This is a genomic window from Alkalibacterium sp. MB6, assembly GCF_009935905.1.
Taxonomy (GTDB): Bacteria; Bacillota; Bacilli; order Lactobacillales; family Carnobacteriaceae_A; genus Alkalibacterium.
Genome location: NZ_PREX01000016.1, coordinates 1 through 57,671 on the forward strand (window position 1 = coordinate 1; position 57,671 = coordinate 57,671).

Annotated in this window: 54 protein-coding genes, 1 pseudogene and 1 riboswitch (1 of these 56 running past the window's edge); of the genes and pseudogenes, 42 read left to right on the forward strand and 13 right to left on the reverse strand. The window is 39.0% G+C overall.

Annotated elements, in window-relative coordinates; translation table 11 throughout:
- Positions 1 to 323 precede the first annotated feature (323 nt).
- Complete coding sequence (locus C3945_RS07285) at positions 324 to 1,082, forward strand: DUF4336 domain-containing protein (protein WP_161879039.1); 759 nt, start codon at positions 324 to 326, stop codon at positions 1,080 to 1,082.
- A 66-nt stretch (positions 1,083 to 1,148) separates the two neighbouring features.
- On the opposite strand, the gene C3945_RS07290 is transcribed toward C3945_RS07285, so the two are convergent.
- Entirely contained in the window at positions 1,149 to 2,459 is a 1,311-nt protein-coding gene (locus tag C3945_RS07290; protein WP_202623315.1) for a Na+/H+ antiporter family protein, read from the reverse strand.
- Positions 2,460 to 2,785: 326 nt separating this feature from the next.
- Here C3945_RS07290 and C3945_RS12095 point away from each other — a divergent pair.
- The 7 genes and pseudogenes from C3945_RS12095 to C3945_RS07325 all read left to right on the forward strand — a co-directional run.
- A pseudogene (locus tag C3945_RS12095) lies at positions 2,786 to 3,496 on the forward strand (EAL domain-containing protein); the annotation flags it as partial.
- 150 nt (positions 3,497 to 3,646) lie between these two features.
- The gene (locus C3945_RS12100; RefSeq protein ID WP_337249273.1) at positions 3,647 to 3,997 is read left to right on the forward strand and encodes a CBS domain-containing protein; all 351 of its coding nucleotides are present in this window, start codon (positions 3,647 to 3,649) and stop codon (positions 3,995 to 3,997) included.
- 206 nt (positions 3,998 to 4,203) lie between these two features.
- Positions 4,204 to 5,025 carry a bile acid:sodium symporter family protein gene (locus C3945_RS07305; protein WP_161879042.1) on the forward strand — a complete coding sequence of 274 codons (822 nt, stop codon included), beginning with the start codon at positions 4,204 to 4,206 and terminating at the stop codon, positions 5,023 to 5,025.
- Between the two features lie 42 nt (positions 5,026 to 5,067).
- Entirely contained in the window at positions 5,068 to 5,274 is a 207-nt protein-coding gene (locus tag C3945_RS07310) for a nucleoside-diphosphate kinase (protein ID WP_161879043.1), read from the forward strand.
- A 149-nt stretch (positions 5,275 to 5,423) separates the two neighbouring features.
- Positions 5,424 to 5,756 carry a hypothetical protein gene (locus tag C3945_RS07315; RefSeq protein ID WP_161879044.1) on the forward strand — a complete coding sequence of 111 codons (333 nt, stop codon included), beginning with the start codon at positions 5,424 to 5,426 and terminating at the stop codon, positions 5,754 to 5,756.
- 150 nt (positions 5,757 to 5,906) lie between these two features.
- Positions 5,907 to 7,415, forward strand: a complete 1,509-nt coding sequence (locus tag C3945_RS07320; protein WP_161879045.1) for a DUF1846 domain-containing protein — start codon at positions 5,907 to 5,909, stop codon at positions 7,413 to 7,415.
- Positions 7,416 to 7,513: 98 nt separating this feature from the next.
- Positions 7,514 to 8,488 (forward strand): diaminopimelate dehydrogenase, encoded by a 975-nt coding sequence (locus tag C3945_RS07325; RefSeq protein ID WP_161879046.1) that lies wholly within the window; start codon positions 7,514 to 7,516, stop codon positions 8,486 to 8,488.
- Positions 8,489 to 8,535: 47 nt separating this feature from the next.
- Here the strand turns inward: C3945_RS07325 and C3945_RS07330 are convergent, their stop codons facing one another.
- Positions 8,536 to 8,946, reverse strand: coding sequence for a ribonuclease HI family protein (locus tag C3945_RS07330; protein WP_161879047.1), 411 nt, complete (start codon positions 8,944 to 8,946; stop codon positions 8,536 to 8,538).
- A 67-nt stretch (positions 8,947 to 9,013) separates the two neighbouring features.
- Positions 9,014 to 9,229, reverse strand: a complete 216-nt coding sequence (locus tag C3945_RS07335; RefSeq protein ID WP_161879048.1) for a cold-shock protein — start codon at positions 9,227 to 9,229, stop codon at positions 9,014 to 9,016.
- Positions 9,230 to 9,424: 195 nt separating this feature from the next.
- On the opposite strand from C3945_RS07335, the gene C3945_RS07340 reads away from it, so the two are divergent.
- The 3 genes from C3945_RS07340 to C3945_RS07350 all read left to right on the forward strand — a co-directional run bounded on the left by C3945_RS07340 (position 9,425) and on the right by C3945_RS07350 (position 12,822).
- Positions 9,425 to 11,308: an ABC-F family ATP-binding cassette domain-containing protein gene (locus tag C3945_RS07340; protein ID WP_161879049.1), complete on the forward strand. Its 1,884-nt coding sequence runs from the start codon at positions 9,425 to 9,427 to the stop codon at positions 11,306 to 11,308.
- Positions 11,309 to 11,320: 12 nt separating this feature from the next.
- The gene (locus C3945_RS07345; protein WP_161879050.1) at positions 11,321 to 12,265 is read left to right on the forward strand and encodes a thymidylate synthase; all 945 of its coding nucleotides are present in this window, start codon (positions 11,321 to 11,323) and stop codon (positions 12,263 to 12,265) included.
- A 65-nt stretch (positions 12,266 to 12,330) separates the two neighbouring features.
- The gene (locus C3945_RS07350) at positions 12,331 to 12,822 is read left to right on the forward strand and encodes a dihydrofolate reductase (RefSeq protein WP_161879051.1); all 492 of its coding nucleotides are present in this window, start codon (positions 12,331 to 12,333) and stop codon (positions 12,820 to 12,822) included.
- Positions 12,823 to 12,890: 68 nt separating this feature from the next.
- Here the strand turns inward: C3945_RS07350 and trhA are convergent, their stop codons facing one another.
- Complete coding sequence (gene trhA / locus C3945_RS07355; RefSeq protein ID WP_161879052.1) at positions 12,891 to 13,550, reverse strand: PAQR family membrane homeostasis protein TrhA; 660 nt, start codon at positions 13,548 to 13,550, stop codon at positions 12,891 to 12,893.
- Between the two features lie 156 nt (positions 13,551 to 13,706).
- On the opposite strand from trhA, the gene C3945_RS07360 reads away from it, so the two are divergent.
- The 13 genes from C3945_RS07360 to hslU all read left to right on the forward strand — a co-directional run bounded on the left by C3945_RS07360 (position 13,707) and on the right by hslU (position 26,037).
- Positions 13,707 to 14,336, forward strand: coding sequence for a YpmS family protein (locus C3945_RS07360; protein ID WP_161879053.1), 630 nt, complete (start codon positions 13,707 to 13,709; stop codon positions 14,334 to 14,336).
- Between the two features lie 58 nt (positions 14,337 to 14,394).
- Entirely contained in the window at positions 14,395 to 14,901 is a 507-nt protein-coding gene (gene msrA / locus C3945_RS07365; protein WP_161879054.1) for a peptide-methionine (S)-S-oxide reductase MsrA, read from the forward strand.
- Positions 14,902 to 14,912: 11 nt separating this feature from the next.
- Positions 14,913 to 15,134 (forward strand): YozE family protein, encoded by a 222-nt coding sequence (locus tag C3945_RS07370; protein WP_161879055.1) that lies wholly within the window; start codon positions 14,913 to 14,915, stop codon positions 15,132 to 15,134.
- A 26-nt stretch (positions 15,135 to 15,160) separates the two neighbouring features.
- Positions 15,161 to 15,880 carry a purine-nucleoside phosphorylase gene (gene deoD / locus C3945_RS07375; RefSeq protein ID WP_161879056.1) on the forward strand — a complete coding sequence of 240 codons (720 nt, stop codon included), beginning with the start codon at positions 15,161 to 15,163 and terminating at the stop codon, positions 15,878 to 15,880.
- A gap of 27 nt (positions 15,881 to 15,907) precedes the next feature.
- Positions 15,908 to 17,401 (forward strand): S41 family peptidase, encoded by a 1,494-nt coding sequence (locus C3945_RS07380; protein ID WP_161879057.1) that lies wholly within the window; start codon positions 15,908 to 15,910, stop codon positions 17,399 to 17,401.
- Between the two features lie 135 nt (positions 17,402 to 17,536).
- Positions 17,537 to 18,145 (forward strand): signal peptidase I, encoded by a 609-nt coding sequence (gene lepB, locus C3945_RS07385; protein WP_161879058.1) that lies wholly within the window; start codon positions 17,537 to 17,539, stop codon positions 18,143 to 18,145.
- Positions 18,146 to 18,200: 55 nt separating this feature from the next.
- The gene (gene ylqF / locus C3945_RS07390; protein ID WP_161879059.1) at positions 18,201 to 19,067 is read left to right on the forward strand and encodes a ribosome biogenesis GTPase YlqF; all 867 of its coding nucleotides are present in this window, start codon (positions 18,201 to 18,203) and stop codon (positions 19,065 to 19,067) included.
- 19 nt (positions 19,068 to 19,086) lie between these two features.
- Entirely contained in the window at positions 19,087 to 19,824 is a 738-nt protein-coding gene (locus C3945_RS07395; protein WP_161879092.1) for a ribonuclease HII, read from the forward strand.
- 82 nt (positions 19,825 to 19,906) lie between these two features.
- Positions 19,907 to 20,776, forward strand: coding sequence for a DNA-processing protein DprA (gene dprA, locus C3945_RS07400; protein ID WP_161879060.1), 870 nt, complete (start codon positions 19,907 to 19,909; stop codon positions 20,774 to 20,776).
- Between the two features lie 143 nt (positions 20,777 to 20,919).
- Positions 20,920 to 22,989 (forward strand): type I DNA topoisomerase, encoded by a 2,070-nt coding sequence (topA, locus tag C3945_RS07405; RefSeq protein WP_161879061.1) that lies wholly within the window; start codon positions 20,920 to 20,922, stop codon positions 22,987 to 22,989.
- Between the two features lie 157 nt (positions 22,990 to 23,146).
- Complete coding sequence (xerC, locus tag C3945_RS07410; RefSeq protein ID WP_161879062.1) at positions 23,147 to 24,043, forward strand: tyrosine recombinase XerC; 897 nt, start codon at positions 23,147 to 23,149, stop codon at positions 24,041 to 24,043.
- Positions 24,044 to 24,081: 38 nt separating this feature from the next.
- Positions 24,082 to 24,606: an HslVU peptidase proteolytic subunit gene (gene hslV, locus C3945_RS07415; protein ID WP_161879063.1), complete on the forward strand. Its 525-nt coding sequence runs from the start codon at positions 24,082 to 24,084 to the stop codon at positions 24,604 to 24,606.
- A 12-nt stretch (positions 24,607 to 24,618) separates the two neighbouring features.
- The gene (hslU, locus tag C3945_RS07420; RefSeq protein WP_161879064.1) at positions 24,619 to 26,037 is read left to right on the forward strand and encodes an ATP-dependent protease ATPase subunit HslU; all 1,419 of its coding nucleotides are present in this window, start codon (positions 24,619 to 24,621) and stop codon (positions 26,035 to 26,037) included.
- A 60-nt stretch (positions 26,038 to 26,097) separates the two neighbouring features.
- Here hslU and plsY read toward each other — a convergent pair whose 3' ends face one another.
- Positions 26,098 to 26,682 carry a glycerol-3-phosphate 1-O-acyltransferase PlsY gene (plsY, locus tag C3945_RS07425; RefSeq protein WP_442862167.1) on the reverse strand — a complete coding sequence of 195 codons (585 nt, stop codon included), beginning with the start codon at positions 26,680 to 26,682 and terminating at the stop codon, positions 26,098 to 26,100.
- A gap of 267 nt (positions 26,683 to 26,949) precedes the next feature.
- Between plsY and parE the strand changes: the two genes are divergently transcribed.
- Both parE and parC read left to right on the forward strand, forming a co-directional pair.
- Positions 26,950 to 28,926 carry a DNA topoisomerase IV subunit B gene (parE, locus tag C3945_RS07430; RefSeq protein WP_161879066.1) on the forward strand — a complete coding sequence of 659 codons (1,977 nt, stop codon included), beginning with the start codon at positions 26,950 to 26,952 and terminating at the stop codon, positions 28,924 to 28,926.
- A gap of 19 nt (positions 28,927 to 28,945) precedes the next feature.
- A complete protein-coding gene (parC, locus tag C3945_RS07435; protein ID WP_161879067.1) occupies positions 28,946 to 31,408 on the forward strand; it encodes a DNA topoisomerase IV subunit A in 2,463 nt (820 codons plus the stop codon).
- 62 nt (positions 31,409 to 31,470) lie between these two features.
- Here the strand turns inward: parC and adhE are convergent, their stop codons facing one another.
- The gene (gene adhE / locus C3945_RS07440) at positions 31,471 to 34,068 is read right to left on the reverse strand and encodes a bifunctional acetaldehyde-CoA/alcohol dehydrogenase (protein ID WP_161879068.1); all 2,598 of its coding nucleotides are present in this window, start codon (positions 34,066 to 34,068) and stop codon (positions 31,471 to 31,473) included.
- Positions 34,069 to 34,702: 634 nt separating this feature from the next.
- On the opposite strand from adhE, the gene pflB reads away from it, so the two are divergent.
- The 3 genes from pflB (at position 34,703) to C3945_RS07455 (ending at position 38,844) form a co-directional block, all read left to right on the forward strand.
- A complete protein-coding gene (pflB, locus tag C3945_RS07445; protein ID WP_161879069.1) occupies positions 34,703 to 36,964 on the forward strand; it encodes a formate C-acetyltransferase in 2,262 nt (753 codons plus the stop codon).
- 83 nt (positions 36,965 to 37,047) lie between these two features.
- Positions 37,048 to 37,797 (forward strand): pyruvate formate-lyase-activating protein, encoded by a 750-nt coding sequence (gene pflA, locus C3945_RS07450; protein ID WP_161879070.1) that lies wholly within the window; start codon positions 37,048 to 37,050, stop codon positions 37,795 to 37,797.
- Positions 37,798 to 37,914: 117 nt separating this feature from the next.
- Positions 37,915 to 38,844: a manganese-dependent inorganic pyrophosphatase gene (locus C3945_RS07455; protein WP_161879071.1), complete on the forward strand. Its 930-nt coding sequence runs from the start codon at positions 37,915 to 37,917 to the stop codon at positions 38,842 to 38,844.
- 148 nt (positions 38,845 to 38,992) lie between these two features.
- Here C3945_RS07455 and C3945_RS07460 read toward each other — a convergent pair whose 3' ends face one another.
- The 7 genes from C3945_RS07460 to C3945_RS07490 form a co-directional block, all read right to left on the reverse strand.
- The gene (locus tag C3945_RS07460) at positions 38,993 to 39,961 is read right to left on the reverse strand and encodes a hypothetical protein (RefSeq protein WP_161879072.1); all 969 of its coding nucleotides are present in this window, start codon (positions 39,959 to 39,961) and stop codon (positions 38,993 to 38,995) included.
- Positions 39,962 to 40,160: 199 nt separating this feature from the next.
- On the reverse strand, positions 40,161 to 41,213 hold the full coding sequence (locus C3945_RS07465; protein WP_161879073.1) for an alanine racemase: 1,053 nt from the start codon (positions 41,211 to 41,213) through the stop codon (positions 40,161 to 40,163).
- On the reverse strand, positions 41,210 to 42,370 hold the full coding sequence (locus C3945_RS07470; RefSeq protein ID WP_161879074.1) for a M20 metallopeptidase family protein: 1,161 nt from the start codon (positions 42,368 to 42,370) through the stop codon (positions 41,210 to 41,212). The genes C3945_RS07465 and C3945_RS07470 overlap by 4 nt, the downstream gene beginning before the upstream one ends.
- 87 nt (positions 42,371 to 42,457) lie before the next feature.
- Positions 42,458 to 43,192, reverse strand: a complete 735-nt coding sequence (gene dapB / locus C3945_RS07475; RefSeq protein ID WP_161879075.1) for a 4-hydroxy-tetrahydrodipicolinate reductase — start codon at positions 43,190 to 43,192, stop codon at positions 42,458 to 42,460.
- A 1-nt stretch (position 43,193) separates the two neighbouring features.
- Complete coding sequence (dapA, locus tag C3945_RS07480) at positions 43,194 to 44,075, reverse strand: 4-hydroxy-tetrahydrodipicolinate synthase (RefSeq protein ID WP_161879076.1); 882 nt, start codon at positions 44,073 to 44,075, stop codon at positions 43,194 to 43,196.
- 43 nt (positions 44,076 to 44,118) lie between these two features.
- Positions 44,119 to 45,096 carry an aspartate-semialdehyde dehydrogenase gene (locus tag C3945_RS07485; protein ID WP_161879077.1) on the reverse strand — a complete coding sequence of 326 codons (978 nt, stop codon included), beginning with the start codon at positions 45,094 to 45,096 and terminating at the stop codon, positions 44,119 to 44,121.
- 39 nt (positions 45,097 to 45,135) lie between these two features.
- The gene (locus C3945_RS07490) at positions 45,136 to 46,341 is read right to left on the reverse strand and encodes an aspartate kinase (protein ID WP_161879078.1); all 1,206 of its coding nucleotides are present in this window, start codon (positions 46,339 to 46,341) and stop codon (positions 45,136 to 45,138) included.
- Positions 46,342 to 46,469: 128 nt separating this feature from the next.
- A riboswitch (Lysine riboswitch) is annotated at positions 46,470 to 46,648 on the reverse strand.
- Positions 46,649 to 46,828: 180 nt separating this feature from the next.
- Here C3945_RS07490 and C3945_RS07495 point away from each other — a divergent pair.
- The 13 genes from C3945_RS07495 to C3945_RS07555 all read left to right on the forward strand — a co-directional run.
- Entirely contained in the window at positions 46,829 to 47,599 is a 771-nt protein-coding gene (locus C3945_RS07495; RefSeq protein ID WP_161879079.1) for a DeoR/GlpR family DNA-binding transcription regulator, read from the forward strand.
- Positions 47,577 to 48,500, forward strand: a complete 924-nt coding sequence (gene pfkB / locus C3945_RS07500) for a 1-phosphofructokinase (protein WP_161879080.1) — start codon at positions 47,577 to 47,579, stop codon at positions 48,498 to 48,500. Before C3945_RS07495 ends, pfkB begins: the two co-directional genes overlap by 23 nt.
- Before the next feature lies 1 nt (position 48,501).
- A complete protein-coding gene (locus C3945_RS07505) occupies positions 48,502 to 50,397 on the forward strand; it encodes a PTS fructose transporter subunit IIABC (protein ID WP_161879081.1) in 1,896 nt (631 codons plus the stop codon).
- 157 nt (positions 50,398 to 50,554) lie between these two features.
- A complete protein-coding gene (locus C3945_RS07510; RefSeq protein ID WP_161879082.1) occupies positions 50,555 to 50,749 on the forward strand; it encodes a hypothetical protein in 195 nt (64 codons plus the stop codon).
- Complete coding sequence (locus C3945_RS07515) at positions 50,742 to 51,428, forward strand: hypothetical protein (RefSeq protein WP_161879083.1); 687 nt, start codon at positions 50,742 to 50,744, stop codon at positions 51,426 to 51,428. Before C3945_RS07510 ends, C3945_RS07515 begins: the two co-directional genes overlap by 8 nt.
- A 29-nt stretch (positions 51,429 to 51,457) precedes the next feature.
- Positions 51,458 to 52,918 carry a phosphate:AMP phosphotransferase gene (locus tag C3945_RS07520; RefSeq protein ID WP_161879084.1) on the forward strand — a complete coding sequence of 487 codons (1,461 nt, stop codon included), beginning with the start codon at positions 51,458 to 51,460 and terminating at the stop codon, positions 52,916 to 52,918.
- Between the two features lie 151 nt (positions 52,919 to 53,069).
- Positions 53,070 to 53,627: an RNA 2',3'-cyclic phosphodiesterase gene (thpR, locus tag C3945_RS07525; RefSeq protein ID WP_161879085.1), complete on the forward strand. Its 558-nt coding sequence runs from the start codon at positions 53,070 to 53,072 to the stop codon at positions 53,625 to 53,627.
- A gap of 36 nt (positions 53,628 to 53,663) precedes the next feature.
- Complete coding sequence (locus C3945_RS07530; RefSeq protein WP_161879086.1) at positions 53,664 to 53,987, forward strand: hypothetical protein; 324 nt, start codon at positions 53,664 to 53,666, stop codon at positions 53,985 to 53,987.
- Between the two features lie 9 nt (positions 53,988 to 53,996).
- Positions 53,997 to 54,212, forward strand: a complete 216-nt coding sequence (locus C3945_RS07535; protein ID WP_161879087.1) for a hypothetical protein — start codon at positions 53,997 to 53,999, stop codon at positions 54,210 to 54,212.
- Between the two features lie 36 nt (positions 54,213 to 54,248).
- Positions 54,249 to 54,704, forward strand: coding sequence for a DUF1801 domain-containing protein (locus C3945_RS07540; RefSeq protein ID WP_161879088.1), 456 nt, complete (start codon positions 54,249 to 54,251; stop codon positions 54,702 to 54,704).
- Between the two features lie 1,199 nt (positions 54,705 to 55,903).
- Positions 55,904 to 56,155, forward strand: coding sequence for an AbrB/MazE/SpoVT family DNA-binding domain-containing protein (locus tag C3945_RS07545; RefSeq protein WP_202623316.1), 252 nt, complete (start codon positions 55,904 to 55,906; stop codon positions 56,153 to 56,155).
- Positions 56,152 to 56,556 carry a type II toxin-antitoxin system death-on-curing family toxin gene (locus C3945_RS07550; RefSeq protein ID WP_161879089.1) on the forward strand — a complete coding sequence of 135 codons (405 nt, stop codon included), beginning with the start codon at positions 56,152 to 56,154 and terminating at the stop codon, positions 56,554 to 56,556. Before C3945_RS07545 ends, C3945_RS07550 begins: the two co-directional genes overlap by 4 nt.
- A 173-nt stretch (positions 56,557 to 56,729) precedes the next feature.
- A protein-coding gene (locus tag C3945_RS07555) for a hypothetical protein (protein WP_161879090.1) crosses the window boundary here: on the forward strand, positions 56,730 to 57,671 show its 5' portion. It continues 288 nt past the right edge of the window; only the first 942 of its 1,230 coding nucleotides appear in the window; it begins with the start codon at positions 56,730 to 56,732; its stop codon lies beyond the right edge, outside the window.

Genomic DNA, 57,671 nt, shown 5'->3' on the forward strand with positions numbered 1-57,671 from the left:
TAATGCCAGTAAGAACTTACTCAATTTAGTAAGGTAAAAAACAACGGGGAGGGTTCACCCCTTTGAGCTTGGTATATTTGGTCAGCTAGTAAAAGTGACTACGACCCAAGAAGCCCGTCACTTTAGTGATGGGAGGTTCACATTTGGGCTGCTGAAGACAATCGAAAAAGCAGACAAATACCAGTAAAACTAGGCTTTACGTATGAAGGCATGCGCCGGGCTGATGAGATTCTAAACGGGAAATACGTCGATATGTGTATTTACGGCATGTTAACCAAGGAGTGGGCACAGTTGAAATAATACCAACAAATAGGAGGAATCAAATGGGTAAGAATAAATTAAAGTCCTATCAACCACTCAACACGTTAAAACAAGTGGATGAGTCGATTTGGATTGCGGATGGCGAGATGATTCATATGAAAGCTGGCCCATTTAATATTCCTTTTACCACCCGTATGACAGTAGTTAAATTGAGTGGTGAATCACTTTGGGTTCATTCGCCTATAGCTCCAGACAAGAAGCTAATTGATGAAGTGAATAATCTGGGGAAAGTTAAACACCTTATCTCTCCAAATAAAATACATTATGCATTTATTAAAGATTGGAAGGCTATTTATCCCGAAGCAATTGCATGGTCAAGTCCAGGAGTTGAGAAGCGAGCGAGCAGTCAAAACATCCCTGTTGCTTTTGATGAAGCGTTGACAGATGATGCCCCAAAGGAATGGGGAAAAGACATCAGTCAATTGCTATTCAAAGGGGGACGAGTGGTTCAGGAAGTGGTCTTCTTTCATCATAAAAGCAAGACATTGATTCTAACGGATTTAATAGAAAATGTGGAAGCAGAAAAAGTGAATAGCCCTTGGATGCGAGCTCTTTATTCACTTGCGGGGATTAAAGACCCTGATGGCAAGACGCCCATTGATTACCGCGCGTCATTCATTGGTAATAAAAAATTAGCTAGAGAAAGCTACAAGCAGATGTTGGCTTGGGAGCCGGATAAAATCATACTTGCTCATGGACGCTGGTATGATAAAAACGGAACGGACGAACTAAAGCGAGCGTTCCGCTGGTTGGATAAATAGACGTAAAAATAAAAGGGCAACAGGAATCATGTATTAACTGATTCCTGTTGCCTTTTTAATTTGTGATTAAAGAATCATCGCTCCAATAACACCAAAAATCATTATGGGAATATTAAAGTGCATAAAGGTCGGCACGCATGTATCCCAAATGTGATCATGTTGACCATCCACGTTCAATCCAGCTGTTGGTCCAAGTGTGCTATCAGAAGCCGGAGAACCCGCATCGCCTAAAGCAGCTGCACAACCAATAATTAATACAATAGCCAGCTGACTAAAGCCTAATTGCATAGCTAAGGGGACATAGATAGCGGTAATCACTGGAATCGTTCCAAATGATGTACCAATACCCATCGTAATTAGTAAGCCCAAGAAAATCATACCGACCGCTGCGATAAACTGATTACCGCCTATAATGGCAATAACAGAGTCAACCAAGGTTTCCACACCGCCAGTTGCACGAATGACGTCGGCGTAGCCTGAAGCGACAAGCATGACAAATGCAATAAAGCCCATCATTCCGATACCACTATTAATCATCTCATCCATACTTGACCATTTAATTGCACCACCTATAAGCATAATGAACAGGCCTAATATGGCGCCTAAAATTAATGAGCCAAGAGTTAATTGAACGACTAAAGCACTTAATGCACCTAAAATGGCAACAAAATGGGTTTTATTAAAATAAACGTCTGTTTCATCCGCTTGTTTTTCCAATGACTGGACATTATCTAATGTAGAGTACTCCCTAGGTTGTCTATACGTTATAAATACAGCGATTAGTAAACCAACGACCATTGCTAAACCAGGAATCCACATGACTTGCCAAATATCGTTAACCCCTATTTGAAGACCATTCGAAGCCATCTCGTCTCTAATTAAATTGTGGAATATTAAACCGTAGCCTATAGGTATGGAGACATACGGGGCCTTTAAACCAAACGTTAATGCAGTAGCCACTGCTCGTCGATCTAATTTCAGTCTATTAAAAATACCAATCAACGGAGGTATCAAGATAGGAATGAATGCAATATGTACAGGAATCGCGTTCTGAGAGAACGTACTAATTAAAGCAATGATAAATACCAACACTTTTCCCGTACCATCTATACTTTTGGATAATTTTTGTGTAAGGACTTTTGCCGCACCAGATTTTTGAATCCCGGCTGCTAAGGCTCCGAGCAACACATAGTTTAGTGCTGTTTCAGCATTATTACCCATACCGCCAAGCAAAATAGTCATTGTTTCAGTTAGTGACATATTAGCTGCCAAACCACCAACCAATGCTGCGATAATCAAAGCTAGTAAGACGTTCAGTTTTAATAAAGATAATCCGATCATAACGATGACCGAAAGTAATGCAGGATTCGTTAACACCCTCTCACTCCATTCATAAAAAAAAGATACAAATAAAAGCCATACTACCATACTGTTGAAAGAGTGACAATGGTTCTCATTATATTTGGATAGTAGCTAATATTTGTTTAATTAAATCATGACGAAAATAAGTCAAATAGTAGTAAAAATTTGATAGTTAATCCGATGTTTCATTGAAGGAAAAGATAGAAAGTGTATAATACAAGTATCCCATTCTAAATAACAAGATGAATGTATTAGTGTTCACTAGTTTTTTAAGATGATGTACCATAATCGACATGACTTTCACATTATATAATATTCTTCAATTGAAGGAAGGTTAACATATGAGCAACTCTTTATCCTCCGCACTAGATGTCATTATAGAGAACAAACAGATAAAACCCGTTTTTCAGCCGATAGTATCTTTAAAAGATGGTCAAGTAGTCGGATACGAAGCATTATCTAGAATCACTGAACCCAGCATAATAAAAGATGCTGAGGAATTATTTAAAGTGGCTAGTGAAGGGAATAAAGCATGGGCACTTGAAGCACTCTGTCGAAAGAAAGCCATTCAACATGCTTCAACATTTATGAATGCCTCTTCTTCACCTAAACTATTTTTGAATGTTAATCCAATTATCATTCATGATGACGCCTTCGATAAAAACTATACACGTAAATTGGTGAAACAGTACGGTTTGAATCCAGATAACATTGTATATGAAATTACAGAAAAAAACATGATTATGGACATGCATCAGTTTCAACGGTTATTAACGTATTACAAAAATCAGAATTACAAAATTGCTATTGATGATGTCGGTGCAGGTTATTCTGGTTTAAACTTAATTAGTGAAGTTCAACCCGATTATTTAAAGTTAGATTGACAATTAACAAAAAACATTGATACGAATCCACTAAAGTTTGCTCTAGTTAAAGCAATGGCAGACTTAACTAAAGTGTCCAATATGTCATTAATAGCAGAAGGCATTGAAACAGAAGGGGAACTGGCTGCCTTAATATCAATAGGTGTTCAATATGGACAAGGCTATTTCATACAAAAGCCCGATGACATTATTCATCCTATTGCTACGCAAATGATTAGTTTGATTAAGGACTTCAATATAAAGAGTAACCCTCATACTTCTGAAATCTATTGCATTTTACAAACGCCTAATCGCTCTATCGATATGGGTATCGCTTCGATGGAAGATAACCTTAAAGATAGTTACATTTCTTTTATACAAGAACCCGAAAAACAAGCCGTGTGTGTAGTGGATGGCGAGCAGGCAGTGGGGATCTTAAGTAGAGAGAATGTAGTTAACCTCTACAATGAAAAAAATAAATTAGGACAACTAAAACATTATCAAGAGTATCTCGATACAGAGTTTTTATCTGTAGATAGTCATACGCCTTTACCCGTTCTATCCAGATTGGCTATGAGTCGAACACGTGATAAATTATATGAAAGTATTGTTATAACTCAAGACAATGCATTTTTAGGCATCATCACAGTAAAAGAATTGGTGATACTTTTAACACAATCGATTCATTAATCTAAAAAGAGCTTTTTTCCCATGATGACTCGTGGACGAAAAGCTCTTTTTGTATTATTTTAACATATCCTATAAAGAGTAAGTGCTTGCAATGAAAAGCAAAAGTAAGGTAATGTATGAGTATAGTAAATTTTAGTAAAGGAGAAATTGAATGTCTTTGTTATCTGCACTATTTAATCTCATTTTATGACATTAGTAGTTTTGCTATGCCGATATTTATTTTTGTGTTTGTATTCAATTCCGGATTAAGTGAGCACCCAAAAACTATTTTTCTTACGGCAAAGGAAAATTGGGGATTTTATCTCAGGTTAATAATATACAATAATATACTGCTTCCTATTGGTGTCTGGCTCGTTCTTCAGTGGTTGCCTATTGATCCATTGTATACGAATGGATTGACTATTTTCTTTCTCACCGCAGGAGCCTCTACAGTCATCGCCTTTATGATGGAAGTTAAATTAAGAAGCACTTATGCTGTCACCTCAATGATATTACTAACGTTCATGACAGTATTGGTGATTCCGATACTGCTTCCTTTTATGATTGAAGGAGCAAGCATTACGTCGTTTGAACTCGTACAGAGTTTAGTGACCAGTATCCTGTTGCCTCTTCTTATCGGTATGGGCTTGAGGTTGTTTTTCGAGTCATTTGTCGACACGATTCGACCTTTTATTCTAAAAGCACAAAAAATACTAATGAATGTCGCTATTTATGGAATGATGATTGGGCTCATTCCCGAGTTGATTCAGTTAATCGGAAGTGGTGTTGTAGTCACTGGGGTTGGCTTAGTCGTCCTCGCCTTTTTAGGTGGCTATCTCATCGAAGTGAAAAATTCAAGTCAATCAATGAAGTTGACTTCAGGCTTTGTCGGAGGACAAAAGAACGGTGCAGTTACCTTTGCAGTAGCTATTAATAATTTTTCTGATCCCAACATGATATTAATTATTGCTGTCATCGGCGCATTAAGTACAGTCATATTTAGTATGATGTCTACTTATATAGGAAAGAATCAAAAGGTACTCATTTAACAGGATTAAAGATTATAACTTGACAAAAAAGGAGTGGTTCAAATGGTTGAAGAGGCACTTGTTTTAATAAAACCCGATGCTGTTAGGCGACAGTTGATTGGCTCTATACTCCATGAATATGAGAAGTTAGGATTACGCATCAGTCATTTAGAAATGCAAATTGCCACAACCGAACGTGTTGAAGCGCATTTGACTCTGGCAACTATGAATATGAGTATGATATTCATGCAAAAACAGGTGACATTTTGAATCACTAAGTAGAAAAAGATGATTAACCATTAATATAAAAACAACCAGTCGTCGACTGGTTGTTTTATCATAAAGCGTCCTTTATAACATTCTATCCCGTTTATGATAGAGTAGAGGTGAAAATTGATACAAAAGGCGGGTGTCATATTATGAGGACAAAAAAATTCAACAAATTAAAAAATGATGTCCTGTCGACAGAGGAATACACTAAGGACATTCAGTTAATCGAGCAGTTTTTGTCTGAAAAAGAATTGGATACAGATAAAACAACGATTCTTTTTTGGAATCATATGGTTTCTTTACTCAAACGAATCGATACCAACCAGCAGCACACAACAGACAAGCACTTGCCTCCGGAAACGAATAAAGAAGTGATTGATATAACGAGATCATTTATCTTTTTTATGGCCAGTAAGCGAAAGTTTAATATCACTCCCACAGAAACATATTTATTATCCGTTTATTTTAAACAGTTAGTGTGAAGAAAAGACATTGAGAATTCCTCTCAATGTCTTTTTTCTGTCGTGCTTGTTTATTTCCTTTAAAGCTTTATAATTGAAAAGGAAATTAATCTTAAGAATGATTAGTGGTACACTATATAAAGAAGTGATTTAACAGTCAGGAGGACGAGGATGAAGAAAATAGGATTTGATACAGATAAATACCTTAAGGAGCAGTCTTCTTATATTTTAGAGCTAGTTGACACCGTCGATAAGCTTTATTTAGAGTTTGGTGGCAAACTGATTGGTGATAAGCATGCTAAGCGCGTGTTACCAGGCTTTGACGAAGATGCTAAAATGAAATTACTAGCAACTTTAAAAGATCAAACGGAAATCATTATTTGTGTTTACGCAGGGGACATTGAGAATGCTAAGGTCCGTGGAGATTATGGGATTACTTATGACAGAGACGTGTTACGTCTAATCGATGAATACAGAGCGTATGGTATTCCGGTTAACAGTGTACTCATTACTCGGTATCAAGATCAACATAATGTTAAAATATTTATGTCAAAATTAGAGCGTAACGGCATTCAAGTCTACACTCACCGATCGATTGAAGGCTACCCAACAAATGTAGAGACAATCATGGGTGAAGATGGTTTTGCGAGAAATGATTATATTCCAACAACTAAACCTATCGTCATGGTCACTGGTCCAGGAGCAGGAAGCGGAAAATTAGCGACGTGTCTCAATCAGCTTTACCATGAATATGCTAGAGGAAGAGTAGCGAATTATGCTAAGTTTGAGACATTCCCTGTTTGGAATCTACCATTAAAACACCCTGTTAATATCGCCTATGAAGCGGCTACGGTTGACTTGAAAGATGTCAACATGCTAGATAACTACCACTATGAAGCATACGGTGAAGTGGCCGTTAACTACAACAGAGATATGGAAATGTTCCCGGTCATCAGAAGAATCATAGAGAAAATATCTGGTAAGGAATCAACCTATCAATCCCCAACAGATATGGGGGTTAACCGTATCAAATCAGGCATTACAGATGATGATGTCGTCATAGAAGCATCTAGACAAGAGATTATAAGGCGTGCCTTCCATGTTGAAAATGATTATAAAATCGGAACAGCTGATGATGAAACCCTTCGCCGTATTCAAGTAATCTTAGAAGAATCAGATTTGAAGAAAGAAGATAGAATCCCTGTAAAAGCGGCTAGAGATTATGCCCTTAAGGTTCAAGAACGGTTAGGTGCAGCTAATCTGCAAGCAGTTATGGCAATTGAATTGCCTAATGGAGAGATTATAACTGGACGAACCACGCCATTAATGGATGCGTCAGCAGCGGCCATTGTGAACAGTATTAAAGCATTAGCAAACATTGCGGATGAAATTGATTTGTTGGCACCGATGATTCTAGAAACCATACAGACCTTAAAAACGGATGAATTGAACAGCAAAGTACCCACCTTATCAGCTAACGAATTATTAATTGCCTTAGCAATTTCAGCCGTAACGAATCCGACTGCCTCAGTTGCTTATAGTAAACTTGGATTATTAAAAGAAGCCCAAGCTCACTCGACCGTAATTATGAATCACGAAAATGAACAAACTTTGAGAATGCTTGGAATCGATTTGACAAACGATCCAGTTTATCCAACAGACAATTTGTATTATAATTAATCAGGTGAGTGGTATAGGAAGGTAGAATCATTCATTAACTAACTGCTTCATTGTGCTGCCAGCCAAGAGCTGATAAATTTTAGGAAAGAAGTGATAAAATGAGTAAAATCAAAGTGGGAATAGTCGGTTACGGTAATTTAGGAAAAGGCGTAGAGACAGGTATTAAACAATCCGAAGATCTCGAATTAGTCGGTATTTTTTCAAGACGAAACCCTAAGGATCTCGATACTGATTCTCCGGCGTACACCATGGATGAATTAGAGTCCTTTAAAGGCAAGGTGGATGTTCTCGTTTTATGCGGTGGGTCTCAAAAAGATATTCCCGTACAAGCGCCTGAATTAGCTCAACGCTTTAATACAGTGGATACTTATGACAACCATAATGAAATTCCAAATCATTATGATAAATTAAATGCAGTGGCTAAAGAAAACAATACAGTAGCCGTTCTATCTACTGGTTGGGACCCAGGTTTGTTTTCCTTGAACCGATTATTTGCAGAAGCGATTCTACCAAAAGGGAAGACATATACCTTCTGGGGACCTGGTTTAAGTCAAGGACACAGTGACGCTGTCCGCCGAGTGGAAGGCGTAAAATACGCTGTTCAGTATACCGTACCAAAAGAAGAGATGGTGGAGGCTGTAAAAGCAAAACAGACAGTTGACTATAACAAGTTATCTGCTCATAAACGAGTGGTCTATGTCGTGTTAGAAGATGGAGCTAATGAAGAGAGTGTAAAAGAAACCATCGTCACGATGCCAGACTATTTTGAAGGCTACGAAACAGAAGTGAATGTTATTGATGAAGAGACTTTTGCTAAGGATCATACGGGTATGCCTCATGGGGGTACTGTATTAAGACAAGGTCAAACGTCAGAAGGGACGACTTCAGTTTACCAGTTCGGTCTGGATTTGGAGTCAAACCCTGAATTTACAGCAGCCGTAGCGATTGCTTTTGCTCGAGCGGCAGCTAAATTGGCTAAGGAAAAAGCCTACGGAGCAAAAACAGTGTTTGATATTGCACCAGGTTACTTGTCACCTAAGAGTCCGGAAGATCTCAGAAAAGAATTATTGTAAAATAAAAACGGGTCGAGAGAGTGAATCATTTATCTCTTAACCCGTTTTTATTTTGACGACTTTCTTTGTTTAGCCAAAGCTTGTTTAGCTAAATTATCTGCGCCTTTATTTTCTTTTTCAGGAACCCATGTCACATCATATAGAGTTAAAAGAGTTAAATGATTTAAAATCTCCTTAAAAACAGGCTTATAGTCACTTTTTTTAATAAATGCCTTCTGTAATGACTGTGCGACTAACTGGCTGTCTGTATAAAACTGGATGTATTGGTTGGCTTTTTGGTTGCTTAAAACCCACTTTATTGCCAACAAAAAGGCATGTAGTTCAGCTAGGTGGTTGTCGATAGCCTGGGGAAGGGGATAAGACAATTGTTCGTGAAGACCGTCACCTACAACAATAACCCCAGCACCCGCCAATTGGTCTTTAGTTGATACGGCTGCATCACTATAAAGTTTTAACATAGACACATCACCTCATTTAGAATAAAAAAAGACCAGAAACTCATAGAGTTCTGACCTTAAGTATAATCTATTCAGATTCTTTTTCAATAACGACGACATTCGTTGCCTGAGGACCCCTAGATCCTTCGACAATATCAAATTCTACAGTCTGTCCTTCATTAAGAGCTTTGTATCCTTCCATAGTGAGGCCAGTGAAGTGTACAAACACATCTTCTTCATCATCGTACTCAATAAAACCATAACCTTTTTGATTGTTAAACCATTTAACAGTACCTATAGTCATCGTTTTCCCCCTATAAATGAGACCTAATTAAGCTCTCTACATCTTTAAGTATAAAGGATAACCTATATATAGTCAACGATTCAAGGGATGTTGGCAAGTCGAGCCGTTGATTTATCAATGAATAAATGAAATAAGATTAAAAAGAGGCCGTCAATATGCTAAACTATAGTGGAGTCTATGTTAAGGAGAATGACAATGAAAGAATGGAAAGTTGAAGGATTAACACATTCTTATGGAATTAAAACGCTATTTGATTCAATATCCTTTTCGATACAAGAAAATCAACGAATAGGGTTAATCGGTGTAAATGGCACCGGAAAAACCTCTTTTTTAAGAATTGTAGCTGGAGAAGTTAAACCAGATGCCGGTATGATTACAAAACCTGGAGACTATGACATTGGTTATTTGAGTCAGACGAATGATTTAGATTCTGAAAAAACGGTACTTGAAGTGGTTTTCGATGGGGATTCTCCTATGGTACAAGCTGCCAGAAATTATGAAGAAGTACTGAAACGGTTGGCAGACAATCCTATGGACGAACGCGTTCAGCAAGCCTTTACCTCAGCAGAAAAGAGAATGAACCAAGAAGATGCTTGGAATGTCAGTGTTCGTGCCAAATCGATCTTAAACAAATTAGGCTTAGAAGACACCAGTAAAAAAGTAGGGGAGTTATCCGGAGGCCAGCAAAAACGAGCTGCTTTGTCTCAAGTGTTGATACAAGAACCCGACTTACTCATACTGGATGAGCCGACAAACCATTTGGATTTTCAAATGATTGAATGGCTGGAAACCTATTTGTCAGGTTACCGTGGGTCTTTATTAATGGTGACTCATGATCGTTATTTCCTCGACAGAGTATCCAATCAAATTGTGGAACTGGAGAATGGAAAACTTGAGCACTATACAGGTAACTATCAACAGTATATAGAGCAGAAAGCAGAAAGAGAAGAAACCAATCAGAATATTGCCCATAAGCAAAAGCAGTTATACAAGCAAGAATTAGCATGGATGCGTGAAGGGGTTCGGGCAAGAGGAACCAAGCAGCAAGCAAGAAAGGACCGCTTTTCTGATATCGAGCAACAAGTCAAATCCCAGCAAGTGAAATCAGAACTAGAACTACAGTTAGCGGGTTCCAGATTAGGAAAAAAAGTCTTAGAACTGGAAGAAGCAACGAAGTCATTGGACGATAAGACCTTACTAAAAGACTTTAACTTATTAGTCCAACAGACTGATCGCATTGGCATTACAGGTGTGAATGGATCGGGAAAGACAACATTTTTGAATATTCTATCCCAAGAGCAGGCACTTGATAGTGGGGTATTGTCAATCGGTGAAACAGTTAAAATTGGATACTATAAGCAAACGAACGAAGAATTTGATGAGGACAAGCGAGTCATCACTTATTTAAGAGAGATTGCGGAAGAGGTCCAGCTGGCAGACGGGACGTCAGTGAGTGTATCTCAACTTTTAGAACGCTTCTTATTCAATCGTTCCATGCACGGCTCGCCTATTAATCGTTTATCAGGTGGAGAAAAACGTCGCTTATATTTGCTTAAAATACTGATGCAGCAGCCTAATGTGTTACTGCTAGATGAACCAACAAATGACTTAGATGTCCAGACCTTAACTATCTTAGAAGAATATATTCAACAGTTCTCTGGAGCAGTTATTGCTGTATCACACGACAGGTATTTCTTGGATAAAATTGCGACTAAATTATTGGTCTTCCAAGGCAATGGTGTGATTGAAGAAAGTTATAAAAAACTATCTGAGTATTTAGATGATGCAAAAGAGGCGACTCAGCCCGCACTTACTAAGAAAACCATAAGTGACAAAGCGACTATTCAATCAACTGTAAAAGAAAAAACGAGTCTGACTTACATGGAGAAAAAAGAGTGGGAAACCATCGAGTCAGATATTGAAGAGCTTGAAATGGAGCTGGAGACTGTACAAGAAGAGATTGGTCACATCACCTCTGATTTTGAAAACTTAACTAAGTTAACTCAAAAACAAACTGAACTGAGCAAACAACTTGAGGAAAAATATAGCCGATGGGAATATTTGGCCCAATACACCTAAGGAGTGGACACCATGGAGAAAGAGTACCTTGACTTAGCTAAAAAGATATTAGAAGAAGGCACAGAAAAGAGCGACCGGACGGGCACTGGAACGAAATCTATATTCGGGCATCAAATGCGCTTTGATTTACAAAAAGGCTTTCCGTTATTGACAACTAAACGAGTCTTTTTCAAATTAATTAAAAGTGAGCTACTTTGGTTCCTTAAAGGGGACACCAATATTCGCTTTTTACTTGAAAACAATAACCACATTTGGGATGAATGGGCTTTTGAGCGCTATGTTAAAAGTGAGGATTATAAAGGACCAGACATGACTGATTTCGGACTACGTTCACAAGCTGACCCTGAATTTAAAATAGTTTACGATAATGAAATGGCAGCCTTTAGAGAAAAAGTACTGACTGATGATGCTTTTTCTGAAAAATATGGTTCTTTAGGTAATGTCTATGGTGCTCAATGGCGAGCCTGGCAGACAAAAGATGGGGGCTTTATTGATCAGATCAAAGATGTTATTGAAAATATTAAACAAAATCCAGATTCCCGTAGACATATTGTTTCTGCCTGGAATCCGGAGGAAGTCCCATCGATGGCACTTCCACCTTGTCATACCTTGTTTCAGTTTTATGTGGATGGAGACAAGCTAAGTTGCCAACTATACCAAAGAAGTGGTGACGTCTTTTTAGGGGTACCTTTTAATATTGCCAGTTATGCTTTATTGACGCATCTAGTGGCTCAAGAGACGGGATTACAAGTTGGCGAATTTATTCATACGTTAGGTGATGCGCATCTTTATTTGAACCATCTTGATCAAATTAATGAGCAGTTAAGTCGCGAGCCTAAAGAATTTCCAACCATAAAACTGAACACAGACAAGAGTATTTTTGATTTTGAAATGGATGATATCGTTATAGAAAATTACCATCCGCACAAAGCAATAAAAGCACCCATAGCTGTATAAAAAGCTTGGTGTTTCTATATACAATTATATAGTTGCTTACAACAATTAATTAAGGACGTGTTGCTATGATAACATTTGTATGGGCAGAAGACGAAAATGGAGTCATTGGAAAAGATGGAACGCTACCTTGGCACTTGCCAGCTGATATGGCCTTTTTTAAACAAGTCACATTGACCGGAAATGTCGTCATGGGACGTAAAACCTACGATAGTATTCCTAACCCTCCACTTAAAAATAGAGAGAATATTGTCCTAACGACTAATCAGTCATTCGATGCACCGGGAACCATCGTTTATCACTCGAAAGAAGAGATTTTAAATTATGCTAAAGCAAGTGACAAACCGCTGCACATTATCGGTGGGGTCTCTCTATTTGAGATGTTTAAAGATGAAGTAGACGAACTATACCGCTCAGTCATTCACGAATCTTTTGAAGGGGATACGTTCATTCCTGAAATAGATTATTCACAGTTTGAGTTAATAGAAGAAACGCAAGGTGTTGTGGATGATAAAAATAAATACCCACACACATTCCAAGTATTTAGACGTAAAAAATAAGTAAACAAAAAACACGATCAGCCGTTATAAGTGGACCCCCACTTATCACTAACTGATCGTGTTCTTAATTATAAGGTATAGAAATAGATTGAGAAGAACATACATATGGTACCAGTGAGAACAAACAAGTGCCACACAACGTGCATGAATTTAACGTGTTTTAACCGATAAAACAAGGCGCCGATTGTAAAAGATGCTCCTCCGCCCATTAGCCATAAGAATCCTTGAGTACCTAAACCTTTGTAGAGATAGCTAAGGAAAAAGATGGAAATCCAACCCATGGCTATGTAAAGCCACAATGATAAGCCTTGAAGTTTCTTAAACCAAACCGTTTTATAGATAACTCCAAATAAGGCTATAGACCAAATGATAACAGTTAACGTTATGCCCAAGCGACCGCCAATCGTTATCAAGGTATACGGCGTGTAGGTTCCCGCAATTAATAAAAAAATGCTGCAGTGATCAATGATGCGCATAACATATCGCGCTTTTGTGAAGGTCAAGCTATGGTAAAGTGTACTGGATAAGTAAAGCAAGATTAATGTGCTGCCGTATATAGTATAGGAAGCAACCTCAAGTGTTCCTCCTAGAGCTAAACCTTTTTGGATTAAAAAAAGCAATCCTATGATACTCAATATTACGCCTATCCCATGAGTTACAGCATTAAGTACCTCGTTCCAGATGAGATACTTGCGGGAAAGCATACTCCCTACATTTACATTAGTCATATGATACCTCCTTTAGCTTTCGTTTCTGTACGAGTATTCAAAAATTTGGTATACTATCATAGAAACTGTGCTATTTATTCTTGTTAGTTAGTATAACATAATTAAATAAATCTATAAAAGACAAAACATTTTGATTTTAACAAGGAGGAGACATGCTTGAGTGATTCCAGAGGGAACAGAAGTACCAAAACAAAAAGCAGAGGGTGGATGTGGGCCTTCTTATTATTACTAGCTCTAAACATTGGGTTGGTGGTTTGGTTAGTTTACCGTTTGCAGCCAACACCAATTGACACAACGACTGAGACTCAGCAACAAACAGTGGTTAGAAATGATGGATGGTCCTTTGAATTGACAAGTGAGTCAAATCAAGTAAATGAGTTAATTAATGTGTACCTTGAAGAAGAAATGGGAGACGATTTCGAACAATACACACTAACAATAGATGACAACGTTCTCTTAGAGGGTGCGCTTCAAGTCTTTGGTTTTTCTGTTGATTTTTCTCTAGCGATGGAGCCATTTGTTATGGAAAACGGAAACCTTCAACTGAGAGCCCAATCTATTCAATTAGCATCCTTTGAACTGCCGTTATCGCTAACTATGAATATATTAAGCCAACAACTTGATCTCCCTGATTGGGTGAGAATAAACTCGGAAGATGCTTATGTATTAGTTGCTTTTAATGAGTTCGAGCTTCAAAATGGTGCATCTCTGTCTATGGAGAGAGTCAATTTAGAAGATGATGATATCACCGTAACTATTTTTTTGCCAGAAGAAGCTGTAAGATGATATACTAGACTTAATTTATATCATTTAATTGGGTGTGTTTAGGAAAGGATTTGAATAAGTGGAAAAAGCATTATTTGCCGGAGGTTGCTTCTGGTGTATGGTCCAGCCTTTTGAAGAAATGAAAGGTATAGAACACGTTCTCTCGGGTTACACAGGTGGTCATGTAGAAAATCCGACTTATGAGCAAGTAAAAGCTCAAGAAACGGGCCATACTGAAGCGGTTTTAATTACCTATGATGAAACACAAGTATCTTTCAAAGAGTTGTTGGACATCTATTGGAATTTGACTGATCCAACAGATGCAATGGGTCAATTTATGGATAGAGGAGACAGTTATCGACCGGTTATCTTCTATTATAATGAGGACCAGAAACGACTCGCCTTAGAATCAAAAGAAAAGTTAAGTAAGAGTGGTCGTTATGACCAGCCGATTGTCACGACTATTGAAAAAGCAGGCCCATTTTATGCTGCAGAAGAAGAACATCAAGAGTTCTATAAAAAGAATCCGAGAGCGTATGCCGCTGAGAAAGAACAAAGACAGCAATGGGTAGAATCTCAATCGTAGGAGATGGATGTATGAGACGACCGTTTTATCATTATTTAATGACTCACAGGGATCCATATAAAAAAGACGCATTAACATTGTTTGCTAATGCGGCCGAAAAAGATGGATCATTTCCAAAGCAATCAGAAAGTTATGAAGAGATTTCCAGGTATTTAGAAATGAGCGGGGACTATTTGGAGTCGATGACCGTTTTTGATGATGCGTTTAGGTTATATAAAGAAACCAACGATTAAAATAAATAGGATAAAGGGGAATATACATGAGTACACATATCGAAGCTAAAAAAGGTGAAGTAGCAAAAACAGTTTTAATGCCAGGAGATCCGTTACGTGCGAAATACATTGCAGAAACATTTTTAGAAGATGTGAAACAATATAATGGCGTTCGAAACGCTCTGGGCTTTACTGGTACTTATAAAGGGGTCGAGATTTCTGTGCAAGGAACAGGAATGGGTATTCCTTCTGTGATGATTTATGGAGAAGAATTAATTCAGGATTACGGAGTCGAAAACTTAATTCGTGTCGGTTCTGCAGGCGCATTGAAAAAAGAAATTAAAATTAGAGATGTTGTTTTAGCACAAGCCGCTACAACTGATTCGAGTATACACCGTCATATTTTTAATAACCAAGTTGACTTTGCTCCTATTGCTGACTTTGACTTATTAAGACATGCTTACGATATTGGAGTAGAGAAAGGCATGAGCATTCGAGTTGGGAATGTATTGAGTGCTGACCGATTTTATAATCAAGAATTAGACAAACAAAAATTGGCTGATTACGGTGTGATGGCTGTAGAAATGGAAGCAGCTGGATTGTATTCCTTAGCTGCAAAATACAATAAGAGAGCGTTGGCTTTGTTGACAATCAGTGATCATTTGCTAACTGGTGAAGAGACAACAGCTGAAGAAAGACAAACAACTTTTAACGATATGATGATTATTGCTCTTGAAACCGCCATTCGAATGGAAGAAACGAACTAATTCCCTTATATAGGAAAGAGGAGAAACATGCACCAGGAACCGGAAAATAAATCAGAGACTAAAAAAGTCAGTATGTCCGTTTACATTGGTTCTTTGCTCGCGGTCATGATCATAGCTATTGTAGCTGTCGCTAGCGTGATTGTCTGGGCTTCTCCAGATGAACAAGAACCAGTTGGAAATCAAACCGTGTTAGATAGTCCGGCCGGGACGCCAGCCACTGAGTCAGTCGATTTTCAACCATTAGAAGAGTTATATGCTATACTGATGACTCATTATTTTGAAGAGTTGGATTCAGAAGGATTGATTGAAGGCGCATTGGAAGGCATGGCCGATGCGATTGAAGATCCCTATACCGAATACTTGGATGAAATAGAAGTGACTTCTATGGATGAAGATATTCAAGGATCGTTTGAAGGTATCGGTGCAGAAGTGATGAAAGAAGACGAATATGTACGCATTGTTTCTCCTATTGCCGGCTCTCCTGCTGAAGAAGCGGGGCTTATGCCTAATGACTACATTGTTGAAGTGGACGGAGAATCCGTTGCTGATATGGCTTTAAACGAGGCAGTTGCCTTAATCCGCGGCCCTCAAGGATCGACAGTTGACTTACTCATTTTAAGAGGTGACAGTGAATTCACTGTGACGATAACTAGAGATTCAATTCCTGTGGAGTCAGTGGTTTTCGAATTGGATGAAACCGATCCAACCATTGGTTACGTTAGAATTACTAATTTCAATCAACCCACTTATGAAGAGTTAGTAACAGCGATAGAGACTCTCCAAGACCAGGGTGCTGAAGACTTTATATTTGACGTTAGAGGTAACCCAGGTGGCTTACTAACGGCCGCATTGGAATTATCTAATATCTTCGTTGAAGATGGCCAGCCAATTATGCAAACTCAAACCAGGGATGAGGAACCTTATGTTTATCTAGCCAATTCAGACCTATATGGCGAGTTTAAATTTGAAGGGGATGCCGTTCTTCTCATTGATGGCGGGAGTGCCAGTGCTTCAGAAATATTAGCAGGAGCGATGAGTCAATCTGCTGATATTCCATTGATTGGCACACCAACCTTTGGTAAAGGAACTATTCAAAGTATTCGTGATTTAACGGGTAGTGGTGAAATTAAATTTACTTCTGGACGATGGCTGACGGCTAATGGGGATTGGATAAATGAAGTAGGCATTCAACCTGATCGTGAAGTGGCTATGCCAGAATATCAAAACTTCCTTCTTATCAACCCTGAAGAAACCTATGAAGTGGGTGACGTCTCAGAGGAAGTAAGGAATATTAAAGGGATTCTGGATGCACTTGGATATGACGTTGGAGAAGTCAATGAGGTATTTGATGAACCAACGGAAGAAGCAGTGAGAGCTTTCCAAGAAGAGCAAGAGTTGGAAGTGACTGGAACAGTTTCAGGACCAACGGCTAACGCATTAATTGATTCTTTACGGGAACTCATTCAAGAAAATGACACTCAATATGAAGCAGCTTTAGACTACTTGATGGGTAATGAATAAGAGATTAAAAGGGAAGAGGAAAGAGCTCGGTGGAAAAGCCAAACTCTTTCCTTTTTCCACTGTTTTTGCCTATAATTATAATGATAAGTTGTATAATCAGTTTTGGAAAATTAAAAAGAGAGCGGGATCGAGTACATGAATGAATCATTTAACCCTAGAAGGGACCAGCATGGTAAAAAGAAAAAAACAGTGGAAAAGAAACCCTTCATTAACGAGCTCCTTAGTACCTTTCTATATATTATCGTTATTACGGGGTTATTCGTTGCGATTAGAACGTTTTTGTTTGCTCCAGTCAGTGTAGAAGGTGATTCGATGAACCCGACTCTCGTTCGCAAAGACCGTCTTGTATTAAACAAGGTATCATCAACGGATCGCTTTGATATTATTGTTTTCCCTTCACCTGAAGATCCAAGTGTTCAATTTATTAAGCGAGTCATAGGAGTAGCTGGTGACACTATAGAATACCGGGATCAAATTCTTTATGTGAATGGAAAAGCAATTGACGAACCATATGTCGATTTATCTGGAGAGAGCGATGGACTCATTGACATATACAATGGGGATTTTTCATTGGAATCTCTTCGTGGTGTAGAAACAGTACCAGAAGGCAGTTACTTTGTATTAGGCGATAACCGGGTAAACTCAAAAGACAGTCGGTCATTTGGCTTTATAGACGAAGAAACCGTAACGGGAAGTACTCGTTTACGTATATGGCCACTGGATAGATTTGGTTTCGTAGATTAATTGTACCAACCGAGTTAGTTTAGGAAGAAATAGGCAAGTGAAAGGACGTTTTAACGTGTTGATACAATGGTATCCAGGTCATATGGCCAAAGCAAAAAGACAATTTCAAGAAAAGTTAAAATTAGTTGATGTGGTTTACGAGTTAGTCGATGCACGGATTCCCTATTCAAGTAAGAACCCCGATTTAGATGATTTAATCGGAAATAAACCACGTATTGTCGTACTAATGAAAAGTGATTTAGCGGATCCAAAACGCACAAATCAGTGGATAAGTGAATATGAGAAACAAGGCATAGCTGCCCTTTCAATCAATGCTAAAGAAGGCCAAGGATTGAAAGAAGTCATGAAATTGACTAAAAAGGTTCTGCAGCCTCTATACGACAAGTGGGAAAGTAAAGGCATGAAACCTCGAGCAATAAGAGCAGTCTGTGTCGGGATACCGAACGTAGGAAAGTCAACCTTAATTAATCGCTTTGCCAGAAAAAACATTGCCAGAACGGGCAACAAGCCTGGCGTGACTAAGGCACAGCAGTGGATTAAATATGGGAAAGAGTTGGAGTTACTGGATACCCCGGGTATTTTATGGCCTAAATTTGAAGATCAGGAAGTCGCTAAACGACTGGCTGTTACCGGTGCAATAAAAGACACCTTGCTTCATTTGGATGATATTGCGTTGTACGCTATGGGTTATATCCGTGTAAACTATCCAGGATCGATGGCTGAGAGGTATAAATTAACTACTGAAGAGGAACAAGAGCAAGACTTACCAGACTTATTAATGTCCATTACTCATAAGCGCGGATTTAAAGATGACTATGAACGTGGCGCAGATATGTTTATTTATGAATTAAGAAACGGACAGTTAGGAAGAATGACATTTGAAACACCAGACGACATCAAACCAGAAGCCTCAGACGATTAAAGCAATCAAAGAGTTATTAATGAGTGACACGGTATTGACCGATGAAGCAGTCGCAGAATTAAGGTTGGACCCCCGGAAAGGCGTCCAGCAGGCCATTAAAACGTGGGACACACGCCAACAGAAGCAGAAAGAATTAGAAAACCAATTTTTTACTATGCAACACTATGAACGAGAAGCCCGTCAAAAAGGCTATCAACACATTGCTGGAGTAGACGAAGTCGGCAGAGGTCCGCTTGCTGGACCGGTTGTTTCTGCAGCCGTCATCTTACCAAAAGAGTGTGATTTAGTTGGCATAAACGATTCCAAACAGTTGAGCAAAACCGAAAGAGAAAAGTGGGCAAAACGCATTTGTGAACAAGCTGTGTCCATTCATTATTCAATCATTTCAGCACAAGATATTGACCGATTAAACATTTATCAAGCAACCAGATTATCTATGAAAGAGGCCGTTTTTGGCTTGTCTCACCAACCTGATTTTTTACTGGTAGATGCCATGTCAATTGATGCACCAATCCCTCAATTGAGTATCATAAAAGGCGATGCTAAAAGCATTTCTATTGCTGCAGCCTCCATAGTTGCCAAAGTAAAACGAGATCAATTGATGAGTGATTATGCGCAACTTTATCCAGAATTTGGTTTTGAGCATAATGCTGGTTATGGTACAAAAGAGCACTTAGAGGGTCTGAAAACTGTCGGTGCAACGCCTATCCATCGGGTGTCATTTAAGCCAGTCAGTGACTACTTAAGAAAATCTTAATAAATAAAAATAATGAGTTTCTATCTTTTTTGGGTAATAAAATAGATAGAAACTTATTTTTATTTATTAAGGAGAATGCATGATGTATCTATTAACAAAAGAAGACATTATATTATTAACTAGTCACTACTCACAGTTGACTCGACAGGAAAAATGGTCTATGCTTGTTTTTCTTTATCCTGACATGAAAGATAAAGCGCCTAAACGAGCACTTCAGGCTAATGTCGCTTCAGAGAAACGAGCATCTTTTTTGCGTTACCTCAAAAATACTCCTATAATGCAACTTAAAGATCAGTACAAGAGGGCATCTATTGACTACGTGTGTTTAGGATCAGCTGATTATCCATATATGCTTGAACATAGTTACGATCCACCCTTTATATTATTTATAAAAGGGAACGCTTCTCTTTTAAAGAGAATAAGTTTAGGAGTCGTTGGTGCTCGGGAATGTTCGGCTTACGGAATCCATGCGTTGAAAAAGCTGTTGCCACCTTTAGTGGATTCATCGTTGGTGATTACAAGTGGCTTAGCGAAAGGCATAGACCGGGCGGCACACGAATTGACTATAAATGGAGGCGGCGAAACAATAGCTGTCATCGGCACAGGTTTAGATGTATGCTATCCTAGAGAGAACCGAGATCTTCAATCATTGATTAGTCAATCGCATTTACTCATATCAGAATACCCACTCAAAACGGCTCCTAAGAAGCACCATTTCCCCATGAGAAACCGAATTATTGCAGGTTTGTCAAAAGGGGTATTGGTCGTGGAAAGCCGTGAAAGAAGTGGCAGCCTCATTACTGCTCGCATGGCTCTTGAAGAAGGACGAGATGTTTTTTCTATACCAGGTTCCATCTTGTCTGATTTGTCAGGTGGGTGTAATGAATTGCTCAAATTAGGCGCAATTCCAGTGACTTCTGGAGAAGATATATTAATGAATTGGACAGAATAAAGTCATTATTTTTCCGAAAAGCGAAAAACAAAGTTGACAAGTCCATTCATTATGGCATATTATGATAAGCGATTCTTAAGTGAGATACAACGTATATAAAAAAGATTAAACTGTTAGATACAAAAAAGGGAGGAGCCTGCAATTTGGCTTTTAAATATTTAGTAATCGTGGAATCACCCGCTAAGGCAAAAACCATTGAAAAGTACCTTGGAAGAAATTATAAAGTGGTAGCCAGCCTGGGTCATATCCGTGATTTGCCGAAAAGTAGAATGGGTATCGACTTTGAAAATAACTATGAACCCGATTATATTACTATAAGAGGTAAGGGTCCAGTCATTAAAGAGTTGAAAAAGCACGCGAAAAAAGCTGAAAAAATCTTTCTCGCAGCTGACCCGGATAGAGAAGGAGAAGCCATCGCATGGCATCTCAGCTTTCTTCTGGACTTAGATAATAAAGAGAAAAACCGTGTTGTCTTTAATGAGATTACCAAAGAGGCCGTCAAAGAAGCATTAAAAAATCCAAGACACTTAAATGAAGATTTAATCGATTCCCAACAAGCTAGACGCATATTGGACCGCATTGTTGGTTATCAAATCAGTCCATTATTATGGAAAAAAGTGAAACGTGGACTAAGTGCAGGACGAGTTCAATCGGTTGCATTAAAGATGATTTGCGATAGAGAAAATGAGATTAGAACGTTCAAGCCGGAAGAATACTGGTCAATTGAAGCGAATTTCATGAAAAACCGCAAAAAATTTCAAGCTAACTTTTATGGCCTGAACGGTAAAAAGCATGCTCTACCTAACAATGACTCTGTTCAAGATGTCTTGAATCAATTAGATAAAAGCCAGGACTGGGATGTCACAAGTGTCATTAAGAAGGAAAGAAAACGAAACCCTTTACCGTCCTTTACCACATCGAGCCTTCAGCAAGAAGCCGCTGGTAAATTAAACTTCCGAACAAGAAAGACCATGATGGTTGCTCAGCAGCTATACGAAGGAATCAACATTGGTCGAGGTGGAGCAGTTGGTTTAATTACCTACATGCGTACGGATTCGACTCGTCTGTCAGAAACAGCGAAAGAACAGGCCAATGAGTTAATCTTATCTGAATTTGGCAAAGAGTATGCCGCGACGACGCAACTCAAGCAAAGTAAGCAAAAATCGGCTCAGGATGCCCACGAGGCCATTCGTCCGACTAGTGCGATGCGTAAACCAGCTGATATTGAAAAATACTTGTCTAAAGATCAGATGAAGTTGTACAGCTTGATTTGGTCAAGGTTTATTGCCAGTCAGATGAAACCGGCTGTTTATGACACGATGCGTGTTGATATTGAACAAAACGGTGTGACGTTCCGCGCAAATGGATCCAAGATCAAGTTTAAAGGGTATCAAATGGTTTACCAAGACAGCAAGACTGAAAAAGATAACATGCTTCCAGATTTGGAAGAAGGGGACCGTATCCAACTGGATTCTATGGAGCCCAACCAACACTTTACTCAGCCACCAGCTCGTTACAGTGAAGCAACCTTGATTAAGACTTTAGAAGAAAATGGAGTGGGTCGTCCGTCAACTTATGCACCGACTCTTGAAACCATTCAGCGCCGTTATTATGTGGCATTGAAAAACAAGCGCTTTGAGCCAACTGAATTAGGCGAAATCGTTAATGAAATCATTGCGGAGTTCTTCCCTGATATCGTCGATGTAAACTTCACAGCTGAACTTGAAAAAGATTTGGATTCGGTTGAAGAAGGTAAGCGTGAGTGGGTTGATATTATCGATCAATTCTATAAGCCCTTTAAAAAAGAAGTAGACAAAGCGGTTGAAGAAGTAGAAGAAGTTGAAATTGAAGATGAACCAGCTGGCTTTGACTGTGAAAAATGTGGCAGTCCAATGGTCATTAAAATGGGTCGGTATGGTAAGTTCCATGCGTGTTCGAACTTCCCGGACTGCCGTAACACGAAACCAATTGTGAAGAAAATCGGTGTGACGTGTCCGACATGTAAAAAAGGTGAAGTCGTCGAGAGAAAATCTAAGAAGAGTCGAATCTTTTATGGTTGCGAACGCTACCCTGATTGTGAATTCACTTCTTGGGACAAACCAATTGGCAGAGACTGTCCAAAATGCGAGCATTATCTTGTTGAGAAAGCGACGAAGAGTCAACGCCAAGTTAAATGTTCGAATTGTGATTATGAAGAAGCTGTTCAGAAATAAGAGTGCATTAATTAAATAGAACTGAAAAAGGCCCTTGCCATCATTTGAGACAATGATAGCAGGAGGCCTTTTAATCAGTCTTTCCTTCTCTTTCATTAAAAGGTCATGAATAGGTGACAGAAATATGATAAAATGAAGGGAGTGAGGTGAGACAGCTATGTCCAACAAATGGATTGATTTATTTTCTTCCTATTTACTAAATGAACGCCACTACTCTGAACACACGAATGAAGCCTATATTAACGATTTGCTTGCCTTTCACTCCTTTTTAAAAGACACAGGTGAAGAGGATATATTAAACGTCAATTTGTCAGATGCTCGCATTTATTTGAGTTTTTTAACGGATAAAAACTATTCACGTACATCCATCTCAAGAAAAATTTCCAGTATGAGAGCTTTTTATCAGTTTCTATTAAATAATGAACTAGTGAAAGACAACCCGTTCTCTTATTTGCAAGTCAAAAAGAGAGGGTCACGCTTACCTACTTTTTTCTATGAAGAAGAAATGGAGGCTTTATTTAAGGCAGCTGAAGGAGAATCTCCTCTTGAACTACGAAACCAAGCCTTGCTTGAATTGTTATATGGGACGGGTATTCGAGTCAGTGAGTGCCAAGGGATTAAAATGGATGATATTGATTTTCCTATGGGCATGCTATTCGTTAAAGGAAAGGGCAACAAAGAACGCTACATTCCTTTTGGTCATTATGCAAGTGAAGCTTTAAAGGTGTATATTGAACAAGGTAGACATCAGCTGATGGAGACTTATAGTAAAGATCACCCTTACGTTTTTGTCAATCATCATGGGGATCAAATTACACAAAACGGTATCCAATATGTCTTAACAGAATTGATTAAAAAGAGCACATTAACCAGTAGCATCTCCCCGCATATGTTAAGACACACCTTTGCGACTCATTTACTGAATAACGGAGCAGATATAAGAACAGTCCAAGAGTTATTAGGACACAAGAGTCTAGCATCCACGCAAATTTATACCCACGTCACGACGGAACATCTTCAAAAAGACTATAATGCGTTTCATCCGAGAGCGTAGAGTCTCTTAAATCTAGAGAATAACTGGAGGAATACGATATGACAACGATACTAGCTATACAACACAATGGTAAAAGTGCGATGTCCGGTGACGGTCAAGTCACCATGGGCGAGCAGGTAGTGATGAAAAGCACAGCAAAAAAAGTCAGAAAGATTTTTAACGGTGAAGTGCTTGTTGGTTTTGCTGGTAGTGTAGCAGATGCCTTTACTCTTGAAGAAAAATTTGAAGGCTATTTAAACCAATACAACGGTCATTTAATGAGAGCTGCTGTCGAGTTGGCTCAAGAATGGCGCACAGATAAAATGATGAAAAATTTAGAAGCGTTACTGATTGTTATGAATAAGGAACAAATGCTATTGATTTCAGGAAACGGTGAAGTCATTCAACCAGATGACGGTATTTTAGGCATTGGTTCTGGTGGTAATTTTGCCTTATCTGCCGCTCGTGCGTTAAAACTGCACGGTGAGTCGTTAACTGCAGAAGATATTTCACATGCTAGTCTAAAAATAGCAGCTGATATCTGTGTTTATACGAATGACACAATCATTACAGAAACACTATAAGGAGACATGTATATGAGAACGAGAAATGACTTAACGCCTAGAGAAATTGTTAGTCGCTTAGACCAATATATTGTTGGACAAGGTGATGCAAAAAAAGCTGTCGCTGTTGCTTTACGTAATCGTTACCGTCGATTGAAACTAGACGAAGACATGCAACGAGACATTACGCCTAAAAACATCTTAATGATTGGAGCAACAGGTATTGGTAAGACAGAAATTGCCCGCCGGTTGGCATACATTGTCGATGCACCCTTTATTAAAGTCGAAGCCACTAAATTCACTGAAGTGGGTTACATTGGACGAGACGTTGAATCCATGGTCCGTGATTTAACAGAAGCTTCTATCGCTTTAGTGCGTGAGGAATACAGAAGCAACGTGAGAAGTCGAGCAGAAAAACGTGCCATTGAGCGTGTAGCAAAAGCTCTAGCACCAGGAATCAAGAAAGAGAAAAGCCAAGATAATAACCCGTTTGCTAGTATGTTTAAAGGAATGGGCATGGATCCGTCTCAATTCCCACAAGGTCCTGAAGAGGAAGAAGAAGAAACGGTTACCTCTGATATTTCATCTAAACGCGATGAATTAAAAGAGCAAATTCAAAAAGGAATACTGGATAACCGTGAACTGGAAATAAAAGTAGCAGAGAAGAAGAAAACCAATACAATGAATGCCCCTCTTGAACAAATGGGTATTGATTTATCAGAAACCCTTGGTCAATTAACTCCAACGAAGAAAGTGAAGAGAAAAGTAACAGTTAAAGAAGCTGTAGACATCTTTACTGAAGAAGAAGCAGACAAATTAATTAATGAAGAAGATATTAACGCAGATGCAGTTCGTTTAACAGAAAATTCTGGTATTATCTTTATTGACGAAATTGATAAAATCACTTCCAAAGGCCAGCAAAACAGTGGTCAAGTGTCACGTGAAGGGGTACAAAGAGATATCTTGCCTATCGTTGAAGGCTCAGCAGTTAGAACGAAATATGGGACAGTCAATACCGATCATATTTTATTTATTGGATCAGGTGCTTTCCATATGTCTAAACCAAGCGATTTAATTCCAGAGTTGCAAGGTCGTTTTCCAATTCGTGTCGAGTTAAATGATTTAACAAAAGATGATTTTGTTAAAATACTGACTGAACCAGAAAATGCTTTAATTAAGCAGTACCGAGCATTACTTGAAACCGAAAATATATCTGTTATCTTTACAATGGATGCCATTGAAAAAGTTGCAGAAATTGCCTTTGATGTCAATGAATCAACTGACAACATTGGTGCAAGACGACTCCATACTATATTAGAAAGACTTCTGGAAGATTTACTCTTTGAAGCACCTGATATGACAATGGGTGAAGTGAAAATCACTCAAAAGTATGTAGAAGACAAAATCGGTCATATTGTTGAAGACAAAGACCTCAGCCGTTATATTCTATAATGTAATCAAAAAAACAGACCTTTTATTAGCTTGATTCAAGCTGATCGAAGGTCTGTTTTCTTATTTGCTTTTTTTGTGATGGCGTCCCCAAGGCACTTTGTTTTCGTTACCTTCTTTAATACGGACAATATTAGACCGATGCCTGACAATGACAATAATCATAGCCAACCATACAACCGTTGTGAAAACCCAGTCACCGACAAAGATTGAGGCTAAAGCGGCCACTATGAGGGTCACGATGCTAGCTAAACTCACCATACTGGAAAAATACAGGACAGAAACCCATATAATCAAGAAAAAGAGTAGCAATAAGGGTTGCACGGCTAAAACAACACCTGCACTTGTCGCCACAGCTTTACCACCTTTGAAGCCAAGGAATAGAGAAAAGACGTGACCGAGAATGGCGAATACCCCTACGAACATGGGGTGAATGTCTAAACCTAACCAAATAGGGATAAGAGTAGCTAACGTCCCTTTAGCTATATCAAGAATTAACACCACGATGCCAGCTTTGACTCCCAATACACGAAACGTATTAGTCGTCCCTGTGTTTCCGCTGCCTAAGGTTCTAATATCTGTTTTAAAAAATAATTGACCGATCCATAAGCCGGGTTGTAAAGAACCCAGTAAATAAGCAATAACCATGACTGCTATTTCCCACAAAATAGTTCCTCCTTAAACTGTTCCTTTTACCTTGAATAATTTTACCATTTTTTTGACTAAATGCACACCTGTTTGAAAGGATTACTCACATTCTTAAAAAGGGAACATAAGTTTTTTACACAAATTGTGATATATATGGTAATATTAATAATGCTTGTACTGAAACGAAACAAGAGCTAAAGGAACGACTAACTTTGTTTCTTAGCGTGTAATTATAGTTATAGACCGTTTAAAGGAGAGTTTATTTTAATGGCAATGAAACAATACGATGATCATTCTATTCAAGTTTTAGAAGGATTGGATGCTGTTCGGAAACGACCGGGCATGTATATCGGTTCCACAGACTCAAGAGGTCTTCACCATATGGTTTACGAAATAGTCGACAATGCTGTCGATGAAATGCTGGCAGGATTCGGATCTAAAATAGATGTCGTCATTCACAAAGACAACAGTATTTCTATTAAAGATGACGGCAGAGGGATGCCTACTGGTATGCATTCATCGGGTGTTCCAACGATACAAGTTATTTTCACCGTACTTCACGCGGGAGGAAAGTTTGGCCAGAGTGGTGGATACAAAACATCTGGAGGCTTACACGGAGTAGGTGCATCAGTTGTAAATGCGTTATCCGAATGGCTAACTGTTAAAGTCTACCGGGATGGTGTAGAGTATACACAATTATTTGTAAATGGTGGCAAGCCTAAAGGAAAAGTCACTCAGAAAAAAGCACCTAAAAGTAAAAATGGAACGCTAGTGCATTTTAAACCTGATTCCACCATGTTCCAACAGACGGAGTTTTCGTTCAGCTTGTTAAGCGAACGATTAAGAGAATCTGCTTTTTTACTCAAAGGAATTGAAATTAATATTACCGATGAACGAAAAGATAAACAGGAAACATTCTTTTATGAAGAAGGAATCAAGGAGTTTGTCAGTTATTTAAACGAAGAAAAAGATACATTGTCACCTGTTGCATATTTTGAAGGTGAACATAATGGGATAGAAGTCGAGTGTGCATTCCAGTACAATGATGGTTATTCCGAAAACGTCCTGAGTTTTGTAAATAACGTGCGTACCAGAGATGGTGGAACTCATGAAGTGGGAACGAAAACAGCTTTAACCAAAACCTTTAATGAATACGCCAGACGAGTTGGACTATTAAAGGATAAAGAAAAGAATTTAGAAGGGACAGATGTCAGAGAAGGTATGTCGATGATTCTGTCCATTAGAATTCCTGAGAATGTGCTTCAATTTGAAGGGCAAACGAAGAGTAAATTAGGTACGCCAGAAGCACGAACCGCATGTGATGTGGTCATTTCTGAACAGTTCAATTTCTTCTTAGCCGAAAATGGAGACATGAGCCAGCAAATCGTTCGTAAAGCGATTAAAGCAAGGGAAGCAAGAGAAGCTGCACGTAAAGCAAAAGAAGATTCTAGAAATGGGAAGAAACGTAAGCGTCAAGAAACCCTTCTTTCAGGTAAACTGACGCCTGCACAAAGTAAAAACGCTAAGAAAAATGAATTGTACTTGGTAGAGGGAGACTCTGCTGGAGGATCCGCTAAACAAGGACGTGACCGTAAATTCCAAGCCATTTTACCATTAAGAGGTAAAGTCATTAATACGGAAAAAGCCAATATCCAAGATATATTAAAAAACGAAGAAATCAGCACCATGATATACACCATAGGAGCTGGAGTTGGGCCAGAATTCGATTTAAAAGACTGTAATTACGATAAAATTGTGATTATGACCGATGCGGATACGGATGGCGCTCACATTCAAGTGCTTTTGCTGACATTCTTCTATCGCTACATGAAACCACTTATTGAAGCAGGTAAAGTATACCTAGCACTTCCACCCTTGTATAAAGTGTCTAAAGGAAGAGGAAAGAGCGAAGTGATTGAATATGCTTGGACGGATGACGAATTAGAAGGCGTCATTGAATCGATAGGCAAAGGGTACATGATTCAGCGGTATAAAGGACTAGGTGAGATGAACGCCGATCAGTTGTGGGACACAACGATGAACCCAGAAAGCCGTACACTTATCCGAGTAACGATTGATGACGTGGCACAGGCAGAACGACGTGTCTCAGTCTTAATGGGCAATAAAGTCGACCCACGACGAAAATGGATTGAAGAGAATGTGGAATTCTCACTTGAAGAAGAAGGCAGCATACTTGAGAATAATGAGGTGCTAGACGAGCAAGAAAATCCAATCCAATTGTAAGAAAGGTAGATCATATTAGATGGTTAATAAGCGAGAAGAAATACAAGAAATGACTCTAGAAGAGGTCATGGGTGATCGTTTTGGACGGTATTCAAAATATATCATCCAAGAAAGGGCTCTTCCGGATATAAGAGACGGATTAAAGCCCGTTCAACGTCGTATTTTATATGCTATGTTTTCTGAAGGGAACACTCATGATAAAGGGTTCCGCAAATCGGCTAAGACAGTCGGTAACGTCATAGGTAACTTCCACCCTCATGGAGATACAAGTGTATATGATGCAATGGTTCGAATGAGTCAAGATTGGAAAATGAAAACACCGTTAATTGATATGCACGGAAACAACGGGAGCATGGATGGCGACCCGCCAGCAGCTATGCGTTACACGGAAGCGCGGTTATCAAAAATCGCAAATGAATTACTTCAAGATATCGATAAAGAGACAGTTGAGTTTGTTTTAAATTTTGATGATACAACTAATGAGCCAACTGTTTTACCTGCTCGTTTCCCTAACTTGATAGTTAATGGAGCCACGGGAATATCGGCAGGTTATGCAACGGACATACCGCCTCACAATTTAGAAGAAGTGATTGACGCATGCATCTATTTAGTTTCGCATCCCAATGCTTCGGTAGATAAGCTTATGGAATTTGTAAAAGGACCAGATTTTCCAACAGGTGGTATCATACAAGGGCTTAAAGGGCTGAAACAAGCATACAAAACGGGGCGCGGAAAAATTGTAGTCCGTTCAAAAACCGACATCGAATCTATCCGAGGTGGAAAAAAACAAATCGTTATCACCGAAGTGCCGTATGAAGTAAATAAGGCAACGATGGTTCGTAAAATAGATGAAATACGCTTAAATAAACGCATCGACGGGATTGCAGATGTGCGAGATGAATCAGACCGTACGGGTTTGCGTATTGTTATTGAACTAAAAAAAGATACACCCGCCAATGGTATTTTGACTTATCTTCTTAAAAATACTGATATGCAAGTATCTTATAACTTAAATATGATCGCGATTAATGAGAGACGGCCCCAAGAACTTGGCCTAGCTCAGATGTTAAATGCGTATCTCGCGCATAAGAGAACAGTTATTTTGAAGAGAACGCAATACCTTCACGATAAGGACTCAAAGCGGGCTCACATTGTTGAAGGGTTAATTAAAGCTGTTTCCATTTTAGATCAAGTAATTAAAGTGATTAGACAAAGCAATAACAAATCGCATGCTAAAGATAATATCGTAGAAGCCTTTGATTTCACACAGGCTCAAGCAGAAGCAATCGTGAGTTTGCAATTATATCGTTTAACCAATACAGATATTACTCAGTTACAAAAAGAAGCTAAAGAGTTATCTGATCGGATTGCTGAATACAATAAGATTTTAACTGACGAAAAAACGTTGGCGAATCTTATTAAAAAAGAGTTACGTGATGTTAAAAAAGCTCATGCTAAACCAAGACAAACGGTTATTGAAGATGAAATCGAAGAATTAAAAGTAGAAAAAGAAGTTTTAATCACAGAGGAAGAAGTTGTTGTTTCAGTAACGAAAGAAGGTTATTTGAAACGCACTAGCTTAAGATCTTACGGGGCATCGAATCCTGATGAAATTGGATTAAGAGAAGGCGATTATACTGTTTATTCAGAGAAATTGACGACGCTGGATCAACTTGTCTTGTTTACTTCTAAGGGAAATGTTATTAATCGACCAGTACATGAACTCCCCGATGTGAAATGGAAAGATGTGGGGGAACATATCTCTCAAACCATTTCATTGGCACAGGAAGAGAAAGTCGTAGCAGTATACGGATTGAAAGATTTTTCTGACAGTCACCGGTTTGTTTTTATAACGAAAAATGGCTTCATCAAGCAGACACTTGTGTCCGAATATGCACCTAAGCGAACATACCGATCAAGGTCTACAACAGCTATTAAATTGAAGTCAGACACGGATGCCTTGTTAAGTGTCTATCATGTTGAAGATGACTCGACTATGGATGTCTTTTTAGCAACTGAAATGGGCTTCGGCTTACGTTACCCACTCTCCGAAGTCTCACTAGTTGGATCGATTGCTAGTGGAGTGAAGTCAATCAACCTCAAGAAAGAGGATAGAGTCATGGGCGGGGTCATCTTTGACTCATCTAAAGGCAGTAAACCCGTTGTATTGGTTACTCAACGAGGTTCTGTCAAGAAAATGAACGTCACTGACTTTGACGTGATTTCACGTGCGAAGAGGGGACTCCTCATTTTACGAGAGTTGAAGAATAAACCTCATCGAATTGCATTGGTGATTGATGTGCTTAAGGAAACGGATGAATGGACCATCGTTACAGACAAAGCTGAAAGTACGGTTATTACACCTAAAGCTTATGCCTACAGTGACCGCTATAGTAATGGCTCATTTATATTTGATGAACAAACTGACGGTACACCAGTCGATGCATATCTTAAAGATACACTACAGATAGATAATGAATAGACTTTATAGCATGACAAAAAGAAGCAGCCTCTTTTAGAGTGGCTGCTTCTTTTGTTATGGTATTACCCTTTAAATGTGGCTCTGTATACGTCAGCTAATTCTGTGATCAAAGGTAATTTAGGGTTAGCCGTTGTACATTGGTCTTCAAAAGCTCTTTCAGCCATGGCATCCACCACCGCTTCGAATTCTTTTTCAGATACACCATTTTCTTTAATGCTCATAGGAATAGTTAACTCTTTAGCTAAGTTTTGAATAGCATTAATTAAACTTTCTACGCCTTCTTCAGTTGTACTAGCCGGAAGGTTTAAGGCTTTAGCAATTTCGGCGTAACGAACATCAGCAATAAAGTGTTCATATTTAGGGAAAGCCACAAATTTTGTTGGCTTCTTAGCGTTGTAACGAATCACATGAGGCATCAAAATCGCATTAGCACGTCCGTGAGCGATATGGAATTGTGCACCTAGTTTATGAGCTAAACTATGATTAATACCTAAGAAAGCATTCGCAAAGGCCATACCAGCTATAGTAGAAGCGTTGTGCATTTTTTCTCTTGCCAATTCATCACTGCCATCTCGGTATGCTTTTGGCAAGTATTCAAACACCAATTGGATGGCTTTGATTGCCAAGCCGTCAGTGTAGTCATTAGCCATATTAGAGACATACGCTTCAATCGCATGAGTCAGCACATCCATCCCTGTGTCTGCTGTAACCACTTGGGGCACACTCATCACGAATTGTGGATCGATGATTGCTACGTCAGGAGTTAATTCATAATCAGCTAATGGGTATTTAATATTAGTTTCAGTATCTGTAATAACGGCAAATGAGGTCACTTCAGAACCTGTACCAGATGTTGTTGGAATGGCTACAAATTGAGCTTTCCCACCTAAAGTAGGGTATTTATACACGCGCTTTCTAATGTCCATGAATTTCTGTTTAATGCCGTTAAAATCTGTATCGGGGTGTTCGTAGAATAACCACATGCCTTTAGCAGCATCCATTGGTGAACCTCCACCAAGAGCGATGATGACATCAGGTTGAAACGCAGCCATAGCTTCTGCACCTTTTAAAACCGTTTCTTTTGAAGGGTCAGGTTCAACATCTGAGAAGATCTCGCAGTGAACATAGTCTGTGCGGTTTCTTAAATGATACAAGACACGGTCTACATAACCCAGTTCTACCATCATCGGGTCAGTGACAATAAAGGCTTTTTTAATATCTGGCATTTTAGCTAAATACTGAACTGAGTTACGTTCGAAATAAACTTTTGGTGGGATTTTAAACCACTGCATATTGTTTGTTCTTGATGCCCGTTTCTTCACGTTAATGAGATGCATCGTACTGACGTTTGAAGACACTGAGTTTCCTCCATATGATCCACAACCTAACGTAAGGGAAGGGATGTAAGCATTATAGATATCACCAATAGCTCCTTGAGAAGAAGGGGCATTTACAATGAGACGACCTGCTTTCATTCGTCTATCGAACTCACTGATCACTGCATCGTTATGAGAATGAATAACCGCAGAATGACCTAAACCACCATATGCCAACATCTCGGCGGCACGTTGGATACCTTCTTTTGAAGAACTGACTTTATAAGCGGCAAGGACAGGGCTCAGTTTTTCTCTAGATAGTGGATACTCTGGACCAACTCCAGTATATTCGGCTAATAGGATTTTTGTTTGTTCAGGAACCTTTACACCAGCCATTTGAGCAATGTGGTAAGCAGATTTTCCAACGATATCCGGATTTAATTGATTGGTTTCAGAAACCATTAACTGTTCGACTTTCAAGCGTTCATCTTTTGTTAAGAAATGACAGTCAGCTTCAATCATTTCTTTTTTCACTGTCTCGTAGATCTCTTTATCGATAATCACAGCTTGCTCGGATGCACAAATCATGCCGTTATCGAAGGTTTTAGACAGAATTAAGTCATTCACTGCCCGTTTTAAGTTTGCAGTTTTTTCAATATAACAAGGCACATTTCCGGCTCCAACTCCAAGTGCTGGTTTACCAGAGCTATAGGCAGATTTCACCATACCTTGTCCGCCAGTTGCTAAAATAGTTGCGACTCCATTATGTTTCATTAAGGTTTGAGTTGCTTCAACAGAAGGCTTTTCTATCCATTGGATGCAATGTTTTGGTGCACCAGCTTTAACAGCTGCTTCATAAACCGTTCTGGCAGCAGCAGAACTGGACTTCTGAGCAGAAGGGTGGAAGGCAAAGATAATCGGGTTACCCGTTTTGATAGAGATAATTGATTTAAAGATAGTCGTAGATGTTGGGTTAGTTACCGGTGTGACGCCTGCGATGACGCCAACTGGTTCAGCAATCTCAACGGTTCCTTCATGAACGTTTTCGTTTATCACACCAATTGTTTTATCATTCTTTATACTATGGTAGACATACTCAGAGGCAAATAGGTTTTTAATGATTTTGTCTTCATATATGCCTCGGCCTGTTTCTTCGACTGCCAATTTTGCTAAAGGCATGTGTTGATCGAGTGCAGCAAGAGCCATTTGTTGCACAATATGATCGATTTGAACTTGATCCAATGTGTACATCTCATCCAGTGAACGCTTCGCATTCAACACTAATGCATCAATGGCATCTTGTACTGTTTCTTCCTTTTGCTTTTTATCTAAAACTTTAACCATAATGATCTCCTCCATAAATTAGTGAAGTAGTGAGCAAGTAGTTTTAAAAAAATATAAGTTCGACAAGGTTTAACAAACTTATAAAAAGTAAGGTTTAATCCTAACAGGTCATACTTCTTTTTTTTTTAATTCTTTACACCCACATCATAGCATAGTGAATTCGCTTACAAAAAGTTAGGTTTGTGTCTATATTGTGACAGTTATCACAACAAAATAGTTTCTCATTCTCAATAGATTGGTTAATATAGGGGAGGGCCAACTTCAAAAACTTTACAACAGAAAGTATGTAACATTTCGTTCAAAGTTTCGTGTGTGAAGTTTAAACTGATATAGTACAGGGGAATAAGCAATGTGTAGCTGCGCCTTACACTCTTAAAGGACACTAATTAACTATCTTAGAGTAAAGAACGCAAATAATGTACAATAACTTCTTTTTAATAAATGAGTTCTGTGATGATTCAGTGGAAAATGAATAATCAGCTTGTGAAAAAGCTATGTACTATAACACATTATCAACTATATTGACTAGAAAAAGGTTGATTCAAAAACAAAAGTTCAACACTTCACTTGTTATAATGTAAGGGTCGTGATATATTGAACATGAAAAAATATTGAATATAAAGGAGACATTCATATGGAAAAGCAACGTACGGAAGAATTCACAATAAATACGCTATGGGATGGGTTCAAAGGCAAACAATGGAAAGATGCAATCGACGTCAGAAACTTTATTCAAGCAAATTATAACCCATACGATGGTGATGAGTCATTTTTAGCCGGACCGACTAAAGAGACTGAAGAATTATGGGCTCAGGTTATGGATTTAAATAAATTAGAACGGGATGCTGGCGGTGTTTTAGATATGGACACTGAAATCGTATCCACGATTACGTCTCACGGACCTGCCTATCTTAAAGAAGATAAAGAAAAAGTGGTTGGCTTCCAAACAGATAAACCATTTAAACGATCATTCCAACCATATGGCGGTATTCGTATGAGTGAAGTGGCAGCTGAATCTTACGGCTATGAAATTGATCCACACATGTCACATGTGTTTAGAGAATATAGAAAAACACATAACCAAGGAGTATTTGATGCGTATACTCCAGAGATGCGAGCAGCACGTAAGAGTGGTGTCATCACTGGCTTACCAGATGCTTATGGTCGTGGTCGTATTATTGGTGACTACAGAAGAGTAGCCCTTTACGGCGTGGACCGTTTAATTAAAGAAAAATTGGCAGACAAAGCTCAGTCGGATACAGCGATGATGACTGAAGAGACTATGAGAAAAAGAGAAGAGTTAAGCGAACAACTAAAAGCCTTAAATGAATTGAAAGAACTTGGAAACATTTATGGATTTGAACTCTCTCGTCCAGCCTTAACGGCTCAAGAAGCGTTCCAATGGTTATACTTGGGTTACTTGGCTGCAATTAAGCAACAAAACGGTGCAGCGATGTCTCTAGGACGTGTGTCCACTTTCTTGGATATTTATATAGAAAGAGATATTAAAAACGGAGTGATGACCGAAGTCGAAGCGCAAGAATTAGTTGATCATTTCGTTATGAAATTACGCCTAGTAAAATTCGCTCGTACGCCAGAATACAATGAACTATTTTCAGGGGATCCGACATGGGTAACGGAAGCTATTGCAGGAGTTGGAATGGATGGCCGTCACTTGGTCACTAAAAGCAGTTACCGTTTCTTGCATACGCTAACTAATTTAGGACCAGCTCCTGAACCTAACTTGACCGTATTGTGGTCAACTAAATTGCCACAGTCATTTAAAAACTACTGTGCTAAAGTCTCTATTGAAAGTAGTGCGGTACAGTACGAAAATGATGACATCATGCGTGAAGAGTGGGGAGACGACTACGGTATTGCTTGCTGCGTATCTGCTATGCCAATCGGTAAACAAATGCAGTTCTTTGGGGCACGTGCGAACTTAGCTAAAGCGTTGCTGTATGCTATAAATGGTGGTGTCGATGAACTATCTAAAGCGCAAGTTGGTCCGGCTTTCCGTCCGATTACGTCAGACATTCTTGATTATGATGAGGTGCTTGAGAAATACCATGCCGTTATGGACTGGTTAGCAGGGATGTACATCAATACATTAAATATCATTCACTACATGCACGATAAATACAGCTATGAAAGTTTGGAAATGGCTTTACACGATTCAGAAATCGTTCGCACGATGGCTACAGGTATTGCTGGCTTTTCAGTTACTGTAGACTCCTTATCAGCGATTAAACATGCAACAGTTAGAGTGATTAGAGACGAGACCGGCTTAGTTGTCGATTATGAGATCGAAGGCGATTATCCTAAATACGGTAACAATGATGACCGTGCTGATGACATTGCCATCGACTTACTAAAAACATTTATGGGCAAAGTGAGAAAACACCCAACTTACCGCAATGCTGTTCATACCACATCGATTCTAACGATTACATCTAACGTGGTTTACGGTAAGAAAACGGGTAATACGCCTGACGGAAGACGCAAGGGTGTGGCCTTTGCACCGGGTGCTAACCCGCTTCACGGAAGAGACACTCATGGTGCTCTAGCGAGTTTGAACTCAGTCGCTAAACTGCCTTACTCCGAATCATTGGATGGCATCTCAAACACCTTCTCTATTGTTCCTAAAGCACTAGGAAAAGAAGACGAGGTCCAAAGACGGAACTTGGCAACTATGCTAGATGGTTACGTGAAAAAAGGTGGGCACCACTTGAACGTTAACGCCTTAAACCGTGATACGTTACTTGATGCAATGGAACATCCTGAAGAGTACCCGCAATTAACGATTCGCGTATCAGGCTATGCCGTTAACTTTATAAAACTAACTAAAGAACAACAAATGGATGTCATTAGCAGAACATTCCACGACAGTATGTAAGTATGTAAGGTTGAAAATAGAGGCTGATTGAGGAATAGATAAGCGCCTCAATCACCTCATTCATTAAAACAGGGGGAACAAACATGACAACAACAATGGGATATGTACATTCAACAGAAAGTTTTGGGTCTGTCGACGGGCCAGGAATTCGTTTTGTCGTCTTTATGCAAGGGTGTCGTATGCGTTGTGAGTTTTGTCATAACCCCGATACGTGGAATATGGGTGGAGGAACACCTTATACACCGCAGGAACTATTGAATAAAGCCATTGATTATATTGATTATTGGGGTGAAGAAGGAGGGATTACAGTAAGTGGGGGCGAGCCGCTTTTACAAATCGATTTTTTAATTGAATTCTTTAAATTAGCAAAAGCTGAAGGGATTCATTTATCACTTGATACATGTGGACAGCCATTTACTTACGATGAGCCATTCTTCAGCCGCTTTAGAGAGTTAATGGACTATACCGATCTTGTCTTAATGGATATCAAACACATTGATAATGAGATGCATAAAAAATACACGATGCATCCAAACACAAGCATTTTGGATATGGCTAAGTATTTGTCAGAAGTAGACATTCCGATGTGGTTAAGACACGTATTGGTCCCAGAACGGTCAGATTATGATGAGTACTTAGAGCGCTTAAGCGACTTTATTGAGCAATTGGATAGTGTCATAAAAGTTGAAGTGCTACCTTATCATAAATTAGGCGTGTATAAATACAAGGAAATGGGTATTCCTTATAAATTAGAAGACATCGATCCACCTACAGCTGAACGTGTGGAAAATGCAAATCGTCTATTAAAGACTCATAAATACCAAACAACTTAAAGCATTATAGAAAAAACCACGAGAGAGTTGTTTTCGTGGTTTTTTCATTTGATTGAACTTTAGGCTAATTTCCTATATTCTATTATTAAAGACATTTTAATTTAAAGGAGAATTCATGTGAGCAAAACATTAATATTTGGCCACCAAAACCCCGATACTGACGCCATCGCCTCAGCCATTACTTATTCTTACTTACAAGGTAAGTTAGGAAACTCAACTGAAGCTGTCGCTTTTGGAGAACCGACTGAAGAAACTCAGTTTGCCCTTGATCAGTTTAAAGTGGACGCCCCTCGAGTGGTTCAAACCGTTTCCAACGAAACAGATACCGTTATGTTGGTCGACCATAATGAGCCCCAACAAAGTGCCCCTGATATTGAAAAAGTACAGGTTTTGGCAGTCGTTGATCACCACCGCATTGCTAATTTCCATACAACTGATCCACTATACTACCGTGCCGAACCAGTTGGCTGTACCAATACAATCATTTTAAAAATGTATAAAGAACATAACGTTGAGGTGCCTAAACATATTGCCGGATTAATGTTATCTGCCATTATCTCTGATACCTTGCTACTCAAATCACCTACGTGTACAGATGAGGATAAAAAAGCAGCCGAAGAGTTAGCTGAGATTGCTGGAGTAAACATTGAATCATATGGTAAGGATTTACTTAAAGCGGGAACTCACACGAAAAACAAATCAGCGGATCAAATTCTTAATGACGATGCTAAAAATTTCCCAATGGGAGACTATACCGTCCGTATTGGCCAAGTAAACGTTGTAGACACTGAAGAAGTCTTGCTTCGAAAAGAAGAGTTGCTCAAAGAAATGAAACGTCAAACCGAGCTGCATGGTTACGATTTATTCATGTTAGTCACGACCGACGTCTTAAATAGTAACTCAGTGGGTATTGTTTACGGCGACTACACTCACAAAGTGACAGATGCCTTTGACATGGATATCGTTGAAGACACTATTTTACTTGAAGGCGTCGTCTCTCGTAAAAAACAAGTTGTCCCTCAATTAACGAAGCAATTTGAAAAATAAACATTAAAAACGGGGATGGGAAAAAAGTCACCTTTTAGTAATAATTTATAAATCTGAGTAATTAAAAACACCGTCAAATCAAGGATCATTTTTCCTAGATTTGACGGTGTCTTCTAATTCAGCTAGTTATTTCCCAGCCCCGATTTTTTTATCTAGATTTGGACAAGGAAAGTTTTGTAAGAACAAGCCGATTGATTGTTTGGTAATGCTGAAGCATGCTTATTCCTGATACGGTGGTTAAAAAGGCCGTTGCACCTAGTTTGCCTCCCGCACCATCAAACAAGGTAAAAATAGCTATATAAAGTACACTAGTGAGTAAACTAAGAAAGAGCATCTCAGAATACCTTCTGACTTTAAGGGGCGATACCATCCCTGTAAAGCTCGCACAAAATGCTGCTACGACAATGACATGATTAGGAGTTGGGTGGACTAGACCTAACAATAAACCGACTAGTGCTGAAGCTGATACAGCATCCATTTCAAAAGACCGTTGCAAAGCATAAGTAAAGAGACCTGCCCCAACAATGAACAGAACAACAAGAGGATAAAGAGCAGGGTCAAGAGCATCGATCGTTCTTAATGGTGTCTGGAATAAATAAGAAGCAGTTAGTGTGCCGCAAAAGGCTAAAAAGCCTAGTTTTCCTCCATAACCTATAAAGAAAGGTCTCGATAATATGAACAGCGTACCGGAGACTAGACAAGCGATGAATAAGGATGACGGGTGATTAAATATAAGGTTGCATGACATACCAATAAATGAGCCGCAGTAAATAGCCGTTGCATAGCGTTTAAAAAACCAAGCGCCCATTAACCCAACGGTACTGGATGCAAGAACAGAACCGAGACCTAAAGAATGATTCAAAAAGAACGTGATATAGGCACCAGCAGTTAAAGCAAGAAGGGTTAGAAAATCAGATTTTATATCGATTGCTGTTACCCTTTTTACACTCGATTTATACGTTTTCCATTCGTATCTTAACTGGATGGCAAAAAAACAAACCGTTAGAATGAGTATGCTCCCATAAGCATTCACACTTGTTAACTGCCCGCTAATAAGTGAAAAAAACATGTAAAAAGCGACGAGAGACATAAATAGAAAACTAGTTAAGGTGATCACTTTAGAACCTCCACATCCTAAAACCTAATGTTTTTATCTAAAATACAGGTAAAGTATAACATATAAGAGATTTGTTTTGTACTGTATTTCACAAAGAAACCCCTAAAGAAAGATAAACAGTGAACAAAGAGTCAAAAAACAGACTAGACTATGCAAACAGTGTCCTGTGCATCATCCAGTCTGTTTCTTCTATTCTATTTTAGTCTATAACTTGATAGGAAAAAGTGTCTCTGTTAAAGGCAGCCATTTGTTCTGAAAACGCCCCTATGCCTTGACGAGTGAACGATTCAAAGCTGAGTGAATCATCATATAGTATGACATGATCACCTATTGAGACGGTTTCGTCTACTTCAACAAGTAAATGGCTCATCATCAATACGCGAATAGGATAGAGGTTACCGTTAATAGCAACTGGGAAATGTGCGCGTTCTTTGAGCAAGCCGTTGCCATATCCGATTGAACAGATAGCTAGACATGTATCTTTAGTCGCTTTAAAGGCAGCGGAATAGCCCGCAGAATCTCCGGCTTTAACCCTTGTCACTTCCACAACTGATGCGTCAACCCTCACTGCTTGACGAGAGTGGATATGCGCATGTGGTTGATCAATTGGTCTCGTCCCATATAGCAGCGCTCCAACTCGTATATGAGTATGCCCAGGCATGAGACCGTCTCGATAAAAAGAGGCGCTGTTTTGTGCATGGATATAAGGAAGAGAAGGGAGGTAATCTTTCAGCTCTTGTAGCACATGTTTCCATGCATTCACCTCATGCGTGTACCGATCAGAGTCTCCATCATAAGCAAAAGCAAAATGTGTCCACAAGCCGTTAATGGTAAGAGAAGACTCTTCCAAAACTGCTTTCATTTCAGAAGAACCGTTAAAGCCCAGACGATTTAACTTATTCTTGAACACCAGTTGTAGAGTAAGTCCTTTTAAATCTTCTTTATGCTTATGATAAAAAGACAAGGATGGAATAGTTAACGTGATGCTGTATTTTTTTAACGTCTCAAAGTCAGTTGACGGATCCAACAGCAAAATCATAATCTCTTGATTAAAGGACCGCAACCTTACTGCTTCTTTTAGACTAGTCGTAGCAAAAGAGCGAATACCACCAGCGTAAAACGACTCGAAGGCATCTTTTAATCCATGGTTATAGGCATCGTTTTTAACGACGGCAATAACTGGAGCGATGGAGGATAAGTCCACTGCTTGATCAGTTAATCGCTTTTTACTTAACATGAACTGGGCAGTCACGATATGGCTCCGGTGGTTTTAGCCACTGACTGGAAGTAATGAATGCCGTCTAATAAGACTGACTCATCAAAATTAAACTTCGACGTATGAAGACCATGAACATAGCCTTTTTCTTCATTTCTGGCGCCTAAAAAAGCAAAGTTCGTCTTGGCTACCCTTGAATAAAAGGAGAAGTCTTCTCCGAATAAATAAGGCTCGTCTAGCAATTGAACACTTAAGCCGGCTGATTCAGCGCTCGCTTCAACTGTTGGGATCAGATCAGGATGATTATCAACTGCAGGGTAACCTTTATATAAAATAAGTTCAGAAGCCGTCCCGTATAAAGGGTCCACACTGTCAACAATCGTCTGCATCTTTTGAGTAATGACGGCTAGATCATCCGGGTCATAGGTCCGAACGGTTCCGCTTAAGAGTCCATTGGATGCAACGGTATTTGGAGCTTCTCCAGCAGATAAATTACCAATATGAATAATATTTTGATGCAAGCCGTTTAAGAAATAATGCTGCAGCTGAGATAATTGAGACGCAATAGTAGTCACTGCTCCTAAAGCATTGTGACCTTTTTCTTTTTGAGCCACATGAGCAGACAAGCCTTTAACCTCAATGCGGTATTCATTGGCACTGGCCATTAAAAAACCTGAACGAGTGGCTAGTGTTTTCTCAGGTGTATCAGGACCCAAGTGAATACCGTACAGTTCTTTTACGTTGTATTCATGAAAAGGGAAGGCGTTGATCAATGCATCAGCGCCGGCGTTCGTCTCTTCTGATGGTTGGAAGAGTAAGAGTATATTCTTTTCCAATTTACCTTGGTCCATTTCGCCTTTGACCCACTTAGCAAATGTTAACAAGATAGAGGTATGCCCATCGTGTCCGCATGCGTGCATCGCTCCAGAGTGAGTAGAGGTGAAATCGACGTCTGTTTCCTCAACTATAGGTAAAGCGTCGATATCAGCGCGGAAACCAATCGTTTCAGCATTTTCGTCTGACCCTTTAAAATAGACCACGGTCGCTGTATCAAGTGGTGCAAAATAAGGAATACCTAAGGCGTCAAGTTGGTCACGTATATAAGCAGTCGTTTTAAATTCGTTGAAAGACAGTTCTGGAATTTGATGTAAATAGCGTCTGTGAGTGGTTGCCGTTTCAAGTAAAGTAGTCATTGTTTCCTCCTATTAGTGAATGAATGAGAAAACGAACAAACACCTTAGTCCAACGTTCTCTCATAATAGACTGTTTGTTCGTTCGTATTATTGATTCAAATTGTGATAGGTATAAAAGCCCTTATCTTTAGATACTAATTTCTCAGCTACGCTTAACGCGCCGTTAGCAAAAATATCTTTCGACTGAGCTGTGTGTTTAATAGAGATCACTTCATCGATGCCAGCAAACAAGACTTCATGTTCTCCGACAATGGTGCCCCCTCTAATAGCTGAAATACCAATGTCTTTTGTCGACCGCTTTTCACTGACCTGACTGCGGTCGTACACTTCATTGGCGTTTGGACGTGCACTTTCTTTAATGGCATCGAGTAACTTAATCAATGTCCCACTTGGCGCATCAATTTTTTGATTATGGTGTTTTTCGATCATTTCAATATCATAATCGTCCATCATTGGTGCAACCCACTTCAGTAATTCAGTGACGATATGCACACCATAACTCATATTGGCACTAAAGAAAACAGGAGCAGATGATGCTTTTTCATCGATTAACTCTAATAAGGTTTCTTTTTCACCTGTTGTAGCTATAACCATAGGGAAATCATGACTCGACTTCAGCATCTCCTTAGTCAAGTTGGGATGAGAAAAATCTATGGCACAGTCAGCTTCAGGGAGTTGTTCTTCAAATGAAGCGTAAACAGGATAAGGGCTGTCTGGTGTATCGATGGGTGACACGACTCCAACGATAGAATGACCACGGTCCTCAGCAAGACTAGCCACTCGTTTATTCATGGCGCCATAACCGACCAATAATAGCTTCATCTTAGTCTTCCTTTCTTGTGTGATCAAATAGATCAGTTAATATACTCACTTCTTGGTCTTCTAAAGGAAGAAGAGGGAGTCTTAGACTGTAATCGCCAAAGCCTATGTGACTAGTTAAAGCTTTAATAGGAATTGGGTTAACGTCTACCCCTAAAGCGTCAACGAGTGGGAAGAGAGCTTGGTGAATCTCCAGTGCTTTTTTAGGATCAGTTAAAGCTGTTTCATATAACTGTTGGTACTCTCTTGGCAAGACGTTTGCTAAGACAGAGATAATACCGTGACCGCCTTGTGCAAAGAAAGGCAAGGCTAGTTCATCATTTCCACTATAAAATGAAAACTCCTCATCTACAACGGCTTGAAGACGGCTTAAATGAACCAAGTCACCTGTCGCATCTTTCAAACCGACGATATGTTTGTGTTTTGCTGCGGCTTCTAATGTTTCAACAGCGATAGACATGCCTGTACGGGCAGGGACATCGTATAAAATAATAGGAATGGTTACTGAATCAGCAATGGCTGTAAAGTGTGCCAGCAGACCTTTTTGACTCGTCTTATTGTAATAAGGGGTAATGATTAATAACGCATCCACACCCAATGCTTCAGCTTCTTTAGATAACTGGATGGATTGGGCTGTGTTATTTGTCCCTGTTCCTGCAATAACGGCGATGTCGCCATTAGCTACTTCAACAGCCAATTTTAAACACTCAGCCTTTTCTTCAGCAGATAAGGTTGACCCTTCACCTGTTGTTCCATTTACCACGAAGGCTTGACTGCCTTCGTCTTTTAAAAAGGTGAGGTGGCGTTTAAATGCCTCGAAATCGACTGCGTTGTTTTTGAAGGGGGTTGTTACGGCCGCAGATGCCCCTGTAAATAATCGTGTCATTAAACTCGTCCTTTCGTATTAGCGTCCAGTTTACTTTTTAATTTTACTCTTTAATTAATGATTGTAAAATTTGTACAGCATTTAAAGCCGCACCTTTTAAAATATTGTCACTAACGGACCACAAGTGGTATGTGTTTTTCAGACTTGCATCTTTTCTAATGCGCCCAACAAAAATCTCTTCTTTTTGTGCGGCATCCAAAGGAGTAGGATAAATCTCTTGAGCAGGATCATCCATCAATACGATAGAAGGGAAGTCTTTTAAGACTTGTTTAAACTCTTCCACAGACGGTTCACTTGCTAACGTCACGTTAATGGCAACGGCATGGGCGTGAGGAACAGGTACACGAACACATGTTGCTGTCACGTCCAAATCGCTCTGGTTAAGAATTTTTTGGGTTTCTTTAATCATTTTGACTTCTTCTTTAGTATACCCGTCTTCAGTAAAGTCATCAATTTGGGGAATCAAGTTATGGTGAATGGGTTTATTATAATTCGTTGGCGCTTCCCCTCGTGATCCTTTATCTAAATCTTCAATGCCTTTCCAGCCTGAACCAGAAACGGACTGGTAAGTGGTGTAAGCCACACGTTTCAAGCCAAAGGCATCTTGCAAAGCTTTCAAAGGCACGACAGACTGAATGGTTGAGCAGTTCGGGTTAGCGATGATGCGTCTGTTTAAGCTGGGTTTGTTTACTTCAGGGACGATTAAGTCGATGCTGTCGTCCATTCTCCATGCACTTGAATTATCAATAACGACGGTGCCCGCTTGTTCGAATAAAGGGGCATAGTGAAGACTTGTATTCCCACCAGCTGACATGATGACGTAATCGAAGCCACCGTTTACTTTTTCTTCTGTTAATTCTTCAATCACATAGGTTTCACCTTTAAATTCAACCTCTTTTCCTGCTGAACGTGCAGATGAAAACAAGGTCAGAGAAGAGAAGGGGACGTTTTTCTTTTCAATTAACTGGAGCACGGTTTGCCCAACAAGGCCTGTTGCTCCAACGACTGCTAATGTTGTCAAGCTTGATTCATTCCTTTCGAATTCTGTTTTTTTGTCGGCTTAGAGATTAAAGGCTTCGCATAATAAGCGTGTCGCTTTTTCTCCATTTTCGCCATCCACTACATAAGACACACTGATTTCAGATGTTGTGACTTGGTAGAAGGTGATGTCGTTTTCAAGTAATGTTCTAAATATTTTAGATGCCACACCGGTCATGTCTCTCATGCCTGCACCAATAACGGATACTTTATGGTAAGACGTTTCGACTTTGACATAAAGGTCTTGGTAAGTGTCTTTCAAGGAATCAAACAACTGGTTTAACTCCATCCCATCAGAATCTTTAAACGTGAAAGACAACTGCAAGCCATCTTGTTCATTTTGTATATGAGAAATCATGTCGATATTAATTTCCGCTTCTTCCAGACGCTTGAATAAGTCTTCTAAGAAGCCCTTTTGATTTCCAGGGTAAGTGATGGTGGCGTGGTCCATATCTTTATCCAAAGCCACACCCGTTACTGCTTTTCTTTCTAACATTTGATCATTTGGCACAATCCATGTTCCTTTCTCGTTCGATAATGTTTTCCCTAAATAAAGGGGCGTGTGGTGATTAATAGCCAATTCAATACTTCGTGTTTCTAGCACTCCTGCACCCAATGCGGACATTTCAATCATTTCTTCAAATGTAATTTTGTCCCAACGCTTGGCTTCGGGGAATATGCGAGGGTCTGTGCTATAAATGCCAGATACATCAGTATAAATCTCACACGGGCAGCTTAAAGCAGACGCAATAGCTACTGCAGTTGTATCTGAACCGCCTCGACCAAGAGTGGTGAGTTCGCCGGCTTTGTTGAAGCCTTGGAAACCAGCAACAATAATGACACTGTTTTCTTCAAACAATGCTTCCAATAAATCTGTCTTTATAGAAGAAATTTTACTTTTAAGGTGTCTGCCGATTGTTTCAATACCTGCTTGGTAGCCAGTTAACGGCTTAGCTTTTACACCAATATCATTTAATGCCATTGATAAAAAAGAGATGGTTTGCTGCTCACCAGTTGTTAATAACATGGCAATATCTGTGTCATTAGGCGTGTCGGTTACTTGTTTAGCTGCTTCTAACAAGTGATCAGTTGTTTTCCCCATGGCAGAGACAACAATGACGAGTTGCTCATCAGCTTCGGTTCTTTCTTTTAAATAGCGTGATATATCTTTAATTTTGTCAAAATCGGCAACACTTGATCCACCGAATTTTAATACACTTCTTTTCATAGGGTTTCCTTGGGTCTCCTTTACGCATCTGTAGTGACTGCTTCTTTATTAGATTACCATAAAAAAATGGGTAAATAAAAAACAAGCCGGGAATGTCCGACTTGTTCGCAAAAAAGCATCATTTGGCTACAAGTGGAAGCACTCCGAATAGCAAAAGCTAAGCGGCAGTCTGCATATTCTTCATATGCAGCCCAACAGTTCAGTGTCTGTAACACTAAACCATTTCGGCAAATTTCCCTTTCCTTATTCCAGTCTTACAGGACTATATAGAATAAGTACTGATGATTTTTGCGCCTCATCCAATCTTAAATTTTATTTACATTACCCATAATACTATCAGACTTTATAGCCTTTGTAAAAGGGAAATGTGTATTCTTTTTAATTTTCTTAGGATGAAGTCGTGAAGTGATTTTTTTGACTTCTTTTGGTTACAACTGATTGATTTTGATTGTTTTGAGTGGTAAACTATGAAAGAGGAGTTGAGAAAGTGCTTACAGATGAACGGCGTGCGTATATCATAACCAAATTAAGTCATGTTCATACGGTTACAGTCCAAGAACTGGTCGAAGAATTAGGACATTCCGAGTCGACAATTAGACGTGACTTAACACAATTAGAAGTGGAGAATCAGCTTGTTCGTATTCATGGCGGTGCCAAACGCTTAAGAAAAACGGTCACTGAAGACTCCATGGAAGAAAAATCAATCAAAAACAGTCAAGAAAAGCAACGGATTGCAAAATATGCAGCTACTTTAGTTGAGAATAAAGAGTTAATCTATTTGGATGCAGGCACAACGACATATGAAATGATTCCATTTTTACAAGGTAAAGACATTACTGTTGTCACGAATGGGGTGCCTCATGCTGTCTCTTTATCCGAACATGCTATTTCGACTATCTTAGTCGGCGGGGTGATTAAACAACATACCAAAGCGATCATTGGCTCCATCGCAGAAAACCAACTTGAGCGGTTTCATTTTTCAAAAGTTTTTCTAGGAATGAATGGCGTGGATGCCACCTATGGATTAACGACAACAGATATAGAAGAAGCATCAGTAAAAGCCAAAGCAATTAGTCAGGCAAACAAGTCTTACGTCTTAGCTGATCGATCTAAACTTAAAGAAGTGAGCTTCATTAAGGTCGCCGACATAGATGACTGTATTCTTATTACAGAGTCATTAAGTAAAGAAACAGAAGAAATCAGAGAAATCACACGAGTTTTGGAGGTATCGACACATGATTTACACAGTCACACTTAACCCATCCATTGATTATGTCATTTATCCAGAACAAGACATTATACCTGGTAAGATTAATCGATTTGAAACATCTCACTTATTTCCTGGCGGGAAAGGGATTAACGTCTCTAGAATCCTACACGAATTAAGTATTCCTTCAACTGCAACGGGTTTTGCAGGAGGCTTTACCGGTCAATTCATAACGGATGCCTTGAGTAAAGAAGGGATCTTAACCGACTTTGTTAGCGTCCCTGACCATACCCGTATTAATGTAAAGGTTAAAGGCCAAATGGAGACGGAACTTAACGGAGCGGGATCATTTATTTCAGAAGAAGACGCCGAGCTCTTTTTAAATCGCTTTGACGATTTAGGTTCAACCGACATTGTTATTTTGTCAGGAAGTAAAGCGCGCAACTTGCCAGAAGACTATTACCAACAGATAATCACTCGATTGAAAACCAAAGGAGTCCCTTTTGTCATCGATACAACCGGGGCGGAACTAATAGATGCCCTGTCTAGTAAACCTTTAGTCGTTAAGCCAAACAAAGAAGAATTGGAAGAGTTGTACCATGTTACTTTAGATAAAACAGACGATTTAATCACTTACGGGAAAAAACTACTTTCAGAAGGTGCCCAACACGTATTGATATCAATGGCAGGCGATGGCGCGCTGCTTCTGACAGATGAAGGGGTATATAAAGGAACGGTCCCTAAAGGTGAAGTGAAAAACTCTGTGGGGGCAGGAGACTCGATGGTTGCTGGTTTTGTCGGCCAGTATTCATTGACAGAGAGTCCCTTAGACGCCTTCAAAATGGGTCTGGCTTGTGGGAGTGCCACTGCTTTTTCAGAAGATCTGGCTAATAAAGAAACCATTGACCGGGTAGCTAAGACGGTCACTATTGAGAAATTGGAGGGAAAGTAAGATGAAAATAAATGATTTATTGCGCAAAGACTTAATGATTATGGATTTACAGGCAACGGATAAGGAAGCAGTCATCGATGAAATGATTAGTCAGCTATACAAACATGATGTCATTAATGATGTCTCGACCTTTAAAGAAGGCATTATGAACCGAGAAGCCCAAACGTCAACGGGTCTAGGCAATGGTATTGCCATGCCTCACTCTAAAAATAAAGCAGTTGTTAAACCAGCTGTTTTATTTGCCAAATCAACTAGTGGTGTGGACTATGATGCCCTAGACGGTCAATCAGTAGAATTATTCTTTATGATAGCTGCCCCTGAAGGTGGCAATAACCTTCATTTAGAAGTGCTTGCCTCACTTTCTCGTAAACTCATTGATGATGAAGTTATTGAGTCTCTTAAACAGTCAAGTACTCCAGAACAAGTACAAGCTCTATTTGAAGAAAGTGAAGAAGAAACGGAAGTCACTGCTGCTCAAGCGGAGGCCGGTTCAAAAGACAAGAAATTTGTCATTGCGGTGACTGCTTGTCCGACTGGTATCGCTCATACCTATATGGCCGAAGACGCATTGAAGAAAAAAGCAGCCGAAATGGGTGTAGAGATTCGTGTAGAAACAAACGGGACTGACGGTGCGAAAAACGTTCTAACCAAAGAAGAAATAGAACGAGCAGACGGCGTCATTATTGCTGCAGATAAAAAAGTAGACATCGCCCGCTTTAACGGGAAACCTGTTTTACAAAGACCTGTATCTGCCGGTATCAATAAAGCAGAAGAACTAATTACAAAAGCATCAACGGGTCAGGCTCCTATTCTTCATGCAGAGGCATCAAACGAATCATCCTCAGACGAGGGGAACGAGTCAGCTTGGCAAGGTATCTACAAAGATTTAATGAACGGTGTCTCTCATATGTTACCATTCGTTGTGGGTGGAGGGATATTATTAGCCATATCCTTCTTATTCGAAGCACAGCTCGGCCCTGACAGTACGCTATTCACGTCCTTTAACACCATTGGTGGCTCAGCTTTTGAGTTCTTAATTCCTATATTAGCTGGGTATATTGCGTATAGTATTGCAGACCGACCTGGACTCCTTCCTGGTATGGCTGGTGGATTAATTGCAGTGAACAGTGATGCTGGGTTCTTAGGTGGATTAGTAGCCGGTTTCTTAGCAGGTTACGTCATGAACTTAATTAAAAAAGCATTGAAAAACTTCCCTAAAAGCTTGGAAGGTCTAAAAGCCATTCTACTCTATCCTGTACTCGGCTTATTATTGGTCGGCTTACTCATGTTCTTCTTGGTTGGTCCATTCTTTGCGGTTATTAATAACGGCATGATCAACTTCTTAGAGAATTTAGGAACAGGAAATGCTGTTTTACTAGGTGCTGTTCTTGGAGGCATGATGGCCGTCGATATGGGTGGACCAGTTAACAAAGCCGCTTATGCCTTCTCCATCGGCATTTTCGGAGACACGGGCGATGGTAGTTTAATGGCCGCTGTTATGGTCGGAGGCATGATTCCGCCACTGGCTATTGCTATTTCAACACTCGTCTTTAAAAACAAATACACGCACATTGAACGTCAATCTGGTTTAACTAACTTTGTTCTTGGCGCGTCATTTATCACCGAAGGAGCCATTCCTTTTGCAGCAGCTGATCCATTAAGAGTCATTGGGTCGTCTATATTAGGTGCAGCTATTGGTGGAGGATTGACGCAGTTATGGAACGTCTCTATTCCTGCCCCTCATGGTGGACTATTCGTTATCGGTATCGGTGAGAACCCATTATGGTTCATCGCTGCTTTACTCATCGGCTCTTTCATCACAGCGATTATTTTAGGGCTATGGAAACCTAAAGCAAGTCAAGCCGATGCAAACGTCAAAACTGAAGATTTAATATAATCACCATCCCTTAATTTAAATGGAGCTATCGTAAAGGTTCACGTATCCTTTCGCGATAGCTCTTTTTTATATTTGAGAATGTAAGGGTTATGAATAGTAAATTAGTTGTAATTAGTTAAAATAATAGACAGATAGTAAAGAAGAAGGTGGTGAAAAAATGAAAATAGGAATGATAGCACTATTGAGTTTGTTTGTGCTGACAGCTTGTAACACAGGTAATTCAGAAGACGGGGAAAGTTCTGCAGTCGATCCAGTGAATCAAGGAGAAGAAACTGTCGCAGACCCTCAGAGTGATGATACGGATAAACCAGAAACAGATGGTTCCGAAGAAGAGACTACTGAACTTGTCTAGTGACCATATCTTTTCCAGTTTAATCGATGAAACCACCTTTATTAACGAAGAAGGGCTTAAAGCATGGGATGATTACCAATTTGTGTTAAGTCAGACAACCATTGGAGATTACATTATAGAGACAGATTCAAGTGGATCGATCATGGAAGAAGTGGATGCGGTGTTTCAATTAATAGAGGACCGAGAGAATGTCATCAGAGAAGAAATAGACATTACCAATAATGAGAAGTTGATTTTATACCGTTACACAGTGGATGAAACTAGCGAATATAGTGATGTTGCTGACTTTTTAGTTGAGTTAACCTATTACTACATTGATGATCAGTTGATGTTCTCCTCTATCACTCCAGGTTTTTATACGGTTGATTTAACTAATATCCCTTCAATTGATGAGTTAGTCATGTATACAGATATTGCAGAAGTAGAGGCACTCAACTCTAAACTATACACGGTATCAGAAATGACAATTGATGGGGAACCCATGACACAGACGATGGTCCCAGCCATGGGAGTTGATGAAGAGGGTAACGAGATGATGACTGCTTTTTATTTTATGACTAGAGAGGATGAGATTGTACTCTACGGGTATTTGCCATTTGAGCAGGCCGGGCGTGATTTCCCGTCATATTCAATCATTGTTTTCCAACAAACCTTAAGTAGCTACAAAGGGAATGAGTAAACGGTAAACTGAAAGGAGACGATACAAGGATGCTACCTAAAAAACAAGCAAAAAGAGAAAAGGTTTCAAATGATTTATCTAATCAAAAGAGATCCGATATGGGAGAGCAACTGGCTGCACTGCACAGGGAATTGATGGAAACAGACAAAAGTATGCTCATTATAGTAGATGGGTGGGAATCTTCGGGAAAAGGTTACTTGTTAAAAGACTTAACTCGTGAACTAGATCCAAAACATTATGAAGTGAGTCTCTTTGAAGAATCAAGTAAAGACGAAAGCCAGCACCCGTATTTATATCGTTTTATCACCAAAAGTCCCAAAAAAGGAGAAATCGTCTTTTTTGATCGGAGTTTCTATTACGATTTGTTTAATGATCCGTCATTAAACGATGAAACCTTACAGCACTATATAGAAGATATCAGTTTTATTGAAGAAGCGATTAGTCATGATGATACCTTGGTCCTCAAGTTGTTCTTACATCAAACGAAGCAGGAAATGAAAGAAAACATTAACGATTTGGAAAATGACGATTATAGACATGTACGTTTAGATGAGAAAGACTACCATCAATTGAAGCATTACGATGATTATTATAAACATTTTCAAAAGATACTAAAGCAAACCAATTTCGAACGGTCACCCTGGCACGTTTTATATCTCAAGGGGAAGAAAAACACATCGAGAAAAGCCTTGCAGTTGTGTATGGACGAATTAAAGAATCATCTTTCAACAGACCTCACTCGTTCAGAAACTGAATTAGCTGGAAAGAGTGAAACACCTTTAGACCAAGTCGATTTGTCACTCTCAATAAGTGATAAGGCTTATGACAAAGAGTTAGAGGACTTGCAGAAAAAAGCAGGGGACTTGCTCTACCAAGTTTATATAGAAGAAAAAGCTGTGATTGTGGTTTATGAAGGAACAGATGCGGCTGGAAAAGGCGGTAATATTCAACGTCTTACCCGCTACATGGATCCAAGAGGCTATGACGTCTCCACAACGGCAGCACCAACTAAAGAAGAACAGTCCAGGCATTATTTATGGCGGTTCTACAGAGACTTCCCGACGCTAGGACGAATGACTGTCTTTGACCGAAGTTGGTATGGACGCGTTCTTGTTGAACGCATTGAGGAATTAACGCCAGCATACAGATGGAAAGAAGCTTATGGTGAAATAAATCAAATGGAGCATAACTTAGACCATCAAGGCTATTTAGTGCTTAAGTATCTCATTATCATAGATAAAGAAGAACAGTTAGAACGCTTTGAAGCCCGGGCGGATGATCCGATGAAAGAGCATAAATTGACCGATGAAGATTGGCGAAATCACGAACAATTTGATGCTTATAAAGAGGCAATGACTGATATGATTAACCAAACGTCAACTGACCATACACCTTGGAAGATTGTAAGTGGGACAAGTAAAAAATATGCTCGTATTGAGGTATTAAAAGACTTTATTAATCGTGTGACGAATTATTTAGATAAGGCATGAGTGTGAACCAATACGGCCAAGCATCAAGTGGATGCTGGCCGTATTGGCCTGTTCATAAGAAAAATGAATCTAGTATGTTTAATCGTATTCATGTAAACTAGTGAGTGTAAAGCTAGATAATAAATCAATTATCTTTTAAAGGATGACTAATATGAGGTTATTTATAGCACTAGAGTTGGATGAGACGGTTAAAGACCAGCTGGACCATATTTCAAATGAGGTAAAACAGTTTACCAGCAAGGGTCGTTTTACCAATAAAGAGAATCTTCATCTGACAATACGGTTCCTTGGTGAAGTTAAAGCGGATTCGGTGGATGAATTGATTAAAGCAATTGATTGTACTGCAAATCAAGTCCAACCGTTTGCCTTATATTTAGATTCTATAGGTAGTTTTTTAAAGAAACAGAAACATGTCATATCGGTTGGTGTCAGTGGGCAAACGGATAAACTGGCCGACCTCTATAAGGCATTGGAAACTCAATTAGAAGGTATTGGGTACCAAAAAGAAGCGCGCCCATTTAATCCTCACATCACATTAGGCAGACAGGTTCAATTAAATGGAACCGTTAAAGACTTACAGTCTGAAGTAACTGTGAGTCGGACACCCATTCATGTGAACCAGCTGTCACTAATGGAAAGCACAAGGGTAGAGGGGAAGTTGGTTTATCGACCGATTTATCAGACACTTTTTAAAGGATTAAAAAGATAGTGATTATAAATATTACATTGAAAGAAGGGATGTCAAATGTATTGGCTTAATCTAATAAGTATTCTTTTGGGGTTGATTGCTCTTGCTTTGCCCAGTTACTTTCTCATAAAGAAGAAGGTTACTCACCGATATTGTCATTTGGCTGTTTTCTTCAGCATGGCTTGGACAGTGTTTTCTGTGTTTCTTCAAGCGTTTTATACTAGACAGTTGGTCCAATTGACTGACTGGTCAGCTTTACTGGATACTCAAGGAGTTGTTGTACTTATATCCGGGGTGCTAATCCTTCTTATTCTTTTTGTAAATGGCTTAGTGCTATTTAATTATCACCGTACGGTATTAGTGAACGATTCGTTATCATAGGAGGTCAACATGACCATGATTAGGAACATTATTGAACAACGCTGGGGAATGATTCTCTTTGTCTTACTCCTTATGTTATTAGGGCTTTTTTTAATCGTAACAGGCATTAAAGTGGTTAAAAATAACCGATTATCTGGACTACTTAATATTATTATAGGATTTTTGTTTACTGCAGCAATGATTTATATACTATTGTTTCTCATGTTTTTAGGAGTCAATTGGTAATAGGGAATGAGCTGAGTGTATAAAGGAGAGAATAAAATGAATAATCAAGCAGACAGTATAACGGATTATATTGCTAACTTACCTAAAGACAGAAAAGAACCTATGATTAAGTTGAGACAGTTGTTTAAAACACATTTACCAAAAGGATTTGAAGAAACCTTTTCAAACGGTATGATTCATTTTGTTATTCCCCATACTGTTTACCCAGGGGGCTATCATGTCAATCCAGATCAACCGTTGCCATTGATCAGTTTAGCATCTCAGAAAAACTATATCGCTCTTTACCATATGGGTTTGTATGCATTTCCGGATATACTTGATTGGTTTACTGAAGAGTACAGAAAAAGAGTACCATCTAAGTTAGACATGGGTAAATCATGCATTCGAATGAAAAAAATGGATCATATACCATATGATTTGATTGCAGAACTCTGTCAAAATATCACACCGGAAGACTATATTGAGCAATATGAACTCGCTCGACAAAAGTAAATATAAAAATAGGAGCAGGAAATTCTATTATATAAGTTGTTCATTCAACGATTAAAGAAACACGGGACGAAGATACTGAGTTTGCATTAATGTGTATCTGAAAGATTGAAGTATATTAAATAACCTATAAGTCAAAATAAACAGTCATGCTAATAAAGATGGCTGTTTATTTTGACTTCAAGTAAATCTAAAATAGATCTTAACAGAAGTTCATACAAATCTGTATAGGAACCCAAATAATGATTTAAATTGAAATCAATTGAAATGATATCAGAAGTAAATGAGCGGGAGTTGAAAATCAATTGGTTTTTAGAGAAGAGACCCTTATTCTCATATTATCTACTTGGTATAATATATATTATGTAAACCTTATTAAGAAAAAAGCAGTCTCAAATCAAGACTCACTCAAAATTCATTAAATCCCCTATTTTTTCATTAATTATGTATTTAATTGTTGCTGCATGAATTAATCCTGAATTTATTCTAATATCGGAAATAAATTCAAGTTGCTGACTGTCTGAGGACGATTCTAACGCGCGTTCAGATTATGAGTCGATACATTGTAGCTAAATCTGTTTAAGATTAATGTCTATTGATTGTTCCGCAGTAATCACCAACTAAAAAATCTGTACTGTATGCCATCATATATTAAACTAAATTGTCGTTTTAAATGGTGTGAAATGTTTCATTGATTTGCACATCATTTTCATTTATTCATTTTAATGTTTTTGTTGTTAGAAAACTTCATGTCGAAAATTATTTTAATTGCTTAAACATTATGCTAACCATATGTGATCAATTAATTGCCGCATATCACATATCATGATTTGTTGAGGATCAAATGTATTGTATTAGACAAACTAAACACGATATCCTCAGTCAACTCATCAAACATTACAAGTGATATGTATTAACAAAAACCATTTGACTCATGTATCAACTATCTATAACATTAACTAAAGGCTCGTTGAATTGTCATATAAGATACGTATAGTAAACTAAAACGGATACTATCAGCTTATTAACCCGTGAAACAGGTTAATAAATCAAACCTGAGTATGCCCTTTCCTCTCCTCTTCCCCTCTCCTACTCTATTTTATCCAGTACGTTTTACCAATTAATACAATTGTTTAATCGCTTTATAATTTTTCAGTTTTACTGTATAATGTGTATACACTAACTGCTGGGAGGTATTTAATATGTCTAATACATTAGGTAAAAAAATGGAAAGAAAAATTCGTAAAGTCGGAAACAGCCTATCTGTTACGTTACCTAAAGAGGTATTAGAATTTGCTGATTTAAAAGAAGGCGATACTGTCGAGTTTTCTGATAAAAATGGTAAGTTAGTAATTGAAAAGAAAAACTCAATTGTCACACCAGAATTTATGGACTTGATTGAAAATGTCTACCAAGAACAAAAAGAAGTCTTTGACAAGTTGATTGAGCGATGACTAGAACATTAACAGACAAAGAACTCATAGCTATGAACGTCTATTTAATTAAGTCAGGTTCACCTGCTGAACCAATTGGCGTCAAAGAACCTACCGCACTCAATATGTGCGTAGAGTCAGTCAACCAATCGGTATATGGAAAAGAACTGTACCCTACTCTTGAAGAAAAAGCCGCTATTCTATATATTAACTTAATCCAGAAACATTGTTTTCATAATGGAAATAAGCGAACTGCTCATATGGCGTTGACTATTTTTCTCAAACTAAATGGTAGGAAATGGATAATGGATGTTGATCCATCAGTTGAACTCGCAGTATCCGTTGCAACATGGGATGGGAACTTCGATACATTGAAGTCTTGCATAACAAAAACCATCATAGACAACACTCAAGCTCTTTAAATCAAACTCCCTTTTGACATATTATCAGTCAGAAGGGAGTTTTTATGTTTCATTATTGATATATCTGAGTGAATAGTTGTTGAGTTATTATTTGATTAAGCCTCTTAATAACTAGTCATACGTTGTTATATCAGCTATAATTCAGTAAAGTACCCGAGTTGGAGATGATTGTGATGAGAAAATCCACTTTACATAAGATACCAAGTGAACGCTTGTTAAAGGAGTCAATTGGTGCTTATTCAGAAGCTAATCAATTTCCCTATGACCGATTAAAAAAAGTTCCTTTATGGAAGAAATTACTGAATGAAAAAAGACTGGAAAAACTAATTAATAAGCTAATGAATGAGTTAGAGCCCTATCTACCTGAACTTAAAGAATCCTCTCAGTCTAGCATAAATAATAAAGTGAAAACGATTCTTGTTGAAGCCTTAGAGCAGATAGACAATAAGCGGCTGTTGTTTGATCGCCCCTTCCTCACCTATTTTTTGTCTCAAGGCTATATGGATGCTGCTGAAGCCTTTATAAAGCGAGCGAACGAGGAAGAGTCACTTCTTTCCAACGAAGAAGTCTTCCAGGCACTACGTAATATTTGGATTATGAATAGTTTACAGCTTCTCTGGAGATATCCTCTTACCCTAACGTCTCCCATGTACGCTTATAGTATGCTTTACCCTTATACAGATAACCTCTTAGATAACCCAGAAATCAGCTTAAATGATAAAGAGGCATTTAACGGACGGTTGAAAGCTACCTTAAATGGATCAAATGTTGAACCATTTAATGATACCGAAGCCCGTATTTTTGAGTTGGTCAACTTAATCCATACCGACTACCCTTTAGACACTTTTCCAGAAGTCTGTGAAAGCATTCGTCTCATTCAACAAGCTCAAATTGATAGCATGGACCAGCACAGTCCCCTCCCCTTAGTCAGAGAGCAGCTATTAAGAATCAGCTTTTTTAAAGGTGGAACGTCTGTATTAGCCGATGCTTACCTAATCAATGGCGAACTATCCTATGACGAGATGCTCTTCTCCTTCCAATATGGCGCTTTTTTACAGTTGCTGGACGACCTTCAAGATAAACAGGAAGATGAACGCGAATCGAATCAAACACTC

Excerpts from the sequence above, each read along its gene's own strand:
- C3945_RS07285 (WP_161879039.1), top strand. The coding sequence starts at position 324 with ATGGGTAAGAATAAATTAAAGTCCTATCAACCACTCAACACGTTAAAA.
- C3945_RS12100 (WP_337249273.1), top strand. The coding sequence starts at position 3,647 with ATGGAAGATAACCTTAAAGATAGTTACATTTCTTTTATACAAGAACCC.
- C3945_RS07305 (WP_161879042.1), top strand. The coding sequence starts at position 4,204 with ATGCCGATATTTATTTTTGTGTTTGTATTCAATTCCGGATTAAGTGAG.
- C3945_RS07310 (WP_161879043.1), top strand. The coding sequence starts at position 5,068 with ATGGTTGAAGAGGCACTTGTTTTAATAAAACCCGATGCTGTTAGGCGA.
- C3945_RS07315 (WP_161879044.1), top strand. The coding sequence starts at position 5,424 with ATGAGGACAAAAAAATTCAACAAATTAAAAAATGATGTCCTGTCGACA.
- C3945_RS07320 (WP_161879045.1), top strand. The coding sequence starts at position 5,907 with ATGAAGAAAATAGGATTTGATACAGATAAATACCTTAAGGAGCAGTCT.
- C3945_RS07325 (WP_161879046.1), top strand. The coding sequence starts at position 7,514 with ATGAGTAAAATCAAAGTGGGAATAGTCGGTTACGGTAATTTAGGAAAA.
- C3945_RS07330 (WP_161879047.1), bottom strand. The coding sequence starts at position 8,946 with ATGTTAAAACTTTATAGTGATGCAGCCGTATCAACTAAAGACCAATTG.
- C3945_RS07335 (WP_161879048.1), bottom strand. The coding sequence starts at position 9,229 with ATGACTATAGGTACTGTTAAATGGTTTAACAATCAAAAAGGTTATGGT.
- C3945_RS07340 (WP_161879049.1), top strand. The coding sequence starts at position 9,425 with ATGAAAGAATGGAAAGTTGAAGGATTAACACATTCTTATGGAATTAAA.
- C3945_RS07345 (WP_161879050.1), top strand. The coding sequence starts at position 11,321 with ATGGAGAAAGAGTACCTTGACTTAGCTAAAAAGATATTAGAAGAAGGC.
- C3945_RS07350 (WP_161879051.1), top strand. The coding sequence starts at position 12,331 with ATGATAACATTTGTATGGGCAGAAGACGAAAATGGAGTCATTGGAAAA.
- trhA (WP_161879052.1), bottom strand. The coding sequence starts at position 13,550 with ATGACTAATGTAAATGTAGGGAGTATGCTTTCCCGCAAGTATCTCATC.
- C3945_RS07370 (WP_161879055.1), top strand. The coding sequence starts at position 14,913 with ATGAGACGACCGTTTTATCATTATTTAATGACTCACAGGGATCCATAT.
- deoD (WP_161879056.1), top strand. The coding sequence starts at position 15,161 with ATGAGTACACATATCGAAGCTAAAAAAGGTGAAGTAGCAAAAACAGTT.
- C3945_RS07380 (WP_161879057.1), top strand. The coding sequence starts at position 15,908 with ATGCACCAGGAACCGGAAAATAAATCAGAGACTAAAAAAGTCAGTATG.
- lepB (WP_161879058.1), top strand. The coding sequence starts at position 17,537 with ATGAATGAATCATTTAACCCTAGAAGGGACCAGCATGGTAAAAAGAAA.
- C3945_RS07395 (WP_161879092.1), top strand. The coding sequence starts at position 19,087 with ATGAGTGACACGGTATTGACCGATGAAGCAGTCGCAGAATTAAGGTTG.
- dprA (WP_161879060.1), top strand. The coding sequence starts at position 19,907 with ATGTATCTATTAACAAAAGAAGACATTATATTATTAACTAGTCACTAC.
- xerC (WP_161879062.1), top strand. The coding sequence starts at position 23,147 with ATGTCCAACAAATGGATTGATTTATTTTCTTCCTATTTACTAAATGAA.
- hslV (WP_161879063.1), top strand. The coding sequence starts at position 24,082 with ATGACAACGATACTAGCTATACAACACAATGGTAAAAGTGCGATGTCC.
- hslU (WP_161879064.1), top strand. The coding sequence starts at position 24,619 with ATGAGAACGAGAAATGACTTAACGCCTAGAGAAATTGTTAGTCGCTTA.
- plsY (WP_442862167.1), bottom strand. The coding sequence starts at position 26,682 with ATGGTTATTGCTTATTTACTGGGTTCTTTACAACCCGGCTTATGGATC.
- parE (WP_161879066.1), top strand. The coding sequence starts at position 26,950 with ATGGCAATGAAACAATACGATGATCATTCTATTCAAGTTTTAGAAGGA.
- parC (WP_161879067.1), top strand. The coding sequence starts at position 28,946 with ATGGTTAATAAGCGAGAAGAAATACAAGAAATGACTCTAGAAGAGGTC.
- adhE (WP_161879068.1), bottom strand. The coding sequence starts at position 34,068 with ATGGTTAAAGTTTTAGATAAAAAGCAAAAGGAAGAAACAGTACAAGAT.
- pflB (WP_161879069.1), top strand. The coding sequence starts at position 34,703 with ATGGAAAAGCAACGTACGGAAGAATTCACAATAAATACGCTATGGGAT.
- pflA (WP_161879070.1), top strand. The coding sequence starts at position 37,048 with ATGACAACAACAATGGGATATGTACATTCAACAGAAAGTTTTGGGTCT.
- C3945_RS07470 (WP_161879074.1), bottom strand. The coding sequence starts at position 42,370 with ATGACTACTTTACTTGAAACGGCAACCACTCACAGACGCTATTTACAT.
- dapB (WP_161879075.1), bottom strand. The coding sequence starts at position 43,192 with ATGAAGCTATTATTGGTCGGTTATGGCGCCATGAATAAACGAGTGGCT.
- dapA (WP_161879076.1), bottom strand. The coding sequence starts at position 44,075 with ATGACACGATTATTTACAGGGGCATCTGCGGCCGTAACAACCCCCTTC.
- C3945_RS07490 (WP_161879078.1), bottom strand. The coding sequence starts at position 46,341 with ATGAAAAGAAGTGTATTAAAATTCGGTGGATCAAGTGTTGCCGATTTT.
- pfkB (WP_161879080.1), top strand. The coding sequence starts at position 47,577 with ATGATTTACACAGTCACACTTAACCCATCCATTGATTATGTCATTTAT.
- C3945_RS07505 (WP_161879081.1), top strand. The coding sequence starts at position 48,502 with ATGAAAATAAATGATTTATTGCGCAAAGACTTAATGATTATGGATTTA.
- C3945_RS07510 (WP_161879082.1), top strand. The coding sequence starts at position 50,555 with ATGAAAATAGGAATGATAGCACTATTGAGTTTGTTTGTGCTGACAGCT.
- C3945_RS07520 (WP_161879084.1), top strand. The coding sequence starts at position 51,458 with ATGCTACCTAAAAAACAAGCAAAAAGAGAAAAGGTTTCAAATGATTTA.
- thpR (WP_161879085.1), top strand. The coding sequence starts at position 53,070 with ATGAGGTTATTTATAGCACTAGAGTTGGATGAGACGGTTAAAGACCAG.
- C3945_RS07530 (WP_161879086.1), top strand. The coding sequence starts at position 53,664 with ATGTATTGGCTTAATCTAATAAGTATTCTTTTGGGGTTGATTGCTCTT.
- C3945_RS07535 (WP_161879087.1), top strand. The coding sequence starts at position 53,997 with ATGACCATGATTAGGAACATTATTGAACAACGCTGGGGAATGATTCTC.
- C3945_RS07540 (WP_161879088.1), top strand. The coding sequence starts at position 54,249 with ATGAATAATCAAGCAGACAGTATAACGGATTATATTGCTAACTTACCT.
- C3945_RS07545 (WP_202623316.1), top strand. The coding sequence starts at position 55,904 with ATGTCTAATACATTAGGTAAAAAAATGGAAAGAAAAATTCGTAAAGTC.
- C3945_RS07550 (WP_161879089.1), top strand. The coding sequence starts at position 56,152 with ATGACTAGAACATTAACAGACAAAGAACTCATAGCTATGAACGTCTAT.